The sequence below is a fragment of the Roseobacter sp. SK209-2-6 genome (assembly GCF_000169455.1).
In the GTDB taxonomy this organism is placed as follows: Bacteria; Pseudomonadota; Alphaproteobacteria; order Rhodobacterales; family Rhodobacteraceae; genus Pseudophaeobacter.
This window is the reverse complement of sequence record NZ_AAYC01000014.1, coordinates 55,999-110,505: the sequence shown is the minus strand read 5'-3', so window position 1 is coordinate 110,505 and position 54,507 is coordinate 55,999. Positions and strand designations below refer to the sequence as shown.

51 protein-coding genes and 1 pseudogene (1 of these 52 only partly in view) are annotated in these 54,507 nt (G+C 58.2%); 30 read left to right on the top strand and 22 right to left on the bottom strand.

Annotation, left to right across the window (positions count from 1 at the left end):
* Positions 1-175 precede the first annotated feature (175 nt).
* Positions 176-1,243: a tRNA 2-selenouridine(34) synthase MnmH gene (gene mnmH, locus RSK20926_RS18795; RefSeq protein WP_008209155.1), complete on the bottom strand. Its 1,068-nt coding sequence runs from the start codon at positions 1,241-1,243 to the stop codon at positions 176-178.
* A 168-nt stretch (positions 1,244-1,411) separates the two neighbouring features.
* Between mnmH and RSK20926_RS18790 the strand changes: the two genes are divergently transcribed.
* A complete protein-coding gene (locus RSK20926_RS18790; RefSeq protein WP_037255792.1) occupies positions 1,412-1,894 on the top strand; it encodes a MarR family winged helix-turn-helix transcriptional regulator in 483 nt (160 codons plus the stop codon).
* Between the two features lie 136 nt (positions 1,895-2,030).
* On the opposite strand, the gene RSK20926_RS18785 is transcribed toward RSK20926_RS18790, so the two are convergent.
* Positions 2,031-2,777, bottom strand: a complete 747-nt coding sequence (locus tag RSK20926_RS18785; RefSeq protein WP_083805821.1) for an SOS response-associated peptidase — start codon at positions 2,775-2,777, stop codon at positions 2,031-2,033.
* Positions 2,778-2,938: 161 nt separating this feature from the next.
* Between RSK20926_RS18785 and RSK20926_RS18780 the strand changes: the two are divergent.
* Positions 2,939-4,528: pseudogene (locus RSK20926_RS18780) on the top strand (tetratricopeptide repeat-containing sulfotransferase family protein); the annotation flags it as partial.
* 187 nt (positions 4,529-4,715) lie between these two features.
* Here RSK20926_RS18780 and RSK20926_RS23225 read toward each other — a convergent pair.
* Together RSK20926_RS23225 and RSK20926_RS18770 are read right to left on the bottom strand one after the other, a co-directional pair.
* A complete protein-coding gene (locus RSK20926_RS23225) occupies positions 4,716-5,024 on the bottom strand; it encodes a J-domain-containing protein (RefSeq protein WP_037255761.1) in 309 nt (102 codons plus the stop codon).
* A gap of 98 nt (positions 5,025-5,122) precedes the next feature.
* Positions 5,123-6,706, bottom strand: coding sequence for a bifunctional metallophosphatase/5'-nucleotidase (locus RSK20926_RS18770; protein WP_008209150.1), 1,584 nt, complete (start codon positions 6,704-6,706; stop codon positions 5,123-5,125).
* A gap of 181 nt (positions 6,707-6,887) precedes the next feature.
* On the opposite strand from RSK20926_RS18770, the gene RSK20926_RS18765 reads away from it, so the two are divergent.
* From RSK20926_RS18765 to arsC, 3 genes are all read left to right on the top strand, one after another.
* On the top strand, positions 6,888-7,226 hold the full coding sequence (locus tag RSK20926_RS18765) for a DUF952 domain-containing protein (RefSeq protein ID WP_008209149.1): 339 nt from the start codon (positions 6,888-6,890) through the stop codon (positions 7,224-7,226).
* A 79-nt stretch (positions 7,227-7,305) separates the two neighbouring features.
* Positions 7,306-8,364: a quinone-dependent dihydroorotate dehydrogenase gene (locus RSK20926_RS18760; protein WP_008209148.1), complete on the top strand. Its 1,059-nt coding sequence runs from the start codon at positions 7,306-7,308 to the stop codon at positions 8,362-8,364.
* Positions 8,361-8,702 (top strand): arsenate reductase (glutaredoxin), encoded by a 342-nt coding sequence (gene arsC, locus RSK20926_RS18755; RefSeq protein WP_008209147.1) that lies wholly within the window; start codon positions 8,361-8,363, stop codon positions 8,700-8,702. Before RSK20926_RS18760 ends, arsC begins: the two co-directional genes overlap by 4 nt.
* A 96-nt stretch (positions 8,703-8,798) precedes the next feature.
* Here arsC and RSK20926_RS18750 read toward each other — a convergent pair whose 3' ends face one another.
* On the bottom strand, positions 8,799-9,392 hold the full coding sequence (locus RSK20926_RS18750; RefSeq protein ID WP_008209146.1) for a dimethylsulfonioproprionate lyase family protein: 594 nt from the start codon (positions 9,390-9,392) through the stop codon (positions 8,799-8,801).
* Between the two features lie 353 nt (positions 9,393-9,745).
* Between RSK20926_RS18750 and RSK20926_RS18745 the strand changes: the two genes are divergently transcribed.
* Positions 9,746-10,903 carry an aromatic ring-hydroxylating oxygenase subunit alpha gene (locus RSK20926_RS18745; RefSeq protein ID WP_037255759.1) on the top strand — a complete coding sequence of 386 codons (1,158 nt, stop codon included), beginning with the start codon at positions 9,746-9,748 and terminating at the stop codon, positions 10,901-10,903.
* 161 nt (positions 10,904-11,064) lie between these two features.
* Positions 11,065-12,195 (top strand): aromatic ring-hydroxylating oxygenase subunit alpha, encoded by a 1,131-nt coding sequence (locus RSK20926_RS18740; RefSeq protein ID WP_008209144.1) that lies wholly within the window; start codon positions 11,065-11,067, stop codon positions 12,193-12,195.
* Positions 12,196-12,298: 103 nt separating this feature from the next.
* On the opposite strand, the gene RSK20926_RS18735 is transcribed toward RSK20926_RS18740, so the two are convergent.
* Genes RSK20926_RS18735 through RSK20926_RS18725 form a run of 3 tightly spaced genes read right to left on the bottom strand, consistent with a single transcriptional unit; the run spans position 12,299 to position 14,577 of the window.
* Positions 12,299-13,636 carry an MATE family efflux transporter gene (locus tag RSK20926_RS18735; RefSeq protein WP_008209143.1) on the bottom strand — a complete coding sequence of 446 codons (1,338 nt, stop codon included), beginning with the start codon at positions 13,634-13,636 and terminating at the stop codon, positions 12,299-12,301.
* A 3-nt stretch (positions 13,637-13,639) separates the two neighbouring features.
* Entirely contained in the window at positions 13,640-14,158 is a 519-nt protein-coding gene (locus RSK20926_RS18730) for a PaaI family thioesterase (RefSeq protein WP_037255757.1), read from the bottom strand.
* A complete protein-coding gene (locus tag RSK20926_RS18725) occupies positions 14,155-14,577 on the bottom strand; it encodes a PaaI family thioesterase (RefSeq protein WP_037255756.1) in 423 nt (140 codons plus the stop codon). The genes RSK20926_RS18730 and RSK20926_RS18725 overlap by 4 nt, the downstream gene beginning before the upstream one ends.
* A gap of 146 nt (positions 14,578-14,723) precedes the next feature.
* On the opposite strand from RSK20926_RS18725, the gene RSK20926_RS18720 reads away from it, so the two are divergent.
* From RSK20926_RS18720 to RSK20926_RS18665, 11 genes are all read left to right on the top strand, one after another.
* Positions 14,724-15,092, top strand: a complete 369-nt coding sequence (locus RSK20926_RS18720) for a MerR family transcriptional regulator (RefSeq protein ID WP_008209137.1) — start codon at positions 14,724-14,726, stop codon at positions 15,090-15,092.
* A gap of 315 nt (positions 15,093-15,407) precedes the next feature.
* Entirely contained in the window at positions 15,408-15,863 is a 456-nt protein-coding gene (locus RSK20926_RS18715) for a MerR family transcriptional regulator (RefSeq protein ID WP_008209135.1), read from the top strand.
* Positions 15,864-15,931: 68 nt separating this feature from the next.
* A complete protein-coding gene (locus RSK20926_RS18710; RefSeq protein ID WP_008209134.1) occupies positions 15,932-17,713 on the top strand; it encodes an acyl-CoA dehydrogenase C-terminal domain-containing protein in 1,782 nt (593 codons plus the stop codon).
* Between the two features lie 89 nt (positions 17,714-17,802).
* On the top strand, positions 17,803-18,015 hold the full coding sequence (locus RSK20926_RS18705; RefSeq protein WP_008209133.1) for a hypothetical protein: 213 nt from the start codon (positions 17,803-17,805) through the stop codon (positions 18,013-18,015).
* Positions 18,016-18,057: 42 nt separating this feature from the next.
* Entirely contained in the window at positions 18,058-19,209 is a 1,152-nt protein-coding gene (locus tag RSK20926_RS18700; RefSeq protein WP_008209132.1) for an acyl-CoA dehydrogenase family protein, read from the top strand.
* 279 nt (positions 19,210-19,488) lie between these two features.
* Positions 19,489-20,121, top strand: a complete 633-nt coding sequence (locus RSK20926_RS18695; RefSeq protein ID WP_008209131.1) for a glutathione S-transferase family protein — start codon at positions 19,489-19,491, stop codon at positions 20,119-20,121.
* 10 nt (positions 20,122-20,131) lie between these two features.
* Complete coding sequence (locus RSK20926_RS18690) at positions 20,132-21,343, top strand: acetyl-CoA C-acetyltransferase (protein WP_008209130.1); 1,212 nt, start codon at positions 20,132-20,134, stop codon at positions 21,341-21,343.
* Positions 21,344-21,348: 5 nt separating this feature from the next.
* Entirely contained in the window at positions 21,349-21,876 is a 528-nt protein-coding gene (locus RSK20926_RS18685; RefSeq protein WP_008209128.1) for an NADAR family protein, read from the top strand.
* 47 nt (positions 21,877-21,923) lie between these two features.
* A complete protein-coding gene (locus RSK20926_RS18680; protein WP_008209126.1) occupies positions 21,924-22,406 on the top strand; it encodes a cupin domain-containing protein in 483 nt (160 codons plus the stop codon).
* Positions 22,406-24,610 (top strand): 3-hydroxyacyl-CoA dehydrogenase NAD-binding domain-containing protein, encoded by a 2,205-nt coding sequence (locus RSK20926_RS18675; protein ID WP_008209125.1) that lies wholly within the window; start codon positions 22,406-22,408, stop codon positions 24,608-24,610. Before RSK20926_RS18680 ends, RSK20926_RS18675 begins: the two co-directional genes overlap by 1 nt.
* Positions 24,611-24,746: 136 nt before the next feature.
* Complete coding sequence (locus tag RSK20926_RS18665; protein ID WP_008209123.1) at positions 24,747-25,301, top strand: AAA family ATPase; 555 nt, start codon at positions 24,747-24,749, stop codon at positions 25,299-25,301.
* Positions 25,302-25,358: 57 nt separating this feature from the next.
* Here the strand turns inward: RSK20926_RS18665 and RSK20926_RS18660 are convergent, their stop codons facing one another.
* From RSK20926_RS18660 to RSK20926_RS18650, 3 genes are all read right to left on the bottom strand, one after another.
* Positions 25,359-26,021, bottom strand: coding sequence for a Hint domain-containing protein (locus tag RSK20926_RS18660; RefSeq protein ID WP_037255750.1), 663 nt, complete (start codon positions 26,019-26,021; stop codon positions 25,359-25,361).
* Between the two features lie 124 nt (positions 26,022-26,145).
* Positions 26,146-26,814, bottom strand: a complete 669-nt coding sequence (locus tag RSK20926_RS18655) for a sulfotransferase family 2 domain-containing protein (RefSeq protein ID WP_008209120.1) — start codon at positions 26,812-26,814, stop codon at positions 26,146-26,148.
* Positions 26,815-26,894: 80 nt separating this feature from the next.
* Positions 26,895-27,818, bottom strand: coding sequence for a DMT family transporter (locus RSK20926_RS18650; RefSeq protein WP_008209119.1), 924 nt, complete (start codon positions 27,816-27,818; stop codon positions 26,895-26,897).
* Between the two features lie 77 nt (positions 27,819-27,895).
* Between RSK20926_RS18650 and RSK20926_RS18645 the strand changes: the two genes are divergently transcribed.
* Both RSK20926_RS18645 and RSK20926_RS18640 read left to right on the top strand, forming a co-directional pair.
* Positions 27,896-29,524, top strand: a complete 1,629-nt coding sequence (locus RSK20926_RS18645) for an AMP-binding protein (RefSeq protein WP_008209118.1) — start codon at positions 27,896-27,898, stop codon at positions 29,522-29,524.
* A 113-nt stretch (positions 29,525-29,637) separates the two neighbouring features.
* The gene (locus RSK20926_RS18640; protein WP_008209117.1) at positions 29,638-30,648 is read left to right on the top strand and encodes a hypothetical protein; all 1,011 of its coding nucleotides are present in this window, start codon (positions 29,638-29,640) and stop codon (positions 30,646-30,648) included.
* A 198-nt stretch (positions 30,649-30,846) separates the two neighbouring features.
* Here RSK20926_RS18640 and RSK20926_RS18635 read toward each other — a convergent pair whose 3' ends face one another.
* From RSK20926_RS18635 to RSK20926_RS18610, 6 genes are all read right to left on the bottom strand, one after another.
* Positions 30,847-32,241: an SPOR domain-containing protein gene (locus tag RSK20926_RS18635; protein WP_008209116.1), complete on the bottom strand. Its 1,395-nt coding sequence runs from the start codon at positions 32,239-32,241 to the stop codon at positions 30,847-30,849.
* Positions 32,242-32,378: 137 nt separating this feature from the next.
* On the bottom strand, positions 32,379-33,011 hold the full coding sequence (upp, locus tag RSK20926_RS18630) for a uracil phosphoribosyltransferase (RefSeq protein WP_008209115.1): 633 nt from the start codon (positions 33,009-33,011) through the stop codon (positions 32,379-32,381).
* Between the two features lie 174 nt (positions 33,012-33,185).
* The gene (locus tag RSK20926_RS18625; protein ID WP_008209113.1) at positions 33,186-34,409 is read right to left on the bottom strand and encodes a phosphopentomutase; all 1,224 of its coding nucleotides are present in this window, start codon (positions 34,407-34,409) and stop codon (positions 33,186-33,188) included.
* Positions 34,409-35,713, bottom strand: coding sequence for a thymidine phosphorylase (locus RSK20926_RS18620; RefSeq protein WP_008209111.1), 1,305 nt, complete (start codon positions 35,711-35,713; stop codon positions 34,409-34,411). Before RSK20926_RS18620 ends, RSK20926_RS18625 begins: the two co-directional genes overlap by 1 nt.
* A 4-nt stretch (positions 35,714-35,717) precedes the next feature.
* Positions 35,718-36,110 (bottom strand): cytidine deaminase, encoded by a 393-nt coding sequence (locus RSK20926_RS18615; RefSeq protein WP_008209109.1) that lies wholly within the window; start codon positions 36,108-36,110, stop codon positions 35,718-35,720.
* 138 nt (positions 36,111-36,248) lie between these two features.
* Entirely contained in the window at positions 36,249-37,340 is a 1,092-nt protein-coding gene (locus RSK20926_RS18610) for a cupin domain-containing protein (protein WP_008209107.1), read from the bottom strand.
* 161 nt (positions 37,341-37,501) lie between these two features.
* On the opposite strand from RSK20926_RS18610, the gene RSK20926_RS18605 reads away from it, so the two are divergent.
* Positions 37,502-39,775 carry an NADP-dependent malic enzyme gene (locus RSK20926_RS18605; protein WP_037255747.1) on the top strand — a complete coding sequence of 758 codons (2,274 nt, stop codon included), beginning with the start codon at positions 37,502-37,504 and terminating at the stop codon, positions 39,773-39,775.
* Between the two features lie 134 nt (positions 39,776-39,909).
* Here RSK20926_RS18605 and RSK20926_RS18600 read toward each other — a convergent pair whose 3' ends face one another.
* Positions 39,910-40,815, bottom strand: coding sequence for a LysR family transcriptional regulator (locus RSK20926_RS18600; protein ID WP_008209105.1), 906 nt, complete (start codon positions 40,813-40,815; stop codon positions 39,910-39,912).
* 117 nt (positions 40,816-40,932) lie between these two features.
* Between RSK20926_RS18600 and metF the strand changes: the two genes are divergently transcribed.
* Positions 40,933-41,799, top strand: a complete 867-nt coding sequence (gene metF, locus RSK20926_RS18595) for a methylenetetrahydrofolate reductase [NAD(P)H] (RefSeq protein WP_037255783.1) — start codon at positions 40,933-40,935, stop codon at positions 41,797-41,799.
* Positions 41,800-41,934: 135 nt separating this feature from the next.
* A complete protein-coding gene (locus RSK20926_RS18590; protein WP_008209103.1) occupies positions 41,935-42,423 on the top strand; it encodes a PaaI family thioesterase in 489 nt (162 codons plus the stop codon).
* 53 nt (positions 42,424-42,476) lie between these two features.
* Here RSK20926_RS18590 and RSK20926_RS18585 read toward each other — a convergent pair whose 3' ends face one another.
* The 3 genes from RSK20926_RS18585 to RSK20926_RS18575 are packed head-to-tail and all read right to left on the bottom strand — an operon-like array spanning position 42,477 to position 47,039.
* On the bottom strand, positions 42,477-43,562 hold the full coding sequence (locus RSK20926_RS18585; RefSeq protein ID WP_008209102.1) for a DUF2235 domain-containing protein: 1,086 nt from the start codon (positions 43,560-43,562) through the stop codon (positions 42,477-42,479).
* Entirely contained in the window at positions 43,540-45,837 is a 2,298-nt protein-coding gene (locus RSK20926_RS18580) for a xanthine dehydrogenase family protein molybdopterin-binding subunit (RefSeq protein ID WP_008209101.1), read from the bottom strand. The genes RSK20926_RS18585 and RSK20926_RS18580 overlap by 23 nt, the downstream gene beginning before the upstream one ends.
* 50 nt (positions 45,838-45,887) lie before the next feature.
* Positions 45,888-47,039 (bottom strand): type III PLP-dependent enzyme, encoded by a 1,152-nt coding sequence (locus RSK20926_RS18575; protein WP_008209099.1) that lies wholly within the window; start codon positions 47,037-47,039, stop codon positions 45,888-45,890.
* 107 nt (positions 47,040-47,146) lie between these two features.
* Between RSK20926_RS18575 and RSK20926_RS18570 the strand changes: the two genes are divergently transcribed.
* Positions 47,147-47,581, top strand: a complete 435-nt coding sequence (locus RSK20926_RS18570; RefSeq protein ID WP_008209098.1) for an Lrp/AsnC family transcriptional regulator — start codon at positions 47,147-47,149, stop codon at positions 47,579-47,581.
* A 61-nt stretch (positions 47,582-47,642) separates the two neighbouring features.
* On the opposite strand, the gene RSK20926_RS18565 is transcribed toward RSK20926_RS18570, so the two are convergent.
* The gene (locus RSK20926_RS18565; RefSeq protein WP_008209096.1) at positions 47,643-48,551 is read right to left on the bottom strand and encodes a LysR substrate-binding domain-containing protein; all 909 of its coding nucleotides are present in this window, start codon (positions 48,549-48,551) and stop codon (positions 47,643-47,645) included.
* A 140-nt stretch (positions 48,552-48,691) separates the two neighbouring features.
* On the opposite strand from RSK20926_RS18565, the gene RSK20926_RS18560 reads away from it, so the two are divergent.
* The 6 genes from RSK20926_RS18560 to RSK20926_RS18535 all read left to right on the top strand — a co-directional run.
* Complete coding sequence (locus tag RSK20926_RS18560; protein WP_008209094.1) at positions 48,692-49,696, top strand: sterol desaturase family protein; 1,005 nt, start codon at positions 48,692-48,694, stop codon at positions 49,694-49,696.
* A gap of 142 nt (positions 49,697-49,838) precedes the next feature.
* Positions 49,839-52,910: a valine--tRNA ligase gene (locus RSK20926_RS18555; RefSeq protein ID WP_008209093.1), complete on the top strand. Its 3,072-nt coding sequence runs from the start codon at positions 49,839-49,841 to the stop codon at positions 52,908-52,910.
* A gap of 191 nt (positions 52,911-53,101) precedes the next feature.
* Positions 53,102-53,395, top strand: coding sequence for a DUF1330 domain-containing protein (locus tag RSK20926_RS18550; RefSeq protein WP_008209092.1), 294 nt, complete (start codon positions 53,102-53,104; stop codon positions 53,393-53,395).
* Positions 53,396-53,500: 105 nt separating this feature from the next.
* Positions 53,501-53,962: a TerB family tellurite resistance protein gene (locus tag RSK20926_RS18545; protein WP_008209091.1), complete on the top strand. Its 462-nt coding sequence runs from the start codon at positions 53,501-53,503 to the stop codon at positions 53,960-53,962.
* A gap of 11 nt (positions 53,963-53,973) precedes the next feature.
* Positions 53,974-54,414, top strand: coding sequence for a TerB family tellurite resistance protein (locus RSK20926_RS18540; protein WP_008209090.1), 441 nt, complete (start codon positions 53,974-53,976; stop codon positions 54,412-54,414).
* A 14-nt stretch (positions 54,415-54,428) separates the two neighbouring features.
* A protein-coding gene (locus RSK20926_RS18535; protein WP_008209089.1) for a phosphate/phosphite/phosphonate ABC transporter substrate-binding protein crosses the window boundary here: on the top strand, positions 54,429-54,507 show its start. 671 nt of this gene lie beyond the right edge of the window; 79 of the gene's 750 nt are visible here — the first part of the coding sequence; the start codon lies at positions 54,429-54,431; the stop codon falls past the right edge of the window.

Below are 54,507 nucleotides of genomic sequence, written 5' to 3'. Positions count from 1 at the left end.
GGCCGCCCTAAGCGGTGCCCGCTCTGCGGGTGCAGCTGCGGGCGCGGGAGCCCCCCGTTTCGTTCAACACATCAGCGCAATCGGACCTTTGAAGAAAATTTGCACGCTATGAGGTTGAGCGATATGGATCCTTCATAGCCTACGCCCCCTTTAACGACTGAGAACACACAGCTGGTCAGCCGAGGGTTTCGGCGATCTTTTCCATGTCTTTCAGGATTTCCCCTGCTGCTCTGATCAGGCCACTTTCAGTCATATCGGCAAGATGAACCTGCGCAGCCGCAACCAGGCCGATGCTTTTGCGCGATTTCAGGTAGGAGGGATCATAGTGATCCAACATCAGCGCTTGTGTCAGCCCGCGCTTGTCACCGCTGTCAATCATCTCAAACCAGTGATCCACAACTGCTTGCGAGCGATGGACGCGCAGCGGCCCCAGTTTGTCCCTAAGTGCTGCCGCATCTGACAGAATGTCATCATAGGCCGCCACCAGATAGTCACTTCGGTCTGCAATTCCCGCCTGCACTTCGATCCGGGGCGCCGGTTTCATCAACTGCCAGAGCGCGGGTGGAATGATCCGAGCACCAATCTTGTTGCTCTCGGCCTCTAGCAATACCGGGCGGGCAGGATCCAGTGCTATCAAAGCCGCCGCAAGCGCGCTTTCAAAGGCTTTTTGACTGGGTTGCGGCTCATCCATCGCCCCAAGAAGTGACCCACGATGCTTCGCCAACCCTTCGAGATCCAAAATCTGCCCTCCCAGGGCAGCAACATGCTGCAGCAATGCCGTTTTGGCCGTTCCGGTGAAGCCATCCAGCAGGATCACCTGATGGGGCAAGGGCTCATCATAGAGATAGCTATTCACCAAACGGCGATAGCTTTGATAGCCCCCCTCCACAACATCGGCCCGCCAGCCAATCTGCTGCAACATCCAGGTAAAGGATCCAGAGCGCTGCCCCCCGCGCCAGCAATAAACCAATGGGCGCCAGTCGCCCTCATGGTGGCTGAGGCTTTGCTCGATGTGATTGGCCGCATTGCGAAAAACCAGGGCGGCCCCAAGCTTGCGCGCCTTGAAAGGACAGTCCTGAACATAGATCGTCCCGACCTGTGCGCGTTCCTCATTATCGAGCACCGGAAGATTGATTGCTCCCGGCATATGGTCTTCGGCAAATTCCGCTGGACTGCGCACATCTATCACCGTATCGGCGCCATGTGCGTAGATCTGTTGAAGAGAGGTGAAAGTCGTTGCCATAAATTCGGCTTAGCCTGTCGTTTTTGCGATTGAAAGCCCAATTCTTCCCCTTGCAGATACGTGCGATATGCGAATTATAGTTTTTCAGCACAACACGTAACTTTGTTTTTAGGGGCGATGGCGTTTGGAAAAACTGTTACACAGGGACAAAACAAACGGAATTTGGCGATGAAAGATGATCTTCTTGATATACACGCGCTTCCTGGCCATCTCATCCGTCGTCTCAACCAGATCGCTGTCGCCCAATTCATGGAGAAGATGGCACAGTTGAACCTGGACATTACCACCGTTCAATACTCCGCCCTTAGCGCCATCCAGAACCACCCGGGAATTGACCAAGCCTCAATCGCGGGGCTGATCGCCTATGATCGCGCTACCCTGGGCAAGGTCATCGACCGGCTGGAGGCCAAGGCCCTTGTCAGCCGCAAGGTCAGCCCCCATGATCGTCGCGCCCGAGAGGTCACATTGACTGCGGCCGGAGAAAACCTGCTGGAGCAAATACACCCGGTGGTGCGCAAAGCGCAGCCAGAGATCCTGGCAGGTCTTTCATCAGAGGAACAAGAGGAGTTCATCACTCTTCTGAAAAAAGCAACATTGGCCGGAAACGAAAAGAGTCGTGCGCCTCAGCGCAGCCTCGCCAAAGCGGGTTAGCGCCTTTCTGGCAGCGGCCTTTAAGACGACGCACTGCCCTTCTGGTTGATGCCTCGCTTTCTTGCACTGAGATGCGAAGCCGGCACCTCCCGAGAGACTGATCAGCACCGGATTGAGAACGAGGCAAGGATCTTTTTCAGAAAAGTCTCCCTTGCTTGGGAGGTGGCATTGGAGATACAGCAGCGGCTTCCTGTGCCTCGCTGGGGTCAGATTGCTCTTCAATGACGTCAAAGGGCTCAATCAACTCAGCCCCTTGGGCCTTGTTGCCATTCACTTTGACATCAACGCGCCACGCTTGAAAGAGCTCCTCATCTCCCGGTTGCATGAGCCGCGCTGCACCGCGCTCTGCCTCTCCCAGCCAGAGCGCCCAATCCTCTTGCGCGAGCATCAAGGGCATCCGGTGATGGATATGACCAAGGCTTTGGTTGGCCGCGGTTGTAACAATCGCACAGGTCTTTACCGGCTCATCTTTCCCCCAGGCCTGCCAGATACCGCCAAAAGCAATAGGTGCGGCATCCTTTCGGGAGACATACCAGGGAAGCCGATTGCCCTTGGCATCCTTGGTCCATTCATAAAAGCCACTTGCCGGGATCAGGCAGCGCCGTGATCGGCAAGCCTCTGCAAAAGCTGGTTTTTTCGCGATTGTTTCTGCCCGCGCATTGATCAGGAGCGGTCCAGCACCCTCACTCTCATACCAGTGGGGCAGAAACCCCCAGCGCATGGCCACCAGTTGCCTGGTCTCCTCAGCGCTGATCACGACATGTAGTTGATTGGTTGGGCAGACATTGTAATTCGGCACCTGTGGCAAGTTGTTGGCCGGTTGTGAGGCAAAGAGCTGTGCCATGGCATCACCAGGGAGGGTTACTGCAAGTCTGCCGCACATGAAACGAACCTAACCTCACTCTTTCGTGTATTCTGGACACTTGTGTATTTCACCCCTTGATTGAGCGAGCGAGCCAACCTAGATAGCCGAAATACGCACTTTTCAGTCGCAACATCAGTCCCTCTGATAGCCAAGACTGACCCTTCCAGGTCTCAACTTCAATGTCAAAGTCGCTCAATTCCGCTGATCTCCATCAGCTTCATGCTCTTCTTTCTCAGGGCAAGCATAAGACTGTTCAAAAACTAGCCAAACCACTGCTGAAAAACAAAAATGCTCCGGCCACCCTGTTCAATTTGGTCGGTATTGCATTGTGCGGCCAAAACAAGCTACGCGAAGCCATTCCTCTGTTCAAACAGGCCTTGGTCAAAGATGCTGAATTCTGCGATGCACGCAAAAATTACGCTCAAACTCTGATCCTGCTTGGTTCTCCAGACAAGGCTATTCCCCAACTGAAGCGGGTTCTGGCTGAACAGGCTGGACAGGCTGGACAGGCTGGACAGGCTGATGCCTATTACCTTCTCGCACAAGCGTACTTTAGTGTCGGCGCCATGGATGAGGCGCTAGGTAGTCTCGAAACCGGCATCTCCAGTACGCCGTCTAATTCTCGCCTCTATAGCCTCAGAGCCTTGGTCTATGGAGCTTTGGGGGACGAACACAAGTCCCTAGCGGATTTTGACGGGGCCCTTGAAATGAACCCTGACGATGTGGAATGCCTTGTCAATGCCAGCCGACCCTTGGCCAGACAAACCCGATATGATGAATCTCAGGCGGTGATCACCCGTGCTTTAAATCTGAATCCAGATCATCTTGGTGCCAATCTGCGGCAAGCAGCGCTTCATGTTGAACGCGGCGCGCAATCAGAAGCCCGAGATTTCTACCGCCACATTCTGCGAAAATGGCCCAATCAACCAGAAGCTCTGGAACAGATTTCTCCTCTACTCGAACCAAACGAAATCGAAACACACCAAAAGCTCATGCTGCTAGCAGCAAAGCAGCGTCACGATCAAAACGATACAGCCAAACTGCACTTTGGCCTTGCGACACTTGCCAAGAAAAAAGGGACCGGAGCGCAATTTGCCAAACATCTTGCGATTGCAAATGGCATTTTGGCCCAGCAATTTCCCTATGACCGAACGACAGACGCCAATCAATCCGCAGCCATTGCAGTACAATTCCCCTGCCCCAGCCTGGAACACACCGGGGATGAAAATACTGCGCGACCGGTCTTCATCACCGGTCTACCGCGGTCAGGGACAACTTTGACAGAAACGATCCTTGGTGCCCATCCTTCTGTAGCCCCGCTGGGCGAAAGAGCCGCAGCCGGCTTTCTCCTCCAACCCTATCTTGATGGTACGTTGCCATTCAATCTTCAGGTCCAAACAAGTTTCGCCGATGACTACCGCGCCAGGCTGCCAGAGCTACCCGCCAATGCTCGGGCCTTTACCGACAAGATGCCGGAAAACTACCGCTACATCGGATATCTCGCGAGCGCCTTTCCAGATTGCAGGATAATCTCAATGCATAGAGATCCTCGTGACATCGCTCTCTCCATGTGGCAGGCACATTTCTCCGGGCGTGCCCTCGCTTATTCCTATGACCTGAAAGCCATGGCGCATCGATTCAACTTATTCGCCCGTCTTCAAGCACAGTGGCAGGATCTCTTCCCGTCACAAATTTTGCGCCTCAACTATGAGGAACTGGTGGGTGATGTCGAGCACCATAGCCATCGCATCGCCGAGTTTATCGATGTCGACTGGTGTCCGGAGATGGCAGAGCCTGGCCAGGCGACCTCCCCAATCTTGTCGCTGAGTGCCGGACAGGTTCGCCAGAAAGTCCACAAGCGTTCGGTAGGGAGATGGGCGCAATATGCAGATATGCTTGCCCCCTTCATCGAAGATCTGGACGCTGAGCTCTGGCCCGAACTCGTTTACGATCCGATTACTTCAGATAGGCCTTGCGGGCCAGATCGATCCGCGCTTCCATCATCGACATTTCTTTCAGGATCTCACTGCGCCGACTGCGATCGCCCGCCTCGCGCAGCTCTTCTCGCAGGCGGCTCAATTCCCGGCTAAGCGAGACAAACTCCGGCACCGCGCCATTTTCCTGTAAAACGCGGTTGATCAGCTCATTTTCCGGGTCCTCAACCCGGCGCAGCGGGCGGCCCGCCCCTGACAGATTGTCAAAGGCGCCGTCAGCTTCTGCCTCAGCGATGCGGGCATTGATCAGATCAATCAGCGGATGGTCCATAGGGGGAATGTGCCAGCAATTGCACATAAGGAAAAGCCCCGCCTGCAGGCTGCGGGCGGGGCTTTCATATTCAGGTCACTTGTTTCGCGCGCGAAACATTACTTCTGGGCGATGCGCCCATCGGTATAGGGGGTATAGGGGCCCTGGGCCGCCAGGTATTCGGCCAGAACATCCGCCAGATCCGGGCCGAAGTCATAGGCCTCTTTGTCATCGCCTTGGAACATCTTGTAGCCGTCGCCGCCATTGCGAACATAGTTGTTGGTAACAACGCCATAGGTCTTGGCCGGATCCACCGCCACCCAGGAGCCGCCTTCCATCACCTGAACATCGCTGATGCGGCCCTCATTCGGCGCAACCGAGAGGTCAAAGGTATACTTCAGTCCCGCCACCTGGGGGAAGCGGCCTTTGCCGTCTTCGACCTGACTGACACCATTTTCCAAAGCTGCAATCACGACTTCGCCCGAGGCTTCAAAGGTGGAGAGCGTGTTCTGGAAGGGCAGCACTGTCAGCACTTCACCCATGGTGACCTCGCCCGCGTCAATCGAGGCACGCAGTCCGCCTCCGTTCTGGATTGCGATCGAAATCCCCTGGTCTTTGACCCGGTCCAACATGGCATCCGCCACCAGGTTGCCCATGGGGCATTCGGTGGTACGGCAAACTTCGCGCGCGCCCTCTACCGCCTCGGCGGTGGCGGCAACAACGCGCTGCTTCATCTCCTCAATGGGGGCACCCATCTCAGCGACCCGCGCCGCGATGGCGGCATCCGGTGTCACCGATGCATCCAGCAAGATCGGCTCACCGCTGGCAGCGGTCACATTGCCCGCTTCATCAAAGCTGACTTCCAGCTCGCCCAGATATTTACTGTAGGCATAAGCCTGCACAACAGGCACCCCGCCTGCCATCACCGGATAGGAACCGGCGGCTTTTTCAGAGGTATTGGACAGCAGCGTATGAGAATGGCCGCCAACCACGACATCAATACCCGGCACGGCTTCGGCAATCTTCAGATCCATCGGCAGCCCCACATGGGTCAAAGCGATGATCTTGGTCACGCCTTCCGCTTCCAGGGCGGCCACATCGGCCTTCAGGCTTTCGATCTCATCCTGAAACACAACATCCGGGCCCGGCGAAGAGGTCTCCACTGTATCGGTGGCCAGGGCCGAAATGATGCCGATCTTCTCGCCGCCCACCTCAAGCACAACATGATTGCCCACATGGCCCTTCAGATCCAGCGAAGAGGAGAGGTCAAGATTTCCCGAGATCACCGGGAACTCCACCGCGTCGATAAACGCCCGCAGCGCCGGCGGGCCGTCGTCGAACTCGTGGTTGCCCACGGCCATGGCATCATAACCGATAGCCTGCATGAATTCGGCCTCAGCCGCACCTTTGTATGTGGTGTAGAACAGCGAGCCCTGGAATGGGTCACCGGCATCCAGAAGGATGACATTATGTCCCTCCAGAGCGGCACGGCGGGCATCCACCATGGTTTTGATCCGGGCGACACCGCCAAAGCACTTGCCCTCGGCTTCGCCCTCTGCATTGCAAGTTGAATCGTATTTGTTGATCGATTCAATCCGGCTGTGGATGTCATTGGTATGTAGGATTGTCAGCTTGTATTCGGCAGCGGCCATGCCGGCGGTCAAACCCAGCGCTGCTACTGAACTCAGGAAACGGGTGAACATCAAAATACTCCCTTTTGTTTTTCTTTGACCAAATGGTGCATTTATTGCCCACCGCAGTCAAAGGGGAAAAACAACCATTCCGGGTTCCCTAGAGGAAACGGTGCATTTTTTCTTGAGCCCAAGAGCGAGCGCCCCCCTATCAGGTCTTGATTCCCATAGTAGCGCGAGGCATCAGGACAGGATGCTGATCTACAAAATACTACGTACCGAAGAGTGGACCGATTTCCAGTCCGCAGGTGAAACGCTTGGGGCTCCGATCGATCTGAGCGATGGCTTCATCCATTTCTCTACCGCTGAGCAAGCCGCCGAAACAGCAGCCAAGCATTTTGCGGGTGTTGAAGGTCTTTGGCTTCTGGCTTTTGAGGCCGATGCCCTGGGTGAGGCGCTGAAATGGGAGGTTTCCAGGGGGGATGCTCTCTTCCCACATCTCTATCGCAAACTAAGCATTGCAGAGATGCTCTGGTCGAAACCCCTGCCCTTGGAAAATGGAATGCATGTCTTTCCGGCTGAAATGGCCTAGGGGTCTTTTCGCTCGGATCTTTGCAACACCCGCTACCTGCCAAAACCCATTCTGCCAAACCTCATAAAGGCATCCTGTGATGAAACTAAGTGAGAAACTGGCCCTTGCGGCGATGCACCGGATCGATCCGGAAACCGCACATGGGCTATCGATCAAAGCACTCAGCTCTGGATTGGTGCCGGGATCTGTGCCAGTCACCTCTGTGCGCCTCAAAACCGAAGTGGCCGGTCTTTCCCTGCCCAACCCAGTGGGTTTGGCCGCAGGTTTTGACAAGAACGCCGAGGCCCTGGCCCCACTCAGCAAGGCCGGTTTTGGCTTTATCGAGGTAGGTGCTGCGACCCCGCGCCCGCAACCCGGAAACCCCAAGCCTCGTCTTTTTCGCCTGACCGAGGACAGGGCAGCGATCAATCGCTTTGGCTTTAACAATGAAGGCATGGAAGTGATTGCCAGCCGCCTTGCCAAACGCCCCAAAGAAGCGGTGATCGGCCTCAACCTCGGTGCCAACAAGGATAGCGAGGACCGGGCCGCCGATTTTGCCAAGGTTCTGGCCCAGTGCGGCAAGCATCTGGATTTTGCCACTGTCAACGTCTCCTCTCCGAATACCGAAAAACTACGCGATCTGCAGGGCAAAGCCGCGCTTTCCGCTCTGTTGCATGGGGTTCTGGAGACACGAGCTGGGCTGGACCGCCGGATCCCAGTTTTCCTGAAAATCGCGCCGGATCTGGATCGCGAGGGTATAGAAGATATCGCAGCCGTGGCGCTGGAAACCGGTATTGATGCTGTGATCGCCACCAATACCACCCTATCCCGCGAAGGGCTGCACAGCCCGCATCGCGATCAAGCGGGAGGCCTCTCTGGCGCGCCCCTGTTTGAAAAATCGACTCGTGTACTGGCGCAGCTATCAGAGCTTTTGAATGGGGCTGTACCCCTGATCGGTGTAGGGGGCATCAGCAATGCAGAGCAGGCCTATGCCAAAATCTGCGCCGGAGCTTCAGCGGTGCAGTTCTATACCGCCATGGTCTATGGCGGCATCTCCCTTGCTAGTGATATCGCAAAAGGGTTGGATACGCTTTTGGCCCGCGACGGCCATGCAAATGTGGCCGCGGCTGTTGGCAGCAAAAGAGGAGACTGGCTATGATCACCTATTGGCATAATCCCCGCTGCTCAAAATCCCGCGCGGGCCTGGCGCTGCTGGAAGAGGGCGGCGCCGAGGTCACGCAACGCCTCTACCTGCAGGATGCACCTTCAAAAGTAGAGATCGAGGCAATGCTGGCTGCGCTTAACCTCCCCGCACTTGAGATGATGCGCAAAGGTGACAAGCTGTTTAAGGAGCTGGGTTTGAGTGCGGACAGTAGCGAAGCGGATCTGATCACGGCCATGGCATCCAACCCAGCCCTGATCGAAAGGCCCATCGCGGAAAAAGACGGCAAGGCCGTCATCGGCCGCCCCACCGAGGCACTGTCAGCCCTACTGTGATCCCAAGGCCAAGATAACGAAGGGCAAAACCTGACTTGTAGAAAAGGCGTTCTCTTTGGGTACGCCTTTTTCTGATCTCTGTGGGTGAGAGTTGGTTTAGCTCATCTCTGATAGCATGGGCGCGCTGTCAAAGTCATCGCGCCAGAATACAAGGCACAGCACCGGATCCGCTTCGGTGCGGGTCGCGTGAGGTTGGCTGTGCTCGTGAAAAGCCGTCTCGCCAGGGAGCAGCATCTGCTCCTCATGACCCGTTTTTCCAAACAACGCCTGCCCCGAGACAATCAGATAGAGCTCTTCTGCGTGGTGCTCGTGCCAGGGGTAGTAGAGATGTGGTGGCATATAGACGACCCAACAGCGCAGATGCGCACTCATGAAAGGGCCGCCCTCTCCGATAATGGGGAAGCAACCAAAACGGTCAAAGAAATCCTCCCCCAGATCGGTCCCGCGATAGTGCTCGCGCCATTCAGCCACCTCTGCAGCCGAGCGAATGGCCTCTGTCAGGCCCTTGGAGCATTCCGCCGAAAACCCCTGTTCCTGCCGCAGGAGATTCGCTGCTGGCACAGAAATCGGTGTCACCGGTTGAGCGATGAGGTCATCGGGAAAGGGTGAAAAAGCCCGCACCTGCGGGTTTTTCTCATAGGCTTGTTGCACATGACCAAGCAGGTGGTCGAAAATTTTGTTCTGATCCATGCGCCGATCTGAACAGCACCTATTTCGCTCTCTGTTCTGAATGCGACAGGGATGTCTTTTCCAGATCCTGAAAAGGTAGAAAAAGAGGGTCAATTCCCCCCCACGATCAGGTCTTGATCGGCCTGTGATCCAGGATCGGGAATCGCGAAGCGCTGATTAGGTAGATCCAAAGGTGGGGGTAGACATTTTCTTCTTTTCCTCAGAGGCCCGCCCGACAAAAGCTAGGGATGAAACAACCGCTCCGACAGGGGCGGCGCGCGACTATCCCGCCAGATATCTTAACCGATTGACCTATCCGTCCCTTGCCAGCTTGGCAAAAGGGGCGAATGGCAGACAGACAGGAGACCTTAGGCATGGCCAAAGATCACATCGACCCGGTCGAAGCCCTTCGCCAGAATACCGCACAGCCCTTCGAACAGGCCCGTGCCATGCCTCCGGAGGTCTATACCAGCCAGGAGTTCCTGGATCAGGAGTTGGCACATATCTTTGCCAAGGATTGGTTCTGTGTCGGTCGCGCCGATGCGCTGGCAGAGCCCGGTAGCTATACCACCTGTGATCTGGCAGGTCAGCCGATCCTGGTCATGCGCGACCGCGACGGTGAGCTGCGCGGCCTCTCCAATGTCTGCCTGCACCGCATGTCGACCCTGTTGCACGGTCGTGGCAAGACCCGCGCCATCGTCTGCCCCTATCACGCCTGGACCTACAACCTTGATGGTTCGCTGCGCGGCGCGCCCGCCATGACCCTCAACGAAGGGTTCTGCAAGGATCAGTACCAGCTGCCCAAGGTACGCTGTGAAGAATGGCTTGGCTGGGTTTTTGTGACCCTCAACCAGGACGCCAGCCCCGTGGCCGAGCAGCTGTCACAGGTGGCCGAGATGGTCGCAGGCTATGACATGACCAACTATACCGAAGCGTTTTATGAAGAACATGTCTGGGACACCAACTGGAAGGTTCTAGCCGAGAACTTCATGGAGAGCTACCACCTGCCAGTCTGCCATGCGGGCACCATCGGCGGCCTCTCTAAGCTGGAGGATATGGTCTGCCCACCCGGCCTGCCCGCCTTCAACTACCATACGATCCTCAAGGAAGAATCCCTGAAGATCGCCATGGCGCATGAGAAGAACACGCGCCTCAAAGGGGACGAGCGGCGCACGACCTATCTTCTGGCGCTCTACCCATCGCTGCTGATCACCCTGACCCCCGGCTATTTCTGGTATCTCAGCCTGCACCCCAACGGCCCCGGCCAGGTACACATCCGTTTTGGTGGCGGCATGTCCAATGACTTTGCTGATGATCCCGAGGTTGAACAGAATTTCCAGGATCTGAAAGCGCTCTTGGATGATGTGAATATCGAGGATCGCGGCTGCACCGAGAAGGTCTTCCGCGGCCTCTCATCGGGCATGGCTGAGCCCGGTCACCTATCACATCTTGAGCGTCCGAATTACGATTTTGCCCAGTATCTGATGGCCAAGATCGTTGAGGGACAAGAGGCCGAAGCGCAGAAGGCCTGACCAGAAACGACATTCGGGGCGGAATTGGAGCAGATTCCACCGCCCCGATCTTCAAACCTTTCAATCGCCCGGCGCCCCGCTTTGCGGGACTGGTGAGGCATGACCCCTGTCATGACTTTGCTTTGTGCTGTGCACCCGCAACCGGCACAAGGGAGGATGCCATGCTGGACCTACGAACGAAACTGCAAGAGCTGGCCGCCCTGCCCGCTGATCGCCCCATGGGTATGCCCGGCGCCTATTACACCTCCCAAGAGCAATTCGAATGGGAGAAATCCACCGTCCTGCGCCATGGCTGGCATGCCCTGGGGCGCTGCGATGAGATCCCGGAGCCCGGCGATTACTTTACCGTGCAGCTGCTGGATGAGCCCCTAATTGTCGTGCGTGGCGATGACGGCCAGATCCGCGTGCTGGCAAATGTCTGCCGCCATCGCGGCATGCCCCTGGCCGAGGGGCGCGGCAATGCCAAGCGCTTTGTCTGCTCCTATCACGCCTGGATGTATGGTCGCGACGGGGCCCTCCTGCGCGCCGCGCGTATGGACAATGCCGCCTTTGATTCCAAGAATTGCCGCCTGCACGGCCATAACATTCAGATCTGGAACGGGTTCATCTATTGCAACCTTGATGGGGATGCCGCCCCCTTTGGGGAGGAGAGCGCGCCACTGGATCAAATGCTGGCCCCCTATGAACCGGAGAGTTTCCGCCTGGTGCATGTGGCAGAAGAGAACTGGCACACCAACTGGAAATGCCTGGTTGAGAACTTCATGGAAGGCTACCACCTCTCTGTTGTGCATCCTCGCACGCTGCATGGCTACACGCCTACGGGTCTTGCGCGGAAATCGGTGTCCGGCCCTGGCTTTACCTCCTACTGCGCCAACTATCCCGATGATATCCCCTCTCGCGGAGACGGCGCACCCGGCCTAAGCGATGCAGAGCGTCAACGCTCGTCGCTCTTTGCCCGTTTCCCAACACAGGTCACCAGCCAGGCTGCCAGCCTCTTGGTTTCGATTTGTATATTCCCGATCTCAGCGGATCTGATCCGGGTTAAATGGACCATGTCGGTCTATGGCGATGACCTGAGTGATGAGACCATTGAGGCCCGGATCAAGCTCTGGGAAGAGGTCAACAAAGAGGATCGCGAAAAACTGGAGCGGATGCAGATTGCGCTGAAATCGCAGCATGCCCATGCGGGACCTCTGGCACCGGATGACTATGAGGGCACCATTCGCGATTTCCAGACCTGGCTGGCCCAGGAAGATGCACGCCACGGCGCAGAGGCACAGGCCGCCGAGTAACTGCCCGGTACTTCGCGGCCTTTTATGCAGCCTCCGTTGCCCCCAAACGGAGGCCGCACTTTTCGGGAAACGCAGACTTAGGAAAGGTCGGCCCAATGATAAGCTAGGTCGCAACCTTGGACTTGGAGAGTCCAGCCTCCAACGCAGGTAGACGCAGCGCCAGAGTGATGCCTCTGGCCACATTCAGGACGATCAGGGCCGCCCATAACCCATGATTGCCAAGCCAAGGGACCAGGATCAGCAGAGAGACCGCATATAGTCCAACCGACTGGATCATTGCGCGCCGCATCGCGCCGGTCCAGGTGGCGCCAATGAAAATACCGTCATACATGTAGCTCGCCAGGCTGATCAGCGGCAATATACAGGCCCAGAACAGATAGGAGCGCCCCTCGGCCCGCACCTCTGGTGCCGTTGCCATCAGATCAATCAGATAGCTCCCTCCCAGTGCAAAACCCACAGTGAGCAGCAGCGCGCCGAAAAATCCCCAGAGGCTGGCCAAACGGGCCGCGCGGCGCAGATCATTGCGATTGCCAGCCCCGACGGCGGCCCCCACCAAGGCCTCTGCAGCAAAGGCAAAACCATCCAGTGCAAAGGCCGTGATCTCAACAAATTGCAAAAGAACCTGATTGGCCGCCAGGGTGACATCGCCAAAATCGGCACCAACAAAGAGGAAGGTGGTAAAAGAGCCGGTCAGCAGCACGGAACGCACCATTATGTCGCCGTTGACCTGCATCATGCGGCGCAGGCGCGCCGGGTCAAAGACACGCGCCCAGTCGCGCCATTGATTGCCGGCAAAGGCCTCCCGGCAAAACCAGAGCCCCAGGGCAAGACCACTCCATTCGGCCAACAGAGTGGCAACCGCGACCCCTTCGACGCCCCAGCCGAGACCCAGAACGAACCACAGATCCAGAACGATGTTCAGCCCGTTCATCCAGATCTGCAGCAGAAAGACGCCACGGGTGTTTTCAACTGCGATCAGCCAGCCGGTCACCGCATAAAGCGCAATGGCGGCGGGCGCACCCCAGATACGGATCTGCAGATAGTCACGCGCCAGGCTTTCCACCTCGGCGCTGGCAGGCGCTATGGCAAAGGCTCCCCAGAACAAGAGTGCCTGCGTCACGATAAAGGTGAGGCCTGCAGCCAGCGCCAGCAAGAGCCCCCGCATCAGCAAGGCGCCGGTTTCTGCGTGATCTCCTGCCCCACGCGCCTGAGCCGCCAATCCCGTTGTGCCCATGCGCAAGAAACCAAAGACAAAGTAGATGGTCCCCAGGATGACAGCACCGATGCCAACCGCACCGATTGGGGCGGCCTGCCCCATCTGTCCCACAACACCGGTATCCACCGCGCCCAGAATGGGAACAGTTGCATTGGACAGAACTATCGGCAAAGCGATCTTCAGCACCCGCGCATGGGTGATTTCACTGCTGGCGCCGCTGGACATGGCCTAGCCCTTTGTCGCTTTGTCCTGCGGCATCAGGAAATGCCCCGTCGCCTGGGCAAAGAGCTTATCCTTGTGGTCCTGCCAGGCCTCAACATGCACCGAGGCATAGCGTCGCCCGGCCCGGCTGATGGTGGCACGCGCATAGGCGTCACGTGGCAGGCCAGAGCGCAGATAATCCACGGTGAAATCGATGGTCTTCGGCTGACGGGGCAGCTTGCCAGCCGCCATCTCTTCAGGGTCCAGATCTCCACTCTCGATCCGCTCCCAAAGATGGGACCAGTTGAGCGTGATCACTGCCGTCAACTCCAGGAAAGCCGCGGTCACCCCGCCATGAATGGCTGGCAAAAGCGGATTTCCAATGTGCTTGTCGCTAAAGTTCAGCTGTGCGGTCAATTCATCGCCACGCCTATCAAAGCTGACGTTGAGAAAGCGGATATAGGGGATGGACTGCACCAGTGCATTGAGTGCTGCATCACGGCGCTGTTTCACAACCTGGATCGGTTCTGGGCGAGGACGGCTCAAAAACTGCTCTCCACTGTAAAGGCTCCGGTAGCGGTTGCCACAGGATGTTCCTGATCTTCGTCGGTTGCGACCGCGCGCACAAAGGCAACACTGCGGGTGATATGATAGCAGGTCGCCTTGGTTGAGATCGTCTGCCCCGGTGTTGCGCCCCGCATGTAGTCAATCCTGAGATCAATGGTCGCGGTGCCCCCTGGTGCTGAAGGGTGGCTCATCACCGCAGCCCCGCAACAGGTATCCATCAAGGCAGAAACTGCGCCCCCGGCAATAACCCGCGTCTCGGGATCCCCAATCAGCTTCTCATCGTAAGGCATGGAAATTTCTGCAACTCCGTCGCCGATTTCGTCCAACACCATGCCAAGCGCCCTGGAATGCGGGATAGCTTCGATAAATTGGCGAGCGAGTTTTGTCCTGTCTGCCATTTTGTTGCTTTCTCTTGTGGCTGACCCATTAGTGACCTCGCGGGCATCAAAGAGCAAGAGTTCAACCGAGTTGCAAAACCGCTGACCTCTTGAGGTGTTGCATCACGCAAATCGAATGCATAGGTTGCGCGCAAGGGAGATGACGGATGACCGAAGCTAGATTGTCATTCAAGGAAATGTGTGCGGAGTTCGATGTAACCCCACGAACCTTGCGTTACTATGAGTATATCGAGCTGCTACAACCTGACCGGGAAGGCAGATCGCGCTTTTACGGCGCGCGTGAACGCGCCCGAATGGAACTGATTCTGCGGGGTCGCAGATTCGGTTTCCAGCTGGAAGAAATCCGGCAATGGCTCTTGATCTATGAAAATGAAGGCAATCAGGCGCAGATGCAGGCCTTTATCGAAATGGCCGATCGCCAGATGGTAGAGCTGCAAAAGCAGCGCGAACAGCTGGATGAGGCCATGGATGAGCTCAGTGCCCTGCGCAAGACCACCTTGGATTTGTTAAAGTAAGAGCAACCCCGGATTGCAGAACGCGGTGTACCGCCTGGCCTTTCGCCAGGCGGTTTTTTTGTGCCAGTCGACGCGGAAACTTCCTCTGCTGTCGGGCGAAGCAATTCACTAAAACACGGTCCATTCCTCCTTTCCTCCAGCAAATCTCAGCGCAAAGACCACGGAGACGCTGCGTCAAAATTCGCGGCAGTTACGTCACCGGAAGAAGTGACGCAGCGTCGAACTTACGTAAACGTCAACATGATGTTGTAAACTGACCCCAGACTACTCAGCTTGGGGTCAGACTGTTGCAGATTGCAGGCCTATAGCGCCCCAATGACGATGATGAGAGTGACGAAGATGATGACGACCTGTGAGACAAACGACGAAACACTGGAAAAAACCCGGTCCATTCGTGAAATGTGCGATGCCTATGGGGTGACCCCGCGCACCCTGCGTTTTTACGAAGCCAAAGAACTTCTTTTCCCGATCCGCGAAGGGCAAAAACGCCTCTTTACCAAGCGGGACGCAGCACGCCTGAAACTGATCCTGCGCGGTAAGCGATTTGGCTTCAGCCTAGAAGAGATCCGTCAGTTGCTCGACTTGTACCATATTGGGGATCAGCAGGTGACCCAATTGTCTCGCACCTATGAGATCGCCCAGGAACGTCTGGCGGACATGGAGCGTCAACGCGATGAGCTGGAAGAGGCCATCTGCGAGCTGAAAGAACAACTGAGATGGGGTGAAAAAGTCATCGCCTCGATGAAGACAAGCCAGGAAGCCGCCGAATAGGGCCTGACCGCTTTCGATCCCTTCCTGAACCTAACCAAACATAGATTTCAACCGATACGAGGACCGCGATGCCAGTCTTTTCCGCCCCGACCAAAGACACACAATTCATTCTGCATGATGTTTTGAAAGTCTCTGAAGCCGCCACCCCGGGCTATAGCGAGCTCGACCGCGAATTCACGGGTGCCATCCTGGAAGAGGCAGGCAAGATCGCCGGTGAGGTTCTGCATCCCCTGAACGTGGTAGGCGATCAGGAGGGCTGCCGCCTGGAAAACGGTGTGGTCTATACGCCCACAGGCTTCAAAGAAGCCTTTGACCAGGTCAAAGAAGGCGGCTGGACCGGGCTGGACATGCCCGAGCAATACGGCGGCCAGAATATGCCCTATGTCATGGGCACCGCTGTGGGAGAGTATTTCTCTGCCGCCAACCAGGCCTTTGTGATGTATCAGGGTCTTACCCATGGCGCAGCTGCTGCCATCCTCGCCCATGGCACCGATGAACAGAAAGATTCCTATCTGCCCAAGATGATCTCTTGTGAGTGGACTGGCACCATGAACCTGACGGAGCCCCATTGCGGCACCGATCTGGGCCTGATGCGCACCAAGGCAGAGCCACAGGATGACGGCAGCTTCAAGATTTCCGGTCAGAAAATCTTTATCTCTGCCGGTGATCACGACATGTCCGACAATGTAATCCATCTGGTTCTGGCCAAAATCCCAGGTGGCCCCGAGGGCATCAAAGGCGTTTCCCTCTTCATCGTGCCCAAGTTCAAGCTAAAGGCGGATGGCACCCCGGGTGAACGCAACGGTGTAGCCGTCGGCAACATCGAGAAAAAGATGGGCATCCACGGCAATTCCACCTGTGTGATGAACTACGATGAGGCAACCGGCTACCTCCTCGGCAGCGAGCACAAGGGCATGCGAGCCATGTTCACCATGATGAACGAAGCCCGCCTAGGCGTTGGCATGCAGGGGGTTTCCCAGGCTGAAGCGGCCTATCAGAACGCGGTTGAATACGCCAAGGACCGCCTGCAGGGCCGCGATGTCACCGGTGCCAAAAACCCCGAAGGCCCGGCAGATCCGCTGATCGTGCACCCCGACATCCGACGCAGCCTGATGGACCAAAAAAGCTTTGCCGAAGGGGGCCGCGCCTTCCTTCTCTGGGGCTCAACCATGATTGATCAGGCACACCGCGATGAGAGCAAAGATGCCGACGGTCTGATCTCCTTGCTTACACCTGTGATCAAAGGCTTCCTCTCGGATGAGGGCTACGACATGACGGTGAAGGCACAACAGGTCTTTGGCGGCCATGGCTACATCGAAGAACACGGGATGAGCCAATACACCCGTGATGCCCGCATTGCGCAAATCTACGAGGGTGCCAATGGGGTGCAGGCGCTGGATTTGGTTGGACGCAAGCTAGGCGCTGATGGTGGCAAGCACGTGATGGCCTTCTTTGATCTGATCAAGAACTTCTGCAAGGACAATGCAGAACTCTCGGAGGATTATGCCCGTGATTTCATCGCGCCTCTGAAGGCCGCGTCCAAGGATCTGCAGGCCGCTGGCATGTATTTCATGCAAAATGGCATGAAAAACCCCAATAATGCGCTTTCGGGTTCTTATGATTTCATGCATCTCTTTGGTCATGTCTGCCTGGGTCTGATGTGGGCCAAGATGGGCAAAGCCGCAAAAGAGGCGCTTGACGCTGGGGCCTCTGACGCGGCGTTCTATGAGACAAAAATCGCCACCGGCCGGTACTATATGGCCAGAAGGCTGCCCGCCACCAAGCTGCATCTGGCCCGGATCGAAACCGGTGCGGATACAGTCATGGCACTGGATGCGGCAAGCTTCTGATCCATTAGGAAAACCACTTGGCCTCCCCTGCCCAATCAGGGGGTGCCTGCTCCGGTCCGGTGGCCTGACACTGACGTTCAGGAGCACCCATGCCAAAGCGCTTTCGCCTTACCCGCCGTTTCCCCGTTGCCATGACGGAGGATGGCTATCGCAGGCTCAAACGCTTTGCCCATGAGGCCGGGCTAGACGAAGGAGAGGCGCTATCGTTTCTGTTTGAAAACTTCGATAGCGTCACCGACCAGGAAAACCTCGGCCATCGGCTACGTCTGTTCAACAGCGAGCTGGAGAGCCGAAAAAAATAAAGGCCCCGCAACAGAAAATATTCTGGGGTCGATGGGAGAAAGATGAGTAGCGAGACCCGTTCCGCCTGGATGACCGAAGAGCATCAGATGCTGGCCGATATGACCGCCCAGTTCATCACCAATGAATGGATGCCCAAATACGAGACCTGGCGCAAACAGGGCATGATGGACCGCGAGACCTGGCAGCAAGCCGGTGAGCTGGGCTTGCTTTGCCCCTCCATCCCGGAAGAATACGGCGGTGTCGGTGGCGACTTCGGTCATGAGGCTGCAATCCTGATCGAGGGTAGCCGCGCCAACCTTGCCAGCTGGGGCCATGGCATTCATTCTGGTATCGTCGCCCATTACATTCTGGAATACGGCACGGAAGAGCAGAAAAAACGCTGGCTTCCAAAAATGATCTCGGGAGAGTTGGTCGGTGCCCTGGCCATGACAGAGCCGTCCACCGGGTCGGATGTGCAACGGATCAAGACCAAGGCCCTGCGAGAGGGCAATGCCTATCGCCTCTCTGGCCAAAAGACCTTTATCACCAATGGTCAGCACGCAAATCTTATCCTGGTCGCCGCCAAAACCGATCCCAGCCAGGGCTCCAAGGGTGTCTCGCTGGTTGCGGTGGAAACTGATGGCGCTGAAGGGTTTTCGCGCGGCCGCAATCTGGAAAAGGTTGGGCTGCATGCGGCGGATACCTCAGAGCTCTTTTTTGACAATGTCGAGGTTCCACCGGAAAACATCCTCGGCCAGGAAGAGGGCAAGGGTTTTTACCAGATGATGCAACAGCTACCTCAGGAGCGGTTGATCATCGCCTGTGGTGCCGTTGGCGCCATGGAGGGCGCGGTAGAGCGCACCATCGCTTATTGCAAAGAGCGTGAAGCCTTTGGCGGTCCGCTAACCCAGTTCCAGAACACCCGTTTCAAATTGGTAGAATGCCTGACTAAGACCAGAGTTGCCCGCACTTTCCTGGATGAATGCATGGCGGAACACCTTCGGGGAGAGCTGACAGTGGAAAAGGCCGCCATGGCCAAATATTGGACAACGGATACCCAAGGCGAAGTCCTGGATGAGTGCGTACAGTTGCACGGCGGTTATGGCTTCATGCAGGAATATGCTGTGGCTGAAATGTGGGCAGATGCCAGGGTTCAGCGCATCTATGGTGGCACCAACGAGATCATGAAAGAGCTGATCGGGAGGTCCCTGTGACACGAGCAGCGTCTTCCCCTGCAGTATCGGGCGGATGCCTCCGGCGGAGGTATTTGGAGCAAAATGAAACAGATGCGCCCCTGTCTGCAGGTTTGCACCAAACGGACAGGGACGGCTTCACTTTGCACGGTCATCGGCTCCTCAGCCTGTACCGCGGTGTCAGTTTAACACACAATCAGAGGGAGAGGGTGAATTCCTCTTCATTTTGCGAAAAATACCTCACGGGGGTGGCGGGGGGTGTGAAACCCCCGCTGTTTTCAGAGCTCAACGGAGGCCAGAATGACACTCAAACTGCATTGCTTTGGTGAAAGCGGCCACAGCTATAAAGCGGCGCTGGCGCTGGAACTTTCTGGTCTAGACTGGGACCCCGTCTATGTCGACTTCTTTGCCGGGCAGCACCGTGGCGCCGACTATAGGGATATGAATGTAATGGCCGAAGCTCCGGTCCTGATTGACGGGGACATACGGCTCTCGCAATCCGGGGTGATCCAGCAATATATCACTGACAAGACCGGTAAGTTCGGCGGTGCCTCAGAAGACATATACGAGGTCCTACGCTGGATTCTGTGGGACAACCACAAGTTCTCGTCCCAGATCGGCATGACCCGTTTCCTTATGAATTTCCTGCCCGAAGAGAAACGCCCGGCAGAGGTTATTGGCTTTATGCAGGGGCGCCTCAAAGCTGCCTTTGCCACATTGGAAAGCCACCTGCAGGGGCGCGAATGGATTGTCGGCAATGAACTCACCAATGCTGATCTCACCTGCTGCGGCTACCTGTTTTACGAAGAACCCTTTGGCTTTGACCGCAAGGACTATCCCAATATCGACGCCTGGCTTTCGCGCATCAGCGCTCTGCCCGGCTGGAAACACCCCTATGATCTGATGCCCGGCAACCCGTCGGACCGCGCTTGAGGAGAAACTCATGACCGAAGCTTATATCTACGATGCCATCCGCACCCCGCGGGGAAAGGGCCGCAAGGACGGCTCCCTGCACGAAGTGACCTCCGTGCGCCTCTCTGCGCTGACGCTTAATGCGATGAAAGAGCGCAACAATCTGGAAGGCCACGCCGTCGAGGACGTGATCTGGGGCAATGTCACCCAGGTGATGGAACAGGGCGGCTGCCTCGCACGTTCTGCTGTGTTGGCCTCCGACCTTGACGAGAGGATCCCGGGCCTTGCTATCAACCGCTTCTGCGCCTCGGGCATGGAGGCGGTGAACCTGGCCGCCAACCAAGTGAAAGGAGGCGCCGGTCAGGCTTATATCGCCGGCGGGGTTGAGATGATGGGCCGCGTAGCCATGGGCTCTGACGGGGCCGCCATCGCGGTGGATCCCAGCCTGGCAATGGAGACCTATTTTGTGCCCCAGGGCATCTCAGCCGATATTATCGCGACGGAATATGGCTTTAGCCGCGAGCAGGCCGACGCCCTGGCAGTGGAAAGCCAGCGCCGGGCCAAGGCGGCCTGGGATGCAAAGCGCTTTGAGAAATCCGTGATCACCGTGCGTGACCAGAACGGCATCGCGATCCTGGACCATGACGAGTACATGCGCCCCGGCACCGATATGCAGTCTCTGGGCGGGCTCAATGCCTCCTTCCAGATGATGGGAGAGCAGATGCCAGGCTTTGATAAGGTAGCGATGCTGAAGTATCCGCATCTGGAGCGCATCAATCACATCCACCATGCGGGCAACTCCTCGGGGATTGTTGATGGCGCTGCTGCCGTTCTGATCGGCAACAAAGAATTTGGCGAGCAATATGGTCTGAAGCCCCGCGCCCGGATCAAATCCACCGCCAAGATTGGCACCGACCCCACCATCATGCTGACCGGTCCGGTCCCGGTGACCGAAAAAATCCTGGCGGACAATGGCATGAAGATCAGCGACATTGATCTGTTTGAGGTGAATGAGGCCTTTGCCTCGGTCGTTTTGCGCTTCCAGCAGGCCTTTGATGTCGACCCGGCCCTGGTCAATGTGAACGGCGGATCCATCGCCATGGGCCACCCGCTGGGCGCCACCGGAGCGATCATCATCGGCACTCTGTTGGATGAGCTGGAGCGCCAGGACAAAGAGGTTGGCCTGGCCACGCTTTGTATTGCCTCCGGCATGGGTGCCGCCACTATCATCGAGCGTGTCTGAGAAAAATGACGGACAACTCCAGACAATATCACTTTTTCTGGTCAGGGCCTTTCAGCCAATGGCACCGCAGTTCATTCGAACACGCGGGTCAGTGCTTTGAGACCGCTGAACAGGCCATGATGTTTGAAAAAGCAAAACTGTTTGGGGATCACAAAATTGCAGGACTGATTTTGGCGGAATCCGAGCCAGGGCGACAGAAAGCCTTGGGCCGTAGAGTGGCAGGTTTTAATGAAACGGTCTGGGACCAAAACAAGACCCGGATCGTCACAGAAATCAGCCTCTCCAAATTTGGACAGAACAAAGGGCTAAGGCGCAAGCTGTTCCAAACCCACCCCAAGGCACTGGCCGAAGCCAGCCCTATGGATGTGATTTGGGGCATCGGTTTGGATGCTGATGCCGCAAGGGAAACACCCAAAGATCTTTGGCCTGGACAAAACCTTTTAGGACAAATCCTGACCGAGATTCGCGGGAAACTTGCCGCCGGGTTCCCCGAGGAAGCCAAAGCCTGCGCACATGAACAAAAGGAAGAGTGAAATGCAAAGGAAGAACTGTTTTCTGCTCCTCTTGGAGGTGAGAACTGATGCCGAAACTTGACCTGACAGAAATCCCTTGGCGCGGCGGTTCCGCCTATCCCGGAAAGCTGGCAGAGGCGGTCGCAGGCCGTTCTAGCCAGCGTCTCGGTGATGCAGGCGGCTTAACCCAATACGGCGTCAACCTGGTGCGGCTGGAGCCCGGGGGCCTGTCCTCGCTGCGTCATTACCATATGGAACAGGACGAGTTCCTGATTGTGGTCAGTGGCAGCTGTACCTTGATTGATGATGACGGCGCGCATGAGATGCAGCCCGGCGACTGCGCCAGCTTTCCCGCTGGCGATGCCAATGGCCATCATCTGAAAAACAACACAGAGGCGCCGGCCACCTTTCTGGTGGTGGGCACCCGCACCGAAACAGAGACCGCTTATTACAGCGACCTAGACATGATGGTGACGGATGATGCCGATGGCTTCTCCTTCACCCGCAAAGACGGCAGCCCGCTGACGGCTGACCAGATCGGAGACGACTGATGACTGAGTTCACGCTTTCCAAAGACGCAGATGGTGTTGGCATCATCACATGGGATGTGCCCGGCAAAACCATGAATGTGATGTCCTTTGACGGGCTCTCGCAGCTGGATACCTGCATCGACGAGGCCCTGGCCGATGAGGAAATCAAAGGCATTGTAATCACCTCGGGCAAGGAGGGGTCCTTTGCTGGCGGCATGGATCTGAACCTCTTGGCGGTGATGAAGGAGCAGGCTGGTGACGACCCGGCCAAAGGCCTCTTTGAAGGCACCATGAAAATGCATGCCCTGCTGCGCAAGATCGAACTCGCGGGCATGGATCCCAAGAGCAAGAAGGGCGGCAAACCGATTGCTACCGCCCTGCCCGGCACCGCAGCCGGTATCGGCATGGAGCTGCCGCTCTCGACCCACCGCATTTTTGCCGCCGAGAACCCAAAGGCCAAGTATGGCCTGCCGGAAATTATGGTAGGCATCTTCCCAGGCGCCGGCGGCACTACCCGCATGGTGCGCAAAGTCGGCGCCATCGCGGCAGCGCCGCTCTTGCTGGAAGGCAAGATGCTGGATGTGAAAAAGGCCAAAGGCGCGGGCTATGTCGATGAGATCGCAGCCGATCCCGTCGCGGCAGCCAAGGCATGGGTGCTGACTGCCAAAGACGCCGATCTGGTGAAACCCTGGGATGCCAAGGGCTACAAGATGCCCGGCGGCGCACCCTACCATCCTGCCGGCTTCATGAACTTCGTCGGCGCCTCTGCCATGATCAACGGCAAGACCCAGGGCGCCTTCCCGGCGGCCAAGGCGCTGCTCTCCGCTGTCTACGAAGGCGCATTGGTCGATTTCGACACGGCCCTCAAGATCGAGGCACGCTGGTTCACCTCTGTGCTGATGAACCCCTCCTCCGGTGCGATGATCCGCTCGCTCTTCCTCAACAAGGAAGCGCTGGAGAAAGGCGCCGTGCGTCCCAAGGACATCCCCGATCAGCGGGTAAAGAAACTCGGCGTACTGGGCGCAGGCATGATGGGGGCCGGTATCGCGCTGGTCTCGGCCCAGGCGGGCATGGAGGTGGTGCTGATCGACCGCGATCAGGACGCCGCCGACAAGGGCAAATCCTATTCTGCCGCCTATATGGACAAGGGCATCAAGCGCGGCAAAGCCACGCCTGAGAAGAAAGAGGCCCTGCTGGCGCGCATCACCGCCACCCCGGATCTGGATGCGCTGAAAGGCTGTGACCTGATCATCGAGGCGGTCTTTGAGGATCCCGGCGTCAAGGCTGAGATGACCAAGAAGGTTGAGGCGATCATCCCCGAAGACTGCATCTTTGCCTCCAACACCTCAACGCTGCCGATCACCGGCCTGGCAGAGGCATCGGTGCGTCCTGAGCAGTTCATCGGCATCCACTTCTTCTCCCCGGTTGAGAAGATGCTGCTGGTGGAGATCATCAAGGGCAAGGAAACCGGTCCCCGCGCGGTGGCCAAGGCGCTCGACTATGTGCGCCAGATCCGCAAAACCCCAATCGTCGTGAACGACGCGCGCTTCTTCTACTGCAACCGCTGCATCATTCCTTACGTGAATGAAGGCGCGCGGATGATCACCGAGGGCGTCTCGCCGGTGCTGATCGACAATGCCGCGCGGCAGCTGGGCTTCCCGGTTGGTCCGATTCAGCTGACCGACGAGACCTCGATTGATCTGGGTGCCAAGATCGCCCGCGCCACCAAGGCGGCCATGGGCAATGAATACCCCGAGAGCCCTGCTGACGACATGATCTTCTGGATGGAAGATCTGGGCCGTCTGGGCCGCAAGGCCAATGCCGGCTTCTTTGACTATGACGAAAAGGGCAAGCGCACCGGCTACTGGAAAGGCATGCAGGAGAAATACCCCCTGGCCGAGGACCAGCCCGACCTCATCGAGGTGCAGGAACGTCTGATGTTCGCCCAGGTCCTGGAAGCGGTACGCGCGCTGGAAGAAGGCGTACTGGAAGACATCCGCGAAGGCGATGTAGGCGCCATCCTCGCCTGGGGCTTTGCCCCCTGGTCCGGCGGTCCACTGAGTTGGCTCGACATCATCGGCACGCCCTATGCGGCGGAGCGCTGCGACCAGCTGGCAGAGGCCTATGGCGAGCGCTTCGCCTGCCCGCCCCTGTTGCGGGAAATGGCGGAAAAGGGTCAGAGCTTCTACACCCGTTTCAACCCAGATGCCGCTGCGGCTGCCTGACCGAACAAAAGCAGTAGAAACCCTCTGAAAGAAACCAGCGCCCGGCCTCAAAGCCGGGCGTTTTGTGTTTCTCCAGAATGCCAGAGCTCTCGCAAAAGTTGTTTTCAGAAGGTTCATCAACCGCTAGCTTAAACCCATGAAACTCGTATTTATTCATGGCGCACCTGCGACCGGGAAATTCACGATTGCCCAGGAGTTAGCAGCTCTGACGGGCGGCAGGCTCTTTGACAACCACATTTCGATCGACCTCGCTAAAAGCCTGTTTGATTTTGGAGCGCCCGGGTTCTGGGAACTGGTGCAGGATGTTCGCATTGCCGCCGTCAGAAATGCCTCCCGGACAGCGCTGCCGGTTATGATCACCACTTCGGCCTATTCACATCCATTGGATGAGCCACTGCTTGAAGCTTTTGAATCGATTGTTTCCGCTTCTGGCGGCCAGGTTCTGCCAGTTTTCCTGTCCTGCAGCGAAGAGGAACTGATGACCCGGGTCGGCGAGCCCTCGCGGGCCGCGCGCGGCAAGATTACCTCGCCGCAAAAGCTGAAGAGCTATCTGCAGCAAAACAACTTTGCACCGGTTCCCCGCTCGAATTGCCTTTGCCTGCGGACGGACTGGGCAGGGCCAAAGCAGAACGCCCGAACCATCGCGGATCATTTTGCGCTGACGGGGCAATACAAAACCCCATCCGCATGATTTGGGATGGGGTTTTGGCTCGACAGGTCCCGGCTGTGCCGCCAGGTACGAAATTTCTTAGACCGGGTAGGTTCCCGGTGGTATCGAGGCCGCTGCGTTTTGCAGCATTACGTTCTCGGATGCGGTCATCGCCTGAACCAATTCGCGTGCTGCCCCAACAGGGAGCACCTTATAGGCCACATCCTTAACCGGTGCGCCCATATTCAGCAGATCGCCCGGCGCGCTACAAAAGGCCAGGAGACCAGCCTCCAGATAGACAACCTCATCGCGGGCAAAGCGCGGGCGGATCAGTTCCAGCTTTTCTCCGGTATGCATACGGCTGATACCGCGATAACCTTCCAGGGTGCAGGCAGGTACCACTGCAAAGGGGTCACCCTGCGGATCCTCGATCAGATCACTTTCCAACAACACACCCTGATCCGGCATCAGCCACATTGGCACCCGGTTGTTCAGCGCATCACGCGGGATGTGCAATGGGCAACGCAGAGGGTCCAGAACCCCTTCCTCGACGTGAAGTGTCTCTCGCTGCAACTCAATCATAGGCTGCATCCCATGATCAAAGGTGAGCATCATATCGCCCTCGCAGAGCGCTTCGATTGGTCGCCACCCCAAGTTAGAGGCAACATGAGTTCCGCTAAGAAAGCCGCCTTCAGCAACTGGAAGCGGTGCCATTGTCAGATCAAAGGCCCCGGAACCGCGTTTTTGAAACCAATCAAACATCATCTCAACCTCTGTCCCTTGTTCAACCCTTGTTCGACAACATCATCTGTTGTCAGAGTTTTCTTCCTCTACAGTGGCTTAGCTGCTGGAGGCAGCGCCTCGTGTGCTGGGCTAGCGACTGTTGTTAACCAAGGGATAAGGCGAAATCGTTAAAAGAATATTCAAATCTGACAATTTCTTCATGACAGGCAGCGGCCAAAGCGGATTTGGTTTCCGCGTCATAATAGGGCCGCCAATCCGCCAACCGCTTTGAGCTGTTGATCCGTGGCAGCACCAGCTCAAAGCCGAGGTGTTCAAAGAGGAGGCTGGCATCGCTCTGAAACTGCTCGATACGGATAAAGGCCTGACATTGCTCACTTCCATCCGCATGCCGCAGGTAATTCGGGGCCAGTCCCTGCCGAAAACTTGCCAGAACTTCCGGCGTTAGCAGGAACTCCCGAAAGCTCAGCGCCTTTGAGAGGGCCACAGCCGGGTGATCGAACTTCTGATCCTTGAGCCAACTGTAGTAGCTCACCGCCCGATCCCAGGGATTGCGCACCAGAGTAAAGGTAAATAACCCGCGCAGTTCCTCTTCGGGGATCAATCCTGCAATGTCCGACAAAGTAGAGTGTTTCCACAAGCGACCCGCGGTTTTGACACCTTCCAGCCGCCGCCTGCGTTTCTTGGCTTTGGGGGTATCGCCCAGCATGATGTCATCGGCTTTCGCCCGCGCTTCCAGCGCCAAGGCCAGCGCGGTTCCCCCGGTTTTGGGAATGTGAATGAACAGGTAGTTTCGGCCGCGCGACAGGATCATGCCGCCACCCTAAGCCCTGTGTTTTGCAAAGGAAACAAGCAAACGGCAAACGCGCGCGCAAGCGCAGGGCGTCCTTGCAACTACGAAGAGCGCAGCGCCAGGGTCGATCCCGCTAGGACGATCAACCCAATCCCCATCATCTGCCACAGATCCAGTGTTTGGCCATAGGCAAACCAGGCGATTGCCGGCCCGACCAGCAAAACCGAATATTCAAAAACGGCCACAAAAGAAGCCTCGCCCAGCTGATAGGCCCGGGTAATCAGGAAAACGCCACCAACCGCAGCAGCCCCCTGCAGCAGGATTAGGTGCGAAATGCCCAGAACATCCCAGGCCCAACCGCGGGTCACAAAGCCCTCAGCACCCTCCGCTACGGGCAGTGGCCAGACCTGCAAGGCAAGCAGAAATACCCCGCCAATAAGCCCCTGGGCCAGCAAATAGATGAACAGCATGGAGACTGTGCTTTCATCCTTGCACATGGTTCCCGTCACGATCGAGCCAAGCGCATAGAAAAAGCCCCCTGCCACCGGGAGAAAGATCAACCAGTCAAAGGCGGCCAGATCCAACTGGAGAACAAACATCACGCCGATGAAGCCTCCCAGGACAGCGGCTATGCGTACCGCTCCGATCCGCAGCTTCATGAAAACAACAGAGACCACAACAATGATGATCGGTGAGGTAAAAAGCCCAGCCAGCGCCTGAGCAATCGGCATCAGGGCAACCGCAGCGAAATAAAAGACCATCGAGGTTGCAACCAGCATGGCCCGCAAGGTGACGGCCCAGAAACGTCGCGGCAACAACCCGCCAAACCCCATTTGCGACATGACCCAAAGGACCGGTAAGGCCACAAGGGTGCGCAGGATGTAGAACTGCCCCAGACCGATATGTTCAGCCATTAGAGGGACCGCATTGTCGGTCACACCAATGATGGCCATGGCAGCGAGCATGGAATGCGCAGCTGCCGTCTGGTTGCCAGTACTTGTGGGAATGGAAGCGATTTGTTTCATACTCTTCCCTTTGCCAGCAACTTTCCGCAATATCTGTTCTCAAAACGACACCCATAGTGATTCAGGGGAGGAATGGAATGGGATGGATGACGGATGAAACCGGTCTGGACAAATGTGCGGCCAATTATGTGCCGCTAACACCGCTTGCGCATCTTCAGCGCGCGGCTCAGGTCTTTCCGGATCATCCGGCTGTGATCTATGGCAAGCAACGCATCAACTATGCCGAGTATCACGCGCGCTGCAGCCGCCTGGCCTCAGGGCTTGCCCAACTTGGGGTGAAGTCTGGCGATGTTGTCGCCACCCTGATCCCAAACCTGCCCGCGCAGGCAGAGGCACATTTTGGGGTCCCCGCCTGTGGCGCGGTGCTCAACACCATCAACACCCGGCTGGATGTCAGCACCGTGGCTTATATCTTTGATCATGGTGAGGCAAAGGTCGCTCTGGTGGACCCGCAGTTTCTTGAGTTGGCTGAAGCCGCCATCGAAGAGATGGAAGGCCCGGCACCGATCCTAATCGAAGTGGCCGACGACCCGGCAGGCTGGCACGCCACAGGCAGGCACAAAACCTATGTGGACCTCCTGGCTGAAGGAGATCCGGAGTTTGACTGGATTCTACCCCAAGACGAGTGGGAGAGCCTGGCGCTGAACTATACCTCCGGCACCACTGGGCGGCCAAAGGGCGTGGTCTATCATCACCGGGGCGCCTATCTGATGACCATGGGCACCGTTGTCTCCTGGCGCATGGTACAACACCCGGTCTACCTGACCATCGTGCCCCTGTTTCACTGCAATGGCTGGAACCACACCTGGATGATGCCGCTGCTGGGCGGCACCCTGGTCTGCTGTCGCGATGTCTCCGCGCAGAATGTCTATAACGCCATTCACTATGAAGGCGTCACCCATTTCGGCGGCGCGCCCATTGTCCTCAACATGATCGTCAATGCCCTGGATGAGGAACGCCGAACCTTCGATCATCAGGTTGAGGTTTTCACCGCAGGCGCCCCCCCTGCTCCGGCAACCCTCGCCAAGATTGAGGATCTCGGGTTTAACATCACCCATGTCTACGGACTGACAGAGACCTTTGGCCATGTGACTGAATGTTATTGGAAAGCTCAGGACTGGGCCGATCTGGACCAGGCTGGGATCGCTGCCAAAAAGGCGCGCCAGGGCGTCGCCATGCCGATGATGGAGCCCGTCGTGGTGCGCGGCAGCGATCATGAGATCCTGCCGATGGATGGCCAAAGCCAGGGTGAAATCGCCCTGCGCGGCAATACGGTGATGAAGGGCTACCTGAAGAACCCCGAAGCCACCGCAGAGGCCTTCAAGGGCGGGTATTTCAACTCCGGCGACCTCGCAGTGCAACATGCAGATGGCTATATTCAGATCGCGGACCGCGCCAAGGACATCATCATCTCTGGTGGTGAGAATATCTCTTCGGTTGAAGTCGAGGGCGTACTGATGGGGCATCCTGCTGTGAACCTCGCTGCCGTGGTTGCCAAACCCGACGAGAAATGGGGCGAGGTTCCTTGCGCTTTTGTTGAGTTGAAAGCGGGCAAGACCCTGGAGGAAGCTGAATTGATCGCCTTTTCCCGCGAAACACTGGCCGGTTTCAAAGCCCCCAAACAGGTGATTTTCCAAGAATTGCCAAAGACCTCGACCGGCAAAATCCAGAAGTTTGAACTGCGCGGCATAGCAAAAGCGCTCTGAACAGCGTCCAAACGCGGATCGGGGCGGCATTTTTGGCAACAAAGCCATTTGCCGCCCTCTTCCTTCGCATGCTATCTTTTTGGGAAAGCAACAAATCAGAGCAGGCGAGCTGAATGACTGCACTCAAGGAATTCGAACGACTGGAGGCCGCCGGTCTCTGGAGGGCGGATCCGCAATCACAGCGGCGGGATGTCATCGTCTCGATTGGCGATGCCACTTTGACCATCACCGATATGAATGACATCCCGCTGGCCCATTGGTCTTTGGCTGCGGTGGAACGAGCCAATCCCGGTCAGCTTCCTGCTCTGTTTCACCCGGATGGTGACACCGGCGAAACGCTGGAGATCCCCGAGGGTGAGGAGACCATGCTCGAGGCGATTGACAAGGTACAGGGTGCGATAGAACGTGCCCGCCCACATCCGGGACGGCTGCGGCTTTACTCTGCGATGGCTGGCACGGTGGTATTGCTTGCTGCGTTGATCTGGGGGCTCCCCCCCCTCTTGCAGTCCCATGCGGTGCGGGTGGTACCAGAGATCAAGGTCAAGGCGATCGGCCAGGCCCTCCTGGGCCGGATTGAACGTGTCTCTGGCCAGGTCTGCGCAACGCCAGAGGCTTCCCCCATTCTAGCCAAGCTCGCAGAACGCACCGATGTGCGTCAGGTTGCCATCATGCCCTCGGGCGTTGCAACCAGCCTGCACTTGCCAGGCGGCATCGTTTTGCTGAACCGGAGCTTGGTTGAAGATTTTGAGGACCCAGCCGTCGCTGCAGGTGCCATTCTGGCCGAAAAAGTGCGCGCCGAGCAGAACCCACCCCTGGCAGAGTTGCTGTCGTCCGGCGGTCCCCTGGCCTCCTTTCGCTTGCTCACTACAGGGGAGCTCAACCGGGAAACCTTGGACAGTTATTCAGAAAGGGTGCTCGCCCATCCGCGTCCCGCAGTCAGCGATGAAGCCCTTCTCGCAGCCTTTGCCCAGGCGGCGATCCCTTCCCGGCCCTATGGCTATGCAATCGATCTGACCGGCGAAACCACCCTCGGATTGATCGAGGCGGATCCTATGGCTGGACGAGTGTTGGAACCGGTTTTGAACGACCGTGATTGGGTGCAATTGCAAAATATCTGCAGCTAATGCTCGCTAGGGCAATGAGCTACTGCCTCGGTTAGAAAGCCATTCCAAACCGATCAAGAGCCGCTAAGCTGCTCAAGCGATGCCCCAAACTGCGCAAACAAAAAAGCCAGGGCCTGCCCTGGCTTTTGAGAGGACTGGTAATCCTCTATCCAATCACTGTGGCAATAGTCACAGCGCGTCAAAACCAAAGCGAGAGGCTTAGCGGCTGATCCTTGCCTTGGTAAACCCGGCCGCGCGCACCTTTGAGAGGGCTTTTTCTGCCTCTGCAAGGCTCTGGTAAGGTCCGGACAGAACCACCTTGTAGGGCTTTCCACCACGCGAAACGGTGCCAAGGCGCGCAGGCATACCGCTGGCAGCAAGACGGTCAGCAAGCTGCTGTGCTTTGCCGGGATCTGCCACTGTGGCGGCACGAATATAGCGACGTGGGGCTGCTGCAGCAGGAACCTCCGCCCCCGGTTCTGAGCGGAAGGTAATCTGCACATGTAGAGGGTGCACAATACGGGTGCCGTTATACTCCTTGTGGCGGCCACCATCACCCCTGACCACCTGCCTATCCAAAGGTAGTTCCACCAGGGTGCGGGGCGTTCCATCAGCCCAGATTTGGGCCATCTGCAAGTCCCCCTCGGGGGTTCTGCGCCCGCGCAAAGGGTTCATCCGCCCGTCGGCCTGAAAGGCCGCTGTATAGCCTTCGGGGATATGTGTCTGATTGGACAGAATTGCAGGGCGAAGGTCGCGTTCTGCACGTCGCAGGTTCAAGCGATCATCAGCCCATGCAGCGCGATACCCAGCCGGTGGTTGCAGATCCTGACTGTGCCGACGTTCCTGGTAAACATGCACCGGAACAACCCGGGTATTTGGCGTCAAAATCAACGAGGATTGCGGCCCGATGCCCGAACCATCGCGATAGGTAACCGGAGCCTCGGCCTGCGGGCCACAACGCACCCCGGTACGATTGATGTAACGCTGGCTCAGTACAGAGGCACCCTGACAGGCGCCATTGCTTGCAGCAGGGGCAGTCAATACTTCAACAGGTTTGGCGGCAGGGGCTGGCCTCGCAGGTTGTGCAGGAACAGGCGCAACCTTTACCACACGGCGCGGTTTTGCCGCCGGGGTCGGCCGTGCGCTGGTTGTCTGCGGTGTGCGGCGCGGTTTGGCGGTGGTTACGATCTTTGGAGCAGCGGCCTGCGCCTTTGGCTGGCTTGCTGGACGACGGGCCGCTGGTGCAGCCTCCTCGGCGGCAGCGGCACTTTGCTGGGCGGGGCGTTGCTCCGCAGGCAGGGTAATTTGCTCAGGCGCGGGGCCGCGCTGCGCTGCGCGGGCACCACCACCCGTTATGGCTGTGGGCTGAAATCCACATAGCTGCTTACGGCTGCGACTGACACGCGGAACCCAGTTCACATTGCCGTCGATTCCAGCGCGAATATAGACACATCCACGGCTATCGACGTATTGCTTCCCCTTGTAGGAAGCAGGCGGGAACTCCGCCGGAGGTCCTGCGGACCGTAGTGTTTGTGCCTGTAGATCGCTTTCGCCCAGAACAAACCCGCCAGAGGCAGCAAGTATAGCGAAGGCAACAATTCTTGTTATTTTCATAGCCCATCCCCACAAGATGTGGCGTCAGGATGCCTGAAAACCCAAAAGAGGTAAAGGCAGCTATGGCAACAATATGGCGGCAATCGGGCAAAACGTTGCCCAATCGCCTCAAGCATTTAGTGTTTTAACGTCCGGGTTTACTTGGTGCCGAACATGCGGTCGCCCGCATCACCAAGTCCGGGCATGATATAGCCTTTGTCGTTCAACTCCCGGTCAAGCGAGGCGGTGACAATCGGCACATCCGGATGTGCTTCTTTCATACGCTCCACCCCCTCAGGTGCAGCCAGCAGACACAGGAACCGAATGTCATTGGCACCCGCCTCTTTCAACAGATCAATCGCCGCCGCCGAAGAGTTGCCGGTCGCCAGCATCGGGTCCACCGCAATCACAATGCGGTCTTTCAGCCCCTCGGGCGCCTTGAAGTAATACTGCACCGGCTGCAGGGTTTCTTCGTCCCGGTAGAGACCGACAAAGCCCACACGCGCCGAGGGGATCAGTTCCAGCACCCCGTCCAGCATGCCGTTGCCTGCCCGCAGGATTGACACCAGCGCCAGCTTCTTGCCCGCCAGGATCGGCGCCTCCATGTCCTCCATCGGGGTCTCGATGGTGGTGGTGGTCAGCGGCATTTCGCGGGTGATTTCATAGGCGAGCAACTGGGTGATTTCGCGCAGGAGACGGCGAAAACCGGCGGTCGAAGTGCCCTTGTCGCGCATCAGGGTCAGTTTGTGCTGCACCAGCGGGTGATCAACTACGGTCAGATGTTCGCTCATCGGGGCTTTCTCCTGGTCTGGGCCGCTCACTCTTGCAGGCCGCTCTGTCTGGGCCACCTCTACGCGGGATGGCTTGTTTGCTATTCTCTTTTGCAGCGCTGCGGCGGGTGAGGCAAGGCAGTTTTGATCTTCTGGTCAAATCCCTATGCCCTTCGCCCCTGGCCCCGGTGCGCGTTATCCCGTGGCCAGCAAGAAGCTTTTGCCCGGGCCTTGTGATGCGACGCCCAAATGGGCAGCGACACTGGCAGCCACATCCGCAAAGCCCCGCGCCCCAATGGAACCGGTACCGCAGCCCGCCACCAGAACCGGGACTTGCTCGCGGGTGTGGTCAGTGCCCGGCCAGCTGGGGTCATTGCCGTGATCCGCAGTCAGAAGCAGCATGTCGCCGGGCCGCAGTTTCCCCAGAACCTCACCGATTTGGGCATCGAACCATTCCAGCGCCCGGGCATAGCCAGAGATATCGCGCCTATGGCCGTAAAGGCTGTCGAACTCGACAAAATTGGCAAAGGTCAGGCTGCCCTCCTCTGCTGTCTCCAAGGCCTCATTCAAGTGCTGCATCAGGGTCTCATCGGCGCCTTTCTTCAGGGTATCGATACCACTCATGGTGAAGATATCGCCAATCTTGCCAATAGCATGTACCCGGTGGCCTGCCTCTTGCACCCAGTTGGTCAAAACCGGCGCCGGGGGCGTGATGGCAAAGTCCCTGCGGTTCACCGTGCGGGTAAAACCCTCAGCCTCGGAACCCGTGAAAGGACGCGCAATCACCCGGCCGACCTTCATGGCATGCAGATACGGCGCCAAGTCTTGGCAAAGCTTCAGCAGTCGTTCCAGCCCGAATGTCTCTTCATGGGCAGCGATCTGAAAGACACTATCCGCCGAGGTATAGCAGATCGGCATGCCGCTGCGCATGTGTTCAGCGCCGAGGCGTTCAATGATCGCCGTGCCAGGTGCATGGCAATTGCCCAGGATACCCTCGGTCCCGGCCAGCTCTGCCGCAAGCGCGCTCAGCTCTTCGGGGAAACTCGGCGTTTCATCCGGGAAAAAGCACCAATCCCAAGGCACCGGCAGGCCGGCCAGCTCCCAGTGGCCGGAGGGGGTATCCTTGCCCGGGCTGACCTCTGCCGCGCAGCCCCAAAGGCCCTCAGGTTCAGCATCCAGCCCGGGAAAGGGCACCGATGATGCCAGACGCATGGCCGCGCCCAGGCCCAGGGTCTCCAGATTGGGCAGGTTCAATGGACCTGTACGCCCCTCCTCCGCCTGGCCCGCGGCACAGGCCTGCGCGATATGGGCCAGGGTATTGGCGCCAAGATCCGGGAGGTCACCGTTGTAAAAGGCACTGGCATCCGGCGCGCCGCCGATGCCGACGGAATCCATCACAACAAGAAAGGCACGGGGCATCAGGCAATCCTTTCATGAATGAGTGGCGGCAGTTTCGGCGCTTCATCGCTGATGCGAATGGCATTCAAAAGCGCCTGTTCTGCCTCATCCGCTGCCGCTTCGGTTCCGGCGTGGATCACTGCCAGCGGAGCGCCCCGCTCCAGAGCCGTTCCGAGCCTCGGCAGGCCCCAGATCCCGACCGCGGGGTCAATCCGGTCGTTTTCCACCATGCGCCCGCCGCCAAGGCGTACAACTGCGAGGCCAAGGGCCTCACCCGCTATAGCCGACAGGTAACCGGCAACAGGGGCAAAAACCTGCCGTTGGATCGGTGCAGCGGGCAGACACTCTTGCCAGTTTTCGGCAAAATCTGCTGGTCCGCCCTGAGCCGCGATCATGCGGCCGAAACGCTCTGCGGCGCGCCCATCCATGAGGCGGGATCGCAGTTTTTCAGCGCCCTCGTCTAGGCTGGCGGCCAAGCCGCAGGAAAAGAGCACCTCTGCTCCCAAGAGTGCGCTCAGCTCGCTCAACTGCGAGGGTTTACCGCTGGTCAGCGCCCGCATGACCTCGGCGATTTCCAATGCATTACCCAAAGAACTGGCAACCGGCTGGTTCATATCCGTGATCAAGGCAGTGCATTTACAGCCAGCGGCATTGGCCGTCTCAACCAATGACCGCGCCAATGCCTCGGCCTCCGCTTGCGACTTCATAAAGGCTCCAGTGCCGATCTTGACGTCAAGAACCAAAGCTTCGGGGCTGGCCGCCAGTTTCTTGGACAGGATCGAGGCGGTGATCAGATCGAGGCTTTCCACCGTGGCGGTCACATCGCGGATCGCATAGAGGCGTTTATCCGCCGGCGCGATACTGCCAGTAGCACCTACAATGCTGCAGCCCACATCCCGTGTGATTTCATATAGTTGCTCTTCACTGACCTGGGTGGTCAGACCTGGAATCGCCTCCAGCTTATCCAGGGTGCCGCCGGTATGGCCCAGCCCGCGCCCCGAGATCATCGGCACATAGGCGCCGCATTCAGCCAGCGCCGGCGCCAGCAGGAGAGAGACGCAATCGCCGACCCCGCCGGTGGAGTGCTTGTCCAGCACCGGACCACCGAGATCCCAGTTCAGCACATCACCGCTGTCGCGCATCGCCAGGGTCAGCGCACGTCGCGCCTCCTGCGAAAGGCCTTGCAGGCAGACCGCCATAGCAAAGGCTCCAGCCTGCGCATCGCTAACTTCACCACTGGCAAGACCCTGCGCAAACCAGGAGATTTCAGAATCACTTGGGCTCTGGCCCCGTCGCAACTCTGCAATGATGGCGCGCGCATCCATTGGCTCAGCTCCGGACCATGTGGTCAGCATCAAAGGCGCCGGGCAGCAGGTCGCCAATTGTGGTCTCGCGCTCCAGCCCCTCAACGGTGCCCATGGTCACCTTGACCTCTCCGGTCCCGAATTCCTTCAACTTCTGACGACAGCCACCACAGGGCGGCACCGGATCGGGGCTATCGGCGACCACATAGACCTCTGCCAGTTCTGTTTCCCCAGCGGCCACCATGGCGGCAATGGCACCGGCCTCGGCGCAGGTGCCTTCGGGATAGGCCACATTCTCAACATTGCAGCCCACATAGACATTGCCCGAAGGCGTGCGCAGCGCAGCACCTACCTTGAAATTCGAATAGGGCGCATGCGCATTTTCACGTACGGCGTGGGCTGCATCCTTCAGGCTCATCGGTGGGCTCCTTATTTTTGATCATTTGGTCAGAATATTGCACAATAGAGCCATTTTATGGATGAGGGAAAGACCAGAAACGCGCGCTGAACGCACAAAGTCGGGTCTTTCCCGCTGTTTTGGCTGCACCTTAGCAGGTCAGCCCAGCTGCGTCCCAAAGACTCCGGGCAGACTCACCTCAAGCAACTCCAGATCCGTGCTGGCGCCGCTCAGCCGGGTCTTCATGCCGGGCGGGATGACAAAGGCATCGCCCTCTTCCAAAGGATAGGGATCGCGCCCCTCGCCCTCCAGCGTCACGGTGCCATTCATCACAAAGGTGAAATGAATATCGGTGTCATGGCTGGCCCAGACCGGCTCAGCACTCTCAGCGGCGAGCCGCACCACCTGCACCCCGGCGACGCCTTTGGTGTTTTCTGCAATGGTGGTGTCGCGGCAGTCATAACCCGGCAGGCGGAAACTCTGCCATTCAGCACCTTCGGCCTTGTTATAGACAAAGCGCTGCCCCTGCCATTCGCGCTCCGGCCGGAAATGCGGGGTCGGCAGCTCCATATCATGGTCGATCTCGGTGATATGCTCGGCCGGCACACCGATTTCGATCACCTGCACATTGTCGCTGGCCTCCAGCACCCGGTGGCGGATCTCAGGCGGCTGGATAAAGCAATCGCCTGCAGTGAGGCGCATCTTATCGCCCTGGTCCTCATAGACCACATCGACCCAGCCATGGATGCAGAAGATCAGTTGAAACCCGACCCGGTGAAAATGCACCATATCCGGAACCGGCCCACCGTCGGGGATGCGGATATGGCTGGCAATGATCGAGCCGCCCAGCCGGTCCGGCACCAGATCTCGGTAATGCATGCCCGCCCGGCCGATGATCCAGGGCGCTTGATCCTTCAGGCGGCGCACCACAAAGCTATGCACGGTTTCAGGCATCACCATAGGCGGATGGCGCTCTTCGATTTCGATCTTAGTTCCATTTGGCGCCGTCAGGTGCCGCTCGCCGCCGGCAAATCCCTCCGGATCATCGCAGAGGATCCGGATCGTACCCGGACTCTCGGAGGCGCCCTTTTCGATGCGCAGTCGAAGCCCATGGCCGGAAAAGACCGCAATGCTGGGATCATCCGCCGGGTAGATCATATCCATTCGCATGCCCAGAACTTTGGTATAAAACGGAATATCCTTGCGCAACTCCTGGGTTGGCAGACGGAACTCGGCGATTACATCGCTCATTTTTCACTCCCTTTTCATTTGCGGGGAACTCTGACCCTGCGGCAAGCTAAACGCAAGAAGTAGCCTAGCCTGTGCCGCAGGGTTCAATTGCGTCAGTTTGCGCTATATTTCCGCCCAAAAAACTGGTTTAACACTAAACAATCGATTTTATGGAGTGCCAGATGTCCGATTCACAGAACCTGCGCCAAGCCGCACTCAACTATCATGAGTTCCCGCAGCCGGGTAAACTGGAGATCCGCGCAACCAAACCCATGGCCAACGGCCGCGATCTGGCACGCGCTTACTCCCCCGGTGTGGCCGAGGCCTGCCTTGAGATCAAAGAAGATGCAGGTAATGCGGCCCGCTACACCTCGCGCGGCAATCTGGTCGCCGTGGTCTCCAACGGCTCGGCAGTTCTGGGTCTGGGCAATATCGGCGCGCTGGCCTCCAAACCGGTGATGGAAGGCAAAGCGGTCCTGTTCAAGAACTTCGCCGGCATCGACTGTTTCGACATTGAGGTGAACGAGACCGATCCGGAGAAACTGGCCGATATCGTCTGCGCGCTGGAGCCCACCTTTGGCGCCATCAATCTAGAGGACATCAAGGCACCCGACTGCTTCATCGTCGAAAAACTCTGCCGCGAGCGGATGAATATACCGGTCTTCCATGACGATCAGCACGGCACCGCCATTGTGGTTGGAGCTGCGGCCAAGAACGCGTTGCATGTGGCTGGCAAACGCTTTGACGAGATCAAGATCGTTTCAACCGGCGGCGGCGCAGCGGGGATTGCCTGCCTCAACATGCTGGTCAAACTGGGCGTGAAGCGCGAGAATATCTGGCTCTGCGACATTCATGGGTTGGTCTATGAGGGCCGCGCCGAGGATATGAACCCGGAAAAGGCCGCCTTTGCCCAAGCTTCCGATCTGCGCAGCCTAGAGGAGGTGATCGAGGGCGCAGACATGTTCCTGGGCCTATCTGGCCCCAATGTACTGAAACCCGAGATGGTCGCCAAGATGTGCGAGCGGCCGATCATCTTTGCCCTGGCGAACCCGACACCGGAAATCATGCCCGATGCGGCGCGCAAGGTGGCACCGGATGCCATCATCGCCACCGGGCGCAGCGACTTCCCCAATCAGGTCAACAACGTCCTCTGCTTCCCCTTTATCTTCCGCGGCGCGCTGGATGTTGGGGCAACCGAGATCAATGACGAGATGCAGATCGCTTGCGTCGAAGGCATTGCCGAACTGGCCCGTGCCACCACATCAGCCGAAGCTGCCGCGGCCTATAAAGGGGAACACCTGACCTTTGGCGCCGATTACCTGATCCCCAAACCCTTTGACCCACGCTTGGTGGCAGTTGTCTCCTCTGCCGTGGCCAAGGCCGCGATGGAAAGCGGCGTGGCCACCCGGCCGATCGAAAACATCGCCGCCTATGAGCAGAAGCTGAAGCAGAGTGTGTTCAAATCCGCCCTGCTGATGCGCCCAGTCTTTGAGGCCGCCCGCGCCGCCGCCCGCCGCATTCTCTTTGCCGAGGGCGAAGACGAACGAGTGCTGCGCGCCGCCCAGGCCATTCTGGAAGAAACCACCGAGACCCCGATCCTGATCGGCCGCCCCGAGGTGATCGAGAGGCGCTGCGAGAAACTGGGCCTGGATGTTCGCCCGGGTCGCGACTTTCAACTGGTGAACCCGGAAAACGACCCGCGCTACTATGATTACTGGAACAGCTATCACAAGCTGATGCAGCGCCAGGGGGTAACCCCCGATCTGGCAAAGGCGATCATGCGCACCAATACTACCGCCATCGGCGCCATCATGGTGCACCGGGGCGAAGCCGATAGCCTTATCTGCGGCACCTTTGGCGAATACCGCTGGCACCTGAACTATGTGAACCAGGTTCTGGGTGGCGGCGGATACTCTCCTCATGGCGCCTTATCGATGATGATCCTGGAAGACGGACCGTTGTTCATTGCAGATACCCATGTGCGCATCGAACCGGACCCGGAGGCGATTGCTCAAACGGTGATGGGGGCCGCCCGCCACGTGCGCCGCTTTGGTCTGGAGCCCAAAATCGCCCTTTGTTCGCAATCGCAGTTCGGCAATATCAAATGCGACAGCGGCGAGCGCCTACGGGCCGCGCTGGAGATCCTGGACGACAAGCGACGCGATTTTGTCTATGAGGGCGAGATGAATATCGACACCGCGCTTGATCCCGATCTGCGAGAACGGATCTTCCCCAACTCACGCATGGAAGGTGCGGCCAATGTGCTGATTTTTGCCCATGCGGATGCGGCCTCTGGCGTGCGCAACATTCTGAAGATGCGCGCCGACGGGCTGGAAGTGGGGCCGATCCTGATGGGCATGGGCAACCGCGCCCATATCGTCTCGCCCTCGATCACCGCGCGCGGTCTGTTGAACATGGCGGCCATCGCAGGCACACCGGTGGCGCATTACGGCTGATAATAGCGACAATCTTACAGAGATTATGAGGGTAGGCAGGGATTTTGCCTCCCTGCTTTCATTTCCGGCCACAGTGTTGGGAAACGCCCTCCGCTGTCGCTTTGCGCCGCAAAAAAGAGCGCTGAAACACCCCGCTATTGCTGCTGCAACTTGCGGGCTTCTACCTTGGCCAGGCGGATCAGCTCCTGCATATAGGGCTTCTCCCGATCCTCGCTGCGGATCGCAGCATATAAACGTCGAGTGATGCCCTCTTTGGTCAGCGGACGGGTCACGTAATCGGAAGAGTATTTCACCTCGCGCACCACCCAATCTGGCAGAGCCGAGACGCCTCGATTAGAGGCCACCAGCAAGAGGATCACTGCCGTCAATTCCACCTGGCGAATGCTGGCCGGTTCGACCCGCGCCGGGATCAAAAGCTGACTAAAAACATCCAGCCGGGTCTTTTCCACCGGATAGGTGATCAGCGTCTCGCCAGCAAAATCCTCCGCCTCGATATAGGGTTTTTGAGCCAGTGGATGATGCGAAGAGGCAACAAAAACGGATTTGTAGTCAAAGAGTTCTATGAATTCAACGCCAGGAATATCCTCCGGGTCAGAGGACACAACCAGATCCACTTCTTCCTTTTGCAGGGCGGGCATCGCTTCAAATGCCAGGCCGGGCCGAATGTCGACATCCACATCCGACCAGCTCTTGCGGAAGCCCTCCAGAACCGGGAAAAGCCACTCAAAACAGGCATGGCATTCAATGGCAATATGCATGCGGCCTGCATGACCGTCGCGCAGCGAGGAGAACTCCGCCTGTGCCGCCTCCACCTGGGGTAAAACCTGTTCTGCCAAACGCAAAAGCCGCAGCCCCGCCGCCGAGAGTTTCATCGGCTTGGAGCGGCGCAAAAACAGCTCCACCCCGGCCTGATCCTCCAGCCCCTTGATCTGGTGGCTGAGCGCGCTTTGGGTGATGTTCAGCTGATCTGCAGCACGGGCCAGGCCACCGGCCTCATGGATGGCCTTGATGGTGCGCAGATGGCGGAATTCGATATGCATCTTGTAGTTTCTCTCATGTTGTTCTTGAGAATTATGAAATTGTCTCACAATGCTGCACGTGCAACAAGTACCGAAGTGAACAAATACCTTGATGCAGTTACACAAGAGACCAGAGACATGACGCCCAAGATTTCCTTTGAATTCTTCCCGCCGCAAAGTCTCGAAGCCTCCTTCCGGCTTTGGGACACCATTCAGGTGCTGGCGCCAATGGACCCGCGGTTTGTCTCTGTGACCTATGGGGCGGGCGGCACCACCCGTGATCTCACCCGTGATGCGGTCAAGACGCTACACAGTTCCTCTGGCCTCAACGTGGCGGCGCATCTGACCTGTGTGAACGCCAGCAAGGCCGAGACCCTGGAGATTGCCGAAAACTTTGCTGATGCCGGGGTCAAAGAAATTGTCGCTCTGCGGGGGGATCCACCAAAGGGCGCTGGAAAATTCACGCAGCATCCAGAGGGGTTCGCCAATTCAGTGGAATTGATCGAAGCCTTGGCAGCAACCGGAAAATTCACCCTGCGGGTCGGCGCCTACCCGGATCCGCACCCCGAAGCGCCCAATGCGCAGGCCGATGTGGACTGGCTGAAACGTAAGATCGATGCGGGCGCCGATGAGGCCCTTACCCAGTTCTTCTTTGAGGCGGAAACCTTCTTCCGCTTCCGGGACGCCTGCGCCAAGGCGGGCATCGACGGCGATAAGCTGGTGCCCGGCATCCTGCCGATCGAAAACTGGAAAGGGGCCCGCAATTTCGCCAAGCGTTGCGGCACCCACATTCCTGATTGGGTCGAAAATGCTTTTGAAAAAGCCACCCGCGATGATCGTGAGGACCTGCTGGCGACAGCGATCTGCACCGAACTGTGCTCGGATCTACTGGAAGGTGGTGTGAACAAGCTGCATTTCTACACGCTGAACCGGCCTGAGTTGACCCGCGATGTCTGCTTTGCTCTGGGCATCACCCCTAAAACAGTGCTTGAGAACGTCGCGTAAATCTTGTTCTACCTAGCAAAGCGCCCCTAGGATCATTCCAAAAAGGAACGCGCAAGTTGGAAAGCGCAGACAAAGCCCGACCCAGGAGGTCGGGCTTTCTGGCGCGACTGGGTACGACAAGCAAAGGCTTACGGCATGTTCACCGCACAAACCCCTTCTGATCTCTTATCCATGTCAGAGATCTCACAGATTTCTGGTCTCGACTTCATGACTGGCATCCTGGAAGGGCGGCTGCCGGGCCCGCCGATTGCAGCGCTCTTGGGGTATCACCTGCATGAGGTTGCCGCGGGGCGTGCGGTGTTCAGAGGAACCCCCGAATTTAAGGTTACCAATCCAATGGGCACGGTTCATGGGGGTTGGTACGGAACTCTCCTGGACAGTGCCATGGCCTGTGCGGTGATGACCGCCGTACCCAAGGGGTCAGTCTATACCACCTTGGAATACAAGATTAATATTCTACGCTCGATCCCCATAGGTTTGACGATTGATTGCATCGGGGAAATCGATCATGTGGGCCGCTCCACCGGAATTGCCCATGGTGAAATCCGCGGGATCGAGGATGGGAAACTTTACGCCACCGGCTCAACCACCTGTATCGTAATGAACCTTTCGGGAAAGTCCTGACAGATCACAAACACCACAGAAGACGGGGGGTTGGCTTAAGTCGGCCGAAGGCCTCAACGCAGATTGCTGCTGGCCCCGGCAAACCAACCCGGTGCTTTCTTCAATTCCGACATCTGCATGCCCTGAACACTGTGATGCAGCCTTTCACTGGCATCCAGTCCGACCTCCCGCTTGCTACGCAACAAGAAGATTTTGCCCCACCCCTGCCAGGTCCCTATAGAAGGCGCCTGAGGGTCAACCGGGAAGCGCATGCGCCAATCCTGTGGCAGAGGCATACCGCAATCCTCTGCTTTTTCCAGCATCCAGACCAAGGGCAGGTTCGAGAGCGGGCGCGCTTCTTCGTGACCAGCCAACTGGCCCCCGATGTCACCATGGGCGCCGCGAAACCAGACTTGCTCGATGCGACCATTCCAGCCCTCTGGGCAGGTCCAGAGCACCGGTTTAAACACATCCCGCGTCTCATCCAGCGCCAGGGCGTGATAGCCATGTTTCACATGGGCACCGAGTTCGTGGTTATGGAAAGAATGACGGCTCTCTGCCCAGCGCCAGAGCACGGGCAAGCGTAGGCCCAGCGCCTTTACCGTATCCCAGGCTCCAATCATCTCGATTTCAGCATCTGCATGGCAATGCGCTTGCCGAAAGGCCTCCACGACCTCGGGGCTGCCCCCCTGCTGATAGTGGCGGTAGGCAGTGCGGATATTGCGCACTGTCGCATGCTCGGCCTGCAGCAGCCCCACTTCGCCGATAACGCCAGCAAGGGAGCGCACCGCATAGGCCCCACGGGAATACCCCATCAGATAGATCCGATCACCGGGTCTGTAACGCGAAGACAGATAGCCATAGGCGCGGCGGATTTGCCGGTTTATGCCGCGCCCCATCATCACATCGGGCGCGCTGCCCCAGCCCTTCCACTGCACACCGGATTCATAAAAGACCGAGATCTCGGCGCCCATCTCCATACACATCTGGTAGAGGCGCCCGGCGTGGGTTTCATGCCCCGGCTCCAGCGTCGACATGGTACCATCCAGAATGATCACATGGGCCTGCGGCCCCCGCAGCTTGGCCTCACCGGAATGCTCGGAGCGCAGTGGGCGCCCGAGCCATTCCAGGAGGTTTTTACTCAGCTGCTTTAGTATCATCCTGTAGTGCTTCCCAAAGTTTCAGCGGGGTGAATGGCATATCCACCTGCGTTACCCCCCTATCCCAGACCGCGTCCTGAACCGCATTGGCCAGCGCGGCCAGTGCGCCCACGGTCCCGGCTTCGCCACAGCCCTTCATGCCCATGGGGTTCTGGGTCGAGGGGACCGGCTCAGAGGTGAATCCAATCATGGGGGTGTCGCTTGCACGCGGCAAGGCGTAGTCCATAAACGATGCTGTGAGCAATTGTCCGTCCTGATCATAGACAACCCGCTCCATCATGGCCTGACCCAGGCCCTGAACCACCCCGCCGTGCACTTGGCCTTCGGCCAGCATCGGGTTGATCAGATTGCCAAAATCATCCAACACGGTGTAGCGGTCGGTGACGGTCTCTCCGGTTTCCGGATCGATCACAACTTCGGCAAGATGGGCCCCGTTCGGAAAAGAGCGCCCGGGCAATTGCGCCCGCGCCGCGTGACGCAGCAGCTCAGTGCGGCCTTGCGCGCGGGCCATCTCTGCCGCCTCCAGGAACGAAGGTGTGAGGTTGGAGCCAGGAGCCCTGAAACTCTCCCCATCAAAGCTGACATCCGCCTCTTCGACCCCCATTTCTTCGGACAGGAAGGGAATAAAGGCAGCGATCATTTTTTCTACGGTGGCCAAGGTAGCATTGGCCTGGGTGGTCACAGAGCGCGATCCACCAGTGCCGCCCCCCTTGGCGATACGATCACTATCACCTTGGATGACTGTTATGGCCTCAGCAGGAATACCCGTCTGATCCGCAAGGAACTGAGCATAGACCGTTTCATGGCCCTGCCCGTTGCTCTGCGTGCCGACATAGATATTCACCCGGCCATCCTCCAAGAATTCGACATCTGCGTTTTCTGAAGGATCACCCAAAATACTTTCGATATAGTAACAAAGCCCCAGTCCTCGGAGTTTCCCTTCCACCGCGTCCTGCGCTTGACGCTGAGGGAAACCGGCATAATCAGCCTCCTCCAGGGCCCGGTCCAACACCTTGTTGAAATCCCCCACATCGTAGCTTTCACCAGTAACCGTGGAATAGGGAAAGGCAGCTGGTGCAATAAAGTTCCTGCGGCGCAGCTCAATCGGATCCACACCTAATTCCCGCGCGGCCCGGTCCATCACCCGTTCCAGCACATAAATCGCCTCTGGCCGCCCAGCGCCGCGATAGGCATCCACCTGGGTGGTATTGGTGTAGATCCCCTCCACCTGCATCCAAGCGGTCTGGATGTCATAGACTCCCGCCAGCACCCGGCTGAACAGCTGGGTCTGGATCGGCTGGCCAAATTGCGAGTTGTAAGCCCCCAAGTTGCAACGCGTCGTGACCCGATAGGCGGTAATCTTCAGATCCTTGTCAAAGGCCAGTTCCGCCAGCGAAGTCAGGTCACGACCACCATTGTCGCTCAGCATGGCTTCGGTGCGTTCTGACATCCAAAAAACCGGGCGCCCCAGCGCCCGCGCCGCATGGGCCACAGCAAAATACTCTGGATAGGTCATCGCCTTCATGCCAAAACCGCCGCCCACATCCGGAGTGGTCACATGCACATCCTCTTCGGCCAGGCCCAGTTTGGCAGCGAGCTGGCTTTTCGCGCCCCAGACCCCCTGACCGCCAAAGGCGAAATGCAGGCGTCCCTCCCGCCAATCGGCAAAACAGCCGCGCGGCTCCATGGTATTGACGATGATGCGGTTGTCTTCGACCTGCAGGGCAACAGTATGAGCCGCTGTGGCAAAGGCCGCCTCCGTTGCCGCCTCATCGCCCATGCCCCAGTCAAAACCCCGGTTGTCCGGTGCCGCCGCATGCAGCGGCTCACCGCCTGCATGGAGGTCCAGCTTCACCGGCAGGTCTTCAGTATCCAAAAGGATCATCTCACCGGCGTCGCGGGCCTGATCCAGGGTTTCTGCGATGATCACAGCCACCGGCTCCCCGACATAGCGCAGGCGATCTTTGGCCAGCATATGGCGCTCTGTTGCAAAACCATCGCTGCCATCCCGGTTTTTGACCACCGAGGCATCCATGGTTGTGATGACCCCGGCTGCAGCCAGATCCGCATGGGACAGAACCAGATGCACGCCCTCTGCTTCGCGTGCATCGCTCAGGTCCAGCTCGGTTATCACCCCATGGGCCACCGGGCTGCGCAGCACCCAGGCGCGCAGCGATCCTTCGGGGGCGCTGTCTTCGATATAGCGCCCCTGCCCGGTCAGAAACCGAACATCCTCAACCCGTTTGACCGGCTGGCTTTTTCCGAATTTTTCCATGGCTCGCCCCCTCTTCGCGCATTGTGCGGCTTGAAGGAGCGACCTTAGCTTTACTTTGGCTGTTGTCCAGAGAGCTCTATCACCGTCGCCACGTCAGAAAGACCATAGCCGTTGAACTGCGTGCTCATCGCCGATGAATAGGCGCCCAGTCCCGGGAAGAGAACATAATCCCCAGTGCGGGTATCCTCTGGCAGCGGCAACCCGTCCGGCAGACGGTCGAGGCTGTCGCAGGTCGGCCCAAAGACCACACGCGGGCGGCGCTCGCCCTGGCGGTGCTGGCCATCGGCATTGACCACCTCGACCCGGCCCGGCAGGCCCATGTCGCGGATATCAACAAGCCCGCCATAGATGCCATCATTGAGGAAGATGACCTCCCCGCCTTTGCGCATGCCCTTGATGCGGGCGGCCAGGGTAAAGCTCTCAGAGACCATGGCCCGGCCAGGTTCGCAGATGAGCTGCGGACGCTGCGCACCAAAGGCCTCTTGAGTGGCCAGGTTTATCGCCGAGAAGACGCGCTCCAGATCCGGCGCCTCGCCATCGCGGTTGGCGGCAAAACCGCCGCCCACATTGAGGCGCGCGATCGGCACGCCAGCGGCATCCACGATACGTTTGGCGGCATGAATATATTCGACCCAGGCGGCCTCATCCTCACATTGGGTGCCGGGATGGAAGCAGAGCGCCGGGGTCCAGCCCTCGGCGGCCACGCGCTTTAGCAGCTCTACCGCTTCCAGCGGGGCGGCACCGAATTTGCTGCCAAAGTCATAGGCCGCACCGGAAACCGGCAGGGCAAAACGCACCGCGATCTCCTTACTGCGCGGCACCGCATGCAGCTTTTCCAGCTCCGAAAGCTCATCCACGGACCAGCTGGCCACATCATATTTGATGCCCGCGTCAATCTCTTCGCGCGAGCGCATCGGATTGTTGTAATGCATCACCGCCTCGGCGCTGGCGGTGCGGACCGCCTCCATCTCCGCCGGTGAGGCTACGTCAAAAGCGTTGATACCGGCAGCCACCAGATTGGACAGCACTGCCGGGTGCGGATTGGCCTTGACCGCATAGGTCACCAGCCCGCCAAAGCCCGCCTGAAACCGTTCTGCCACATGGTGCAGCACCCTGGGCGAAAAATAGAGGATCGGATGATCCGGCGTGCGTCGCGCCAGGTGGGTTTCGGGGTCAAGCCAAAGCGGGGGGATGTGCTGCATCAGATTAAGCCTCATCTGTTTTTCATATTTTCCGCGGATTTCCCGTCGATTCCTCTCGGCACTCTGTCTATAATGACGAAAAGTTACGTCATTTTGCGAAGAGTCACATGAATATCGACGAGATTGACCAGAAACTGATGACCCTGCTGCGGGAGAACGCGCGCCGTTCGGTCTCTGACCTTGCGCGCGCGCTGGGGCTGGCCCGCACTACGGTTCAGGCGCGGCTGGAACGCCTGGAAAACACCGGCGCCATTGTTGGCTATACCTTGCGGGCCTCTGCGACGGCCCGTCCACCTCTGCAAGCCACAGTGCTGATGTCGATAGAGCCGCGCTCCGGGCCCGAGGTCCTTGCCCGGCTGCGCAGCCTGCCCGGAGTGGAGGTGGTGCATACCACATCCGGGCGGTTTGACCTGCTGGCGCAGGTGGTGGCGCAAAGCACAGCCGAGCTGGACGAGACCATCGACCATATAGCTGGCGCGCGCGGAGTGCGGTCCTCGGAGAGCCTGATCCATCTGGCCACCAAGCTGGACAGGACCGGGTAGTCGTTTTCCCAGCGCATCACTGAATTGCCCGGCCGGTAGGCCGGGCAGCGCCCACCCTGGCTCAGGCGCTGCCCTCAGCTAATCGGCTTCCAACCGTCCGCACAAAATCCAACAGCCACTCCCTGAACCGCTTGGCAGCCGGGCGCAAGGCGCTGCCATCGGGGTAGATCAGATGATAAGCCTCCTGCCCCGGCACCGAAATCTCTGGCAGGCAGGGCACCAGGCCTGATCTTTGCATTACCGCATCAGATGCAGGCGCACGCGCCAGTGCCACGCCCAGCCCCTGCGCTGCCAGCTCCGCTGCCATGAGGGAGTTATCCGCAAAGAAATAACGCGCCTGCCCATGAGGCAGACGCTGCTCCTCAAAGAGATGCACCCAGCTGGCACGATGGGTGGAGACCTCGATCAGGGTGAACTTCATCAGATCCTGCGGCGACTGGATCTGCGCTGCGATCTCTGGCAGCGCCACCGGAAAGAGCACTTCGCGCATCAGCTCATCCCCTTCACTGCCAAAGAGATTGGGATTGCCAAAGACGATCTGCAGATCAGCAAATCGATTGGCAAAATCCGTGGCCATATTGCCGGTGCTCAGCGCCAGATTAATCTGCGGATGCAGGGCCTGAAACTCTGCCAGCCCAGGCGCCAGCACCCCATGGGCAAACAACAGCACCGATTGAACAAAAAGCCGCTGTTCGCGGCTCTCGCCGAACAGCCCGGTTGTCGCGGTCTCCAGCATCAGCAGGGACTGCTGCACCGATGGCAGATAGGCCCGCCCCGCCTCGGTCAGGGTGACCGCATGGGCATGGCGCTGAAACAAGGGCGTGCCGAGCTGCGTTTCCAGTGCCTTCACCTGCTGGCTGACCGCTGCCGCTGACATGTTCAACTGCGCGGCGGCTTTGGCAAAGCTCTCGGTGCGGGCGGCTGCTTCAAAGACTCGCAGCCAGTTCAGTGAAGGAATACGGGTTGTCATGGTCCAGGCTAAGCAAAACTTAGCCTTACCTGCAAGACATACCATGCTGGAAAATTCTGCCCTCGGCTTAGGCTACTGCCAGCGAACAGAGATGCGTCCAGCGCAGCCTCCCCAATTTCAGCCAGAGTGAGAGACGAGACATGAACAGTCCCGCCCCCGAAACGCCTACACGTGCCAAACGCCGGATTTGGAACTTTACACCCGCACTACCAATCCAGACCTCCCCCTATTGGGACTGGCCGATAAAGCCGCTCGCCTCACTCAAATACCTGCTGCAGAGCTGGAACCCGCTGGCGCTGCGCGCACTCCTGCTGTTTTTTGCCGTGATCACCTGGAATTTCTTCACCCCCTCGCTGGACCGGATCGCGACGCTTAGCTGGGACTGGGTGTTTGAGATCTGGCTGCGCAACTTCTGCATCCTGATGGTCGTCGCCGGGGGGCTGCATCTGGCGCTGTGGAAGTTCCGCACGCAAGCGAACGAATACCGCTATGACATGCGCCCGATGATGAAGGGCGCCAAGGTCTTTACCTTCAAAAATCAGGTCTGGGACAATATGTTTTGGACCCTTGGGCCTGCCCTTACCTTCTGGACCTTCTGGGAGAGCTTTATCCTATACGCCTATGCCAATGGCTGGATCACCATGATCACGTTGGACGGCAATCCGATCACATTCACACTGATGACGATCTTCATCCCAATCTGGGCGGGCTTCCATTTCTACTGGCTGCACCGGCTGCTGCATGTGGGCGTGCTCTATACCAAGGTGCACGCCTGGCATCACCGCAATATCAATACTGGCCCCTGGTCCGGCCTGGCGATGCACCCGGTGGAGAGCTTCTTTCTGATGTTCGATACGATGATTTTCTTCCTCTTGCCCTCGCACCCTGTTCTGGCGATCTTCCTTTTGTTCCACCACGGCATCGGCGCGCCCACTTCGCACGCCGGGTTCGAGAACCTCAAACTCGGCAACAAGGCCAAATTCCTGGTCGGCGACTTCTTCCACCAGCTGCACCACCGTTTCTTTGACTGCAACTATGGCACCTATGAAACGCCCTGGGACGAGTGGTTCAACACCTTCCATGACGGCACCGAAGACGGGAATGAGATGGTCAAGCAGCGCCGCCGCAAGATCTGGATGAGCTAAGTCAACCCAAGGAAGCGGCAGCGTCAATTTCGCCGCATCTGCAGTGGCATCAGAGGGAGTGCAAGACGCACTCCCTTTTCCTTTGCGCCCCTATTCGTTATGGGAGGCATCAAACCGATTTTATGCACGCAGGACCGATCTGATGGCGATGGAAAAGACATTCAACGCAGGCGAAGCCGAAAGCCGCCTTTACAAGGCCTGGGAAGAGGCCGGCTGTTTCAAGGCAGGCGCCAATGCCAAGCCTGAAGCCTCCACCTATTGCATCATGATCCCGCCGCCGAATGTCACCGGCGTATTGCACATGGGCCATGCCTTCAACAACACGCTGCAGGATATCCTGATCCGCTGGAAACGCATGCAGGGCTTTGACACCCTGTGGCAGCCGGGCACCGACCACGCAGGCATCGCGACGCAAATGGTGGTGGAGCGCGAGCTGGCCAAGAGCCAACAGCCCTCCCGCGCCGAACTGGGCCGTGAAAAATTCCTGGAGAAGGTCTGGGAATGGAAAGAGCAATCCGGCGGCACCATCGTGGAACAGCTGAAACGCCTCGGCGCATCGTGCGACTTCTCTCGCACCGCCTTCACCATGGCGGGCGCCCAGGGTGATACCCGCACAGGGCACGAGAACTCCCCCAACTTCCACGATGCCGTGATCAAGGTCTTTGTGGAGATGTACAACAAGGGGCTGATCTACCGCGGCAAGCGGCTGGTCAACTGGGACCCGCATTTCGAGACCGCGATTTCCGACCTTGAGGTGGAGAATATCGAGGTCGCCGGCCACATGTGGCACTTCAAATACCCGCTGGCAGGCGGCGCCACTTATGAGTACGTCGAGAAAGACGAAGACGGCAATGTCACCCTGCGGGAAACCCGTGACTATATCTCCATCGCCACCACCCGCCCCGAGACCATGCTGGGCGACGGTGCGGTGGCTGTGCACCCCTCGGACGAGCGCTATGCTCCTATTGTGGGCAAACTCTGCGAAATCCCGGTCGGCCCCAAAGAACACCGCCGGTTGATCCCGATCATCACTGATGAGTACCCGGACAAGGATTTCGGCTCTGGCGCGGTGAAGATCACCGGCGCGCATGATTTCAACGACTATCAGGTCGCCAAGCGCGGCGGCATTCCGATGTACCGCCTGATGGACATGAAGGGCGCAATGCGTGCGGACGGCGACAGCTATGATGCCGCTGCCACCCTCGCCATGTCTGTCGCCAAAGGCGAGAAAACCCTGACCGAGAATGAAGCCGACGCCGTCAACCTGGTGCCAGATGAGCTGCGCGGGTTGGACCGGTTCGAGGCCCGCAAACTTGTGGTCGAGCAGATCACCAGCGAAGGCCTGGCGGTGATGGTTTCTGAGACCAAGACCGTCAAGGGCGAGGACGGCGAAGAGACGCAAGTCACCGAGACGGTTCCTTACGTCGAGAACAAGCCGATCATGCAGCCCTTTGGCGACCGCTCCAAGGTTGTGATCGAGCCGATGCTGACCGACCAGTGGTTTGTGGACGCGGAAAAGGTTGTCGGCCCGGCGCTTGATGCCGTGCGCAATGGCGATGTGAAGATCCTGCCGGAAAGCGGTGAGAAGACCTATTACCACTGGCTGGAAAACATCGAGCCCTGGTGCATCTCGCGCCAGCTGTGGTGGGGCCATCAGATCCCAGTTTGGTATGGACCAAGCCTACAAACAACAGATGGTGTTGCGAACGACGAGCTCGCCTTCTTTTGCGCTGCGAATGAAGAGGATCTTTTTGCACAACTGGCTGAGTATTACGGCGAAGTTGGAGTTGTGCAGGTAGAATCTCGCGGTGAGGCTGAAGAGCTTATCAACAGCTTCCGTTTTGCAGTAAACTCCGGCATCGCCTCAAAACTGGGAGAAGGGTTGCTTGTGCCAGTTTGGCGCGACCCCGACGTGCTGGACACCTGGTTCTCCTCCGGCCTTTGGCCCATCGGCACGCTGGGCTGGCCGGAAGACACGGCCGAGATGCAGAAATACTTCCCAACTTCGACGCTTGTCACCGGTCAGGACATCCTGTTCTTCTGGGTCGCCCGGATGATGATGATGCAGCTGGCTGTGGTCGATCAGATCCCGTTTGACACCGTCTACCTGCATGGCCTGGTGCGCGACGCAAAAGGCAAGAAGATGTCGAAATCCACCGGCAACGTGGTGGACCCGCTGGAAATCATTGATGAATTCGGCGCCGACGCGCTGCGCTTCTCCTCCGCTGCGATGGCCGCACTTGGCGGCGTGCTGAAACTGGATATGGAACGCCTCAAGGGGTACCGGAACTTTGGCACCAAGCTGTGGAATGCGGTGAACTTTGCCCATTTCAACAAGGTCTATGACGCAGACGTTCCGGCCTATACCTGCCCCGATGCGCAGGCCGCCGTGAACCAGTGGATCATCGGCGAGACCGCCAAGGTGCGCGTGGAAGTGGACGCAGCGCTGGAGGCCTACCGCTTCAACGACGCAGCCAATGCGCTCTATGCCTTTACCTGGGGTAAGGTTTGCGACTGGTATATCGAGCTTTCGAAGCCCCTGTTCAACTCGGACGATGAAGCGGTGATTGCAGAGACCCGCCAGACGCTGGGCTGGGTCCTGGATCAATGCATGATCCTCTTGCACCCGATCATGCCCTTCATCACCGAGGAACTGTGGGGCAATACAGCCAAGCGTGAAAACATGCTGGTGCATCAGGACTGGCCTACTTACGGCGCTGAGCTGGTAAACGCGGATGCGGACGCCGAGATGAACTGGGTGATCACCGCGATTGAGAACATCCGCTCCACCCGCGCGCAGATGCATGTGCCTGCGGGCGCCAAGATCCCGATGGTCGTCACCGAGTTCTCCAACCAGGCCCGCTCTGCCTGGGAAAAGAACGAAGCGATGATCCAGAAGCTGGCCCGCATCACCGAGTTGGAGCAGGTCGAGAGCTTCCCCAAGGGCTGCGCTTCTGTGGCAGCACCCGGCGCCTCCTTCGGGTTGCCGCTGGCGGATGTGATCGACGTGGGTGCCGAAAAGGCACGTCTGGAAAAGACCCTCGGCAAGCTGGCCAAGGAGCTGGGCGGTCTACGCGGGCGTCTGAACAACCCCAAATTCACCGCCTCCGCACCCGATGAGGTTGTGGCAGAAGCCCGCGCAAACCTCGCTCTGCGCGAAGAGGAAGAGGCCAAGATCAAGGAAGCCCTGGCCCGTTTGCAAGAGCTGGGCTAGGTTTCCACCAATCGAAAGCACATCAGGAACGCCCGCCTTTTGGTGGGCGTTCCTCTTTGAAAGCACAAAGGAATTACGGCAATTTTTCTGCTGCTTTTATAGTTTAAGGGGAAAATGGCTGCAGGCTCACCATTGTCTTTGGCTCCAAACTGTATCAGCTTAGCCTTGACTAAATTGGGGGAGATCTGGCCATGCCAAAGGGCTATTGGGTTGCGCATGTCGATGTAGACGATGCGGAACGCTACAAGGATTACGTGTCTGCCAATGCCGCCCCCTTTGCCGAATATGGCGCGCGTTTTCTGATCCGGGGTGGGTCAAAGGAGATCCGAGAGGGTCATCTGCGCGCTAGAACGGTTGTCATAGAGTTCAAGGATTTTGAAACCGCAAAATCCTGCTATGATTCCATTGCCTATCAGGATGCAAAACTTCTCCGTGATCCGGTGGCGACCGGAGACATGGAGATCATCGAAGGCTATGATGGCTGATGCGGGTGCATCCGGCACTCAGACTCAGCGACGACCCCGCGCCCTGGCGACGGACTGCGAAGATTGCCCTGCATTGCAGCGCCCAATTGGGAGTATAGTGACAGCATGCTCAAGAAGTTTTTCCAGGCCTTTCGGCCCTCTGAAACACCGGCCTTGCCCGATCCCGATGCTGAACTTGCTCTAGGGGCCTTGCTGGTGCGGGTGGCGCAGTCGGACCGCGCCTATCTTGTGGAAGAGATCAGCCTGATCGATCGCATCCTTGCGCGGCTTTATCAGCACAACGCCATTGAAGCAGCCAAGGTGCGCGCCACCTGCGAAAAGCTGCATATGGCTGCCCCCGAGACAGATACCTTTGGGCGCTTGATCCGCGAAACAACCGGGTTGGAAGAGCGGTTGGCTGCTTTGGACGCCCTGTGGGAAGTGGTCCTGGCCGATGGCAACGAACATGAGGGCGAGATCCGCATCGTCGAAGATGCGTATAAGGCGATGGGCCTGTCTCACGCCGATAATGAAGCAGCCCGCACTCGCGCACGAAGTAAATTGGCCGCGCAGGCCGAAAACACCTAATGGGGGGATCTATGTTCAAGGAATTGCTCGCCCGCTTGCTGGAACCAGCAGCGGCTCCCCTGAATGACGAGGGAGCCAAGCTGGCGCTCACCGCATTGTTGGTTCGTATAGGTCGTTCCGATCATGATTACTCAGAGCCGGAGAAAGACCGTATCGACCGCATCATCACCCGCCGCTTTGACATGGACCTGGGCGGGGCCATCATTCTGCGGGAGCAGGCCGAAGCGATGGAGGCCGAAGCGCCGGATACGGTGCGTTTTACCCGGGCTATCAAAGAAGCTGTGGCCTTTGAAGACAGGATTGGCGTGGTAGAGGCCATGTGGCAGGTGGTTCTGGCTGATGGTCATCGTGATTCCAGTGAGGACGCCCTGATGCGCCTATCCTCCAATCTCTTGGGGGTCAGCGATGTTGAAAGCGCACAGGCCCGCCAACGCGCGGAGGCCACCCTTTGATCGCCTTTCTTGGAATGTATGACCGACCAGAACTAGAGAAAGACAATGATCTCTTCTGGTCCAAGATCCGCAACACTCTGGGCCAAGGGCCCG

Excerpts from the sequence above, each read along its gene's own strand:
- mnmH (WP_008209155.1), bottom strand. The coding sequence starts at position 1,243 with ATGGCAACGACTTTCACCTCTCTTCAACAGATCTACGCACATGGCGCC.
- RSK20926_RS18790 (WP_037255792.1), top strand. The coding sequence starts at position 1,412 with ATGAAAGATGATCTTCTTGATATACACGCGCTTCCTGGCCATCTCATC.
- RSK20926_RS18785 (WP_083805821.1), bottom strand. The coding sequence starts at position 2,777 with ATGTGCGGCAGACTTGCAGTAACCCTCCCTGGTGATGCCATGGCACAG.
- RSK20926_RS23225 (WP_037255761.1), bottom strand. The coding sequence starts at position 5,024 with ATGGACCATCCGCTGATTGATCTGATCAATGCCCGCATCGCTGAGGCA.
- RSK20926_RS18770 (WP_008209150.1), bottom strand. The coding sequence starts at position 6,706 with ATGTTCACCCGTTTCCTGAGTTCAGTAGCAGCGCTGGGTTTGACCGCC.
- RSK20926_RS18765 (WP_008209149.1), top strand. The coding sequence starts at position 6,888 with ATGCTGATCTACAAAATACTACGTACCGAAGAGTGGACCGATTTCCAG.
- RSK20926_RS18760 (WP_008209148.1), top strand. The coding sequence starts at position 7,306 with ATGAAACTAAGTGAGAAACTGGCCCTTGCGGCGATGCACCGGATCGAT.
- arsC (WP_008209147.1), top strand. The coding sequence starts at position 8,361 with ATGATCACCTATTGGCATAATCCCCGCTGCTCAAAATCCCGCGCGGGC.
- RSK20926_RS18750 (WP_008209146.1), bottom strand. The coding sequence starts at position 9,392 with ATGGATCAGAACAAAATTTTCGACCACCTGCTTGGTCATGTGCAACAA.
- RSK20926_RS18745 (WP_037255759.1), top strand. The coding sequence starts at position 9,746 with ATGGCCAAAGATCACATCGACCCGGTCGAAGCCCTTCGCCAGAATACC.
- RSK20926_RS18740 (WP_008209144.1), top strand. The coding sequence starts at position 11,065 with ATGCTGGACCTACGAACGAAACTGCAAGAGCTGGCCGCCCTGCCCGCT.
- RSK20926_RS18735 (WP_008209143.1), bottom strand. The coding sequence starts at position 13,636 with ATGTCCAGCGGCGCCAGCAGTGAAATCACCCATGCGCGGGTGCTGAAG.
- RSK20926_RS18725 (WP_037255756.1), bottom strand. The coding sequence starts at position 14,577 with ATGGCAGACAGGACAAAACTCGCTCGCCAATTTATCGAAGCTATCCCG.
- RSK20926_RS18720 (WP_008209137.1), top strand. The coding sequence starts at position 14,724 with ATGACCGAAGCTAGATTGTCATTCAAGGAAATGTGTGCGGAGTTCGAT.
- RSK20926_RS18715 (WP_008209135.1), top strand. The coding sequence starts at position 15,408 with ATGACGATGATGAGAGTGACGAAGATGATGACGACCTGTGAGACAAAC.
- RSK20926_RS18710 (WP_008209134.1), top strand. The coding sequence starts at position 15,932 with ATGCCAGTCTTTTCCGCCCCGACCAAAGACACACAATTCATTCTGCAT.
- RSK20926_RS18705 (WP_008209133.1), top strand. The coding sequence starts at position 17,803 with ATGCCAAAGCGCTTTCGCCTTACCCGCCGTTTCCCCGTTGCCATGACG.
- RSK20926_RS18700 (WP_008209132.1), top strand. The coding sequence starts at position 18,058 with ATGAGTAGCGAGACCCGTTCCGCCTGGATGACCGAAGAGCATCAGATG.
- RSK20926_RS18695 (WP_008209131.1), top strand. The coding sequence starts at position 19,489 with ATGACACTCAAACTGCATTGCTTTGGTGAAAGCGGCCACAGCTATAAA.
- RSK20926_RS18690 (WP_008209130.1), top strand. The coding sequence starts at position 20,132 with ATGACCGAAGCTTATATCTACGATGCCATCCGCACCCCGCGGGGAAAG.
- RSK20926_RS18685 (WP_008209128.1), top strand. The coding sequence starts at position 21,349 with ATGACGGACAACTCCAGACAATATCACTTTTTCTGGTCAGGGCCTTTC.
- RSK20926_RS18680 (WP_008209126.1), top strand. The coding sequence starts at position 21,924 with ATGCCGAAACTTGACCTGACAGAAATCCCTTGGCGCGGCGGTTCCGCC.
- RSK20926_RS18675 (WP_008209125.1), top strand. The coding sequence starts at position 22,406 with ATGACTGAGTTCACGCTTTCCAAAGACGCAGATGGTGTTGGCATCATC.
- RSK20926_RS18665 (WP_008209123.1), top strand. The coding sequence starts at position 24,747 with ATGAAACTCGTATTTATTCATGGCGCACCTGCGACCGGGAAATTCACG.
- RSK20926_RS18660 (WP_037255750.1), bottom strand. The coding sequence starts at position 26,021 with ATGTTTGATTGGTTTCAAAAACGCGGTTCCGGGGCCTTTGATCTGACA.
- RSK20926_RS18655 (WP_008209120.1), bottom strand. The coding sequence starts at position 26,814 with ATGATCCTGTCGCGCGGCCGAAACTACCTGTTCATTCACATTCCCAAA.
- RSK20926_RS18650 (WP_008209119.1), bottom strand. The coding sequence starts at position 27,818 with ATGAAACAAATCGCTTCCATTCCCACAAGTACTGGCAACCAGACGGCA.
- RSK20926_RS18645 (WP_008209118.1), top strand. The coding sequence starts at position 27,896 with ATGGGATGGATGACGGATGAAACCGGTCTGGACAAATGTGCGGCCAAT.
- RSK20926_RS18640 (WP_008209117.1), top strand. The coding sequence starts at position 29,638 with ATGACTGCACTCAAGGAATTCGAACGACTGGAGGCCGCCGGTCTCTGG.
- RSK20926_RS18635 (WP_008209116.1), bottom strand. The coding sequence starts at position 32,241 with ATGAAAATAACAAGAATTGTTGCCTTCGCTATACTTGCTGCCTCTGGC.
- upp (WP_008209115.1), bottom strand. The coding sequence starts at position 33,011 with ATGAGCGAACATCTGACCGTAGTTGATCACCCGCTGGTGCAGCACAAA.
- RSK20926_RS18625 (WP_008209113.1), bottom strand. The coding sequence starts at position 34,409 with ATGCCCCGTGCCTTTCTTGTTGTGATGGATTCCGTCGGCATCGGCGGC.
- RSK20926_RS18620 (WP_008209111.1), bottom strand. The coding sequence starts at position 35,713 with ATGGATGCGCGCGCCATCATTGCAGAGTTGCGACGGGGCCAGAGCCCA.
- RSK20926_RS18615 (WP_008209109.1), bottom strand. The coding sequence starts at position 36,110 with ATGAGCCTGAAGGATGCAGCCCACGCCGTACGTGAAAATGCGCATGCG.
- RSK20926_RS18610 (WP_008209107.1), bottom strand. The coding sequence starts at position 37,340 with ATGAGCGATGTAATCGCCGAGTTCCGTCTGCCAACCCAGGAGTTGCGC.
- RSK20926_RS18605 (WP_037255747.1), top strand. The coding sequence starts at position 37,502 with ATGTCCGATTCACAGAACCTGCGCCAAGCCGCACTCAACTATCATGAG.
- RSK20926_RS18600 (WP_008209105.1), bottom strand. The coding sequence starts at position 40,815 with ATGCATATCGAATTCCGCCATCTGCGCACCATCAAGGCCATCCATGAG.
- metF (WP_037255783.1), top strand. The coding sequence starts at position 40,933 with ATGACGCCCAAGATTTCCTTTGAATTCTTCCCGCCGCAAAGTCTCGAA.
- RSK20926_RS18590 (WP_008209103.1), top strand. The coding sequence starts at position 41,935 with ATGTTCACCGCACAAACCCCTTCTGATCTCTTATCCATGTCAGAGATC.
- RSK20926_RS18585 (WP_008209102.1), bottom strand. The coding sequence starts at position 43,562 with ATGATACTAAAGCAGCTGAGTAAAAACCTCCTGGAATGGCTCGGGCGC.
- RSK20926_RS18580 (WP_008209101.1), bottom strand. The coding sequence starts at position 45,837 with ATGGAAAAATTCGGAAAAAGCCAGCCGGTCAAACGGGTTGAGGATGTT.
- RSK20926_RS18575 (WP_008209099.1), bottom strand. The coding sequence starts at position 47,039 with ATGCAGCACATCCCCCCGCTTTGGCTTGACCCCGAAACCCACCTGGCG.
- RSK20926_RS18570 (WP_008209098.1), top strand. The coding sequence starts at position 47,147 with ATGAATATCGACGAGATTGACCAGAAACTGATGACCCTGCTGCGGGAG.
- RSK20926_RS18565 (WP_008209096.1), bottom strand. The coding sequence starts at position 48,551 with ATGACAACCCGTATTCCTTCACTGAACTGGCTGCGAGTCTTTGAAGCA.
- RSK20926_RS18560 (WP_008209094.1), top strand. The coding sequence starts at position 48,692 with ATGAACAGTCCCGCCCCCGAAACGCCTACACGTGCCAAACGCCGGATT.
- RSK20926_RS18555 (WP_008209093.1), top strand. The coding sequence starts at position 49,839 with ATGGCGATGGAAAAGACATTCAACGCAGGCGAAGCCGAAAGCCGCCTT.
- RSK20926_RS18550 (WP_008209092.1), top strand. The coding sequence starts at position 53,102 with ATGCCAAAGGGCTATTGGGTTGCGCATGTCGATGTAGACGATGCGGAA.
- RSK20926_RS18545 (WP_008209091.1), top strand. The coding sequence starts at position 53,501 with ATGCTCAAGAAGTTTTTCCAGGCCTTTCGGCCCTCTGAAACACCGGCC.
- RSK20926_RS18540 (WP_008209090.1), top strand. The coding sequence starts at position 53,974 with ATGTTCAAGGAATTGCTCGCCCGCTTGCTGGAACCAGCAGCGGCTCCC.